At 60.0% G+C, this 49,689-nt stretch carries 35 protein-coding genes and 1 tRNA gene; 14 read left to right on the forward strand and 22 right to left on the reverse strand.

Annotated features, from left to right (window positions below; translation table 11 throughout):
* Positions 1-930, reverse strand: a 930-nt coding sequence (locus tag VGG64_05180) for an LssY C-terminal domain-containing protein (protein ID HEY1598971.1), incomplete at its 3' end; no start/stop codon positions are given.
* Positions 931-1,433: 503 nt separating this feature from the next.
* On the opposite strand from VGG64_05180, the gene VGG64_05185 reads away from it, so the two are divergent.
* A complete protein-coding gene (locus VGG64_05185) occupies positions 1,434-1,637 on the forward strand; it encodes a hypothetical protein (GenBank protein ID HEY1598972.1) in 204 nt (67 codons plus the stop codon).
* Positions 1,638-1,759: 122 nt separating this feature from the next.
* Entirely contained in the window at positions 1,760-2,293 is a 534-nt protein-coding gene (locus VGG64_05190; GenBank protein HEY1598973.1) for an SET domain-containing protein-lysine N-methyltransferase, read from the forward strand.
* 177 nt (positions 2,294-2,470) lie between these two features.
* Here VGG64_05190 and VGG64_05195 read toward each other — a convergent pair whose 3' ends face one another.
* Positions 2,471-2,848 (reverse strand): RNA-binding protein, encoded by a 378-nt coding sequence (locus VGG64_05195; protein HEY1598974.1) that lies wholly within the window; start codon positions 2,846-2,848, stop codon positions 2,471-2,473.
* Between the two features lie 663 nt (positions 2,849-3,511).
* Between VGG64_05195 and VGG64_05200 the strand changes: the two genes are divergently transcribed.
* Together VGG64_05200 and VGG64_05205 are read left to right on the forward strand one after the other, a co-directional pair.
* Positions 3,512-3,709 carry a cold shock domain-containing protein gene (locus tag VGG64_05200; GenBank protein ID HEY1598975.1) on the forward strand — a complete coding sequence of 66 codons (198 nt, stop codon included), beginning with the start codon at positions 3,512-3,514 and terminating at the stop codon, positions 3,707-3,709.
* 309 nt (positions 3,710-4,018) lie between these two features.
* Positions 4,019-4,510: a 3-hydroxyacyl-ACP dehydratase FabZ family protein gene (locus VGG64_05205; protein HEY1598976.1), complete on the forward strand. Its 492-nt coding sequence runs from the start codon at positions 4,019-4,021 to the stop codon at positions 4,508-4,510.
* A 28-nt stretch (positions 4,511-4,538) separates the two neighbouring features.
* Here VGG64_05205 and VGG64_05210 read toward each other — a convergent pair whose 3' ends face one another.
* Positions 4,539-5,441 carry a hypothetical protein gene (locus VGG64_05210; protein ID HEY1598977.1) on the reverse strand — a complete coding sequence of 301 codons (903 nt, stop codon included), beginning with the start codon at positions 5,439-5,441 and terminating at the stop codon, positions 4,539-4,541.
* A 185-nt stretch (positions 5,442-5,626) separates the two neighbouring features.
* Here VGG64_05210 and VGG64_05215 point away from each other — a divergent pair, with 185 nt between their 5' ends.
* Positions 5,627-6,982, forward strand: coding sequence for a PQQ-binding-like beta-propeller repeat protein (locus VGG64_05215; GenBank protein HEY1598978.1), 1,356 nt, complete (start codon positions 5,627-5,629; stop codon positions 6,980-6,982).
* Here VGG64_05215 and VGG64_05220 read toward each other — a convergent pair.
* Positions 6,979-7,761: an SDR family oxidoreductase gene (locus VGG64_05220; GenBank protein ID HEY1598979.1), complete on the reverse strand. Its 783-nt coding sequence runs from the start codon at positions 7,759-7,761 to the stop codon at positions 6,979-6,981. The genes VGG64_05215 and VGG64_05220 overlap by 4 nt on opposite strands.
* Positions 7,762-7,999: 238 nt before the next feature.
* On the opposite strand from VGG64_05220, the gene VGG64_05225 reads away from it, so the two are divergent.
* Both VGG64_05225 and VGG64_05230 read left to right on the forward strand, forming a co-directional pair.
* On the forward strand, positions 8,000-10,897 hold the full coding sequence (locus VGG64_05225) for a DUF1553 domain-containing protein (GenBank protein ID HEY1598980.1): 2,898 nt from the start codon (positions 8,000-8,002) through the stop codon (positions 10,895-10,897).
* An 11-nt stretch (positions 10,898-10,908) separates the two neighbouring features.
* Positions 10,909-12,333, forward strand: coding sequence for a DUF1501 domain-containing protein (locus VGG64_05230; protein HEY1598981.1), 1,425 nt, complete (start codon positions 10,909-10,911; stop codon positions 12,331-12,333).
* Positions 12,334-12,420: 87 nt separating this feature from the next.
* On the opposite strand, the gene VGG64_05235 is transcribed toward VGG64_05230, so the two are convergent.
* Positions 12,421-12,494 (reverse strand) — tRNA-Arg (locus VGG64_05235).
* 845 nt (positions 12,495-13,339) lie between these two features.
* Between VGG64_05235 and VGG64_05240 the strand changes: the two genes are divergently transcribed.
* Together VGG64_05240 and VGG64_05245 are read left to right on the forward strand one after the other, a co-directional pair.
* A complete protein-coding gene (locus tag VGG64_05240; protein HEY1598982.1) occupies positions 13,340-13,603 on the forward strand; it encodes a hypothetical protein in 264 nt (87 codons plus the stop codon).
* 66 nt (positions 13,604-13,669) lie between these two features.
* Positions 13,670-14,137, forward strand: coding sequence for a CAP domain-containing protein (locus VGG64_05245; protein HEY1598983.1), 468 nt, complete (start codon positions 13,670-13,672; stop codon positions 14,135-14,137).
* 79 nt (positions 14,138-14,216) lie between these two features.
* On the opposite strand, the gene VGG64_05250 is transcribed toward VGG64_05245, so the two are convergent.
* Positions 14,217-15,905 (reverse strand): VWA domain-containing protein, encoded by a 1,689-nt coding sequence (locus tag VGG64_05250; protein ID HEY1598984.1) that lies wholly within the window; start codon positions 15,903-15,905, stop codon positions 14,217-14,219.
* Positions 15,906-16,112: 207 nt separating this feature from the next.
* Between VGG64_05250 and VGG64_05255 the strand changes: the two genes are divergently transcribed.
* A complete protein-coding gene (locus VGG64_05255) occupies positions 16,113-17,261 on the forward strand; it encodes an ATP-grasp domain-containing protein (protein HEY1598985.1) in 1,149 nt (382 codons plus the stop codon).
* 51 nt (positions 17,262-17,312) lie between these two features.
* Here VGG64_05255 and VGG64_05260 read toward each other — a convergent pair whose 3' ends face one another.
* Both VGG64_05260 and VGG64_05265 read right to left on the reverse strand, forming a co-directional pair.
* On the reverse strand, positions 17,313-17,933 hold the full coding sequence (locus VGG64_05260; GenBank protein ID HEY1598986.1) for a DUF1080 domain-containing protein: 621 nt from the start codon (positions 17,931-17,933) through the stop codon (positions 17,313-17,315).
* A gap of 117 nt (positions 17,934-18,050) precedes the next feature.
* Entirely contained in the window at positions 18,051-18,833 is a 783-nt protein-coding gene (locus tag VGG64_05265) for a lysophospholipid acyltransferase family protein (GenBank protein HEY1598987.1), read from the reverse strand.
* Positions 18,834-19,156: 323 nt separating this feature from the next.
* Between VGG64_05265 and VGG64_05270 the strand changes: the two genes are divergently transcribed.
* Positions 19,157-19,642: a metallophosphoesterase family protein gene (locus VGG64_05270; GenBank protein HEY1598988.1), complete on the forward strand. Its 486-nt coding sequence runs from the start codon at positions 19,157-19,159 to the stop codon at positions 19,640-19,642.
* A 60-nt stretch (positions 19,643-19,702) separates the two neighbouring features.
* On the opposite strand, the gene rimI is transcribed toward VGG64_05270, so the two are convergent.
* The 4 genes from rimI to VGG64_05290 form a co-directional block, all read right to left on the reverse strand.
* The gene (gene rimI, locus VGG64_05275; protein ID HEY1598989.1) at positions 19,703-20,179 is read right to left on the reverse strand and encodes a ribosomal protein S18-alanine N-acetyltransferase; all 477 of its coding nucleotides are present in this window, start codon (positions 20,177-20,179) and stop codon (positions 19,703-19,705) included.
* Positions 20,180-20,513: 334 nt separating this feature from the next.
* On the reverse strand, positions 20,514-27,311 hold the full coding sequence (locus VGG64_05280; GenBank protein HEY1598990.1) for a hypothetical protein: 6,798 nt from the start codon (positions 27,309-27,311) through the stop codon (positions 20,514-20,516).
* Positions 27,311-30,622: a hypothetical protein gene (locus tag VGG64_05285; GenBank protein ID HEY1598991.1), complete on the reverse strand. Its 3,312-nt coding sequence runs from the start codon at positions 30,620-30,622 to the stop codon at positions 27,311-27,313. Before VGG64_05285 ends, VGG64_05280 begins: the two co-directional genes overlap by 1 nt.
* Before the next feature lie 202 nt (positions 30,623-30,824).
* Complete coding sequence (locus VGG64_05290; GenBank protein ID HEY1598992.1) at positions 30,825-31,613, reverse strand: inositol monophosphatase family protein; 789 nt, start codon at positions 31,611-31,613, stop codon at positions 30,825-30,827.
* A gap of 540 nt (positions 31,614-32,153) precedes the next feature.
* On the opposite strand from VGG64_05290, the gene VGG64_05295 reads away from it, so the two are divergent.
* On the forward strand, positions 32,154-32,891 hold the full coding sequence (locus tag VGG64_05295) for a hypothetical protein (GenBank protein ID HEY1598993.1): 738 nt from the start codon (positions 32,154-32,156) through the stop codon (positions 32,889-32,891).
* A gap of 228 nt (positions 32,892-33,119) precedes the next feature.
* A complete protein-coding gene (locus VGG64_05300) occupies positions 33,120-35,114 on the forward strand; it encodes an ATP-binding protein (GenBank protein HEY1598994.1) in 1,995 nt (664 codons plus the stop codon).
* Positions 35,115-35,137: 23 nt separating this feature from the next.
* Here the strand turns inward: VGG64_05300 and VGG64_05305 are convergent, their stop codons facing one another.
* Complete coding sequence (locus VGG64_05305) at positions 35,138-35,404, reverse strand: hypothetical protein (GenBank protein HEY1598995.1); 267 nt, start codon at positions 35,402-35,404, stop codon at positions 35,138-35,140.
* 109 nt (positions 35,405-35,513) lie between these two features.
* The gene (locus VGG64_05310) at positions 35,514-37,061 is read right to left on the reverse strand and encodes a YifB family Mg chelatase-like AAA ATPase (protein ID HEY1598996.1); all 1,548 of its coding nucleotides are present in this window, start codon (positions 37,059-37,061) and stop codon (positions 35,514-35,516) included.
* A gap of 457 nt (positions 37,062-37,518) precedes the next feature.
* Between VGG64_05310 and VGG64_05315 the strand changes: the two genes are divergently transcribed.
* On the forward strand, positions 37,519-39,738 hold the full coding sequence (locus tag VGG64_05315) for a fibronectin type III domain-containing protein (GenBank protein ID HEY1598997.1): 2,220 nt from the start codon (positions 37,519-37,521) through the stop codon (positions 39,736-39,738).
* A gap of 174 nt (positions 39,739-39,912) precedes the next feature.
* Here VGG64_05315 and VGG64_05320 read toward each other — a convergent pair whose 3' ends face one another.
* From VGG64_05320 to VGG64_05355, 8 genes are all read right to left on the reverse strand, one after another.
* Positions 39,913-42,876, reverse strand: coding sequence for a right-handed parallel beta-helix repeat-containing protein (locus VGG64_05320; GenBank protein HEY1598998.1), 2,964 nt, complete (start codon positions 42,874-42,876; stop codon positions 39,913-39,915).
* Positions 42,877-43,292: 416 nt separating this feature from the next.
* Positions 43,293-44,381, reverse strand: a complete 1,089-nt coding sequence (locus tag VGG64_05325) for a membrane dipeptidase (GenBank protein HEY1598999.1) — start codon at positions 44,379-44,381, stop codon at positions 43,293-43,295.
* Between the two features lie 46 nt (positions 44,382-44,427).
* Positions 44,428-44,910 (reverse strand): glutathione peroxidase, encoded by a 483-nt coding sequence (locus VGG64_05330; protein HEY1599000.1) that lies wholly within the window; start codon positions 44,908-44,910, stop codon positions 44,428-44,430.
* A gap of 40 nt (positions 44,911-44,950) precedes the next feature.
* Positions 44,951-45,553, reverse strand: coding sequence for a thioredoxin family protein (locus tag VGG64_05335; GenBank protein ID HEY1599001.1), 603 nt, complete (start codon positions 45,551-45,553; stop codon positions 44,951-44,953).
* Positions 45,554-45,653: 100 nt separating this feature from the next.
* Positions 45,654-46,742, reverse strand: a complete 1,089-nt coding sequence (gene modC, locus VGG64_05340; GenBank protein HEY1599002.1) for a molybdenum ABC transporter ATP-binding protein — start codon at positions 46,740-46,742, stop codon at positions 45,654-45,656.
* Positions 46,739-47,401 (reverse strand): molybdate ABC transporter permease subunit, encoded by a 663-nt coding sequence (gene modB, locus VGG64_05345; GenBank protein ID HEY1599003.1) that lies wholly within the window; start codon positions 47,399-47,401, stop codon positions 46,739-46,741. Before modB ends, modC begins: the two co-directional genes overlap by 4 nt.
* Positions 47,402-47,405: 4 nt before the next feature.
* Positions 47,406-48,266: a molybdate ABC transporter substrate-binding protein gene (modA, locus tag VGG64_05350; GenBank protein HEY1599004.1), complete on the reverse strand. Its 861-nt coding sequence runs from the start codon at positions 48,264-48,266 to the stop codon at positions 47,406-47,408.
* 188 nt (positions 48,267-48,454) lie between these two features.
* A partial coding sequence (locus VGG64_05355) for an MFS transporter (protein ID HEY1599005.1) occupies positions 48,455-49,689 on the reverse strand: 1,235 nt, incomplete at its 5' end.

Here is a 49,689-nt window from a genome sequence, read left to right on the forward strand (position 1 = left end):
CGGGCTGACAGGCGAATAGCGGTACTGCGAGCCGAGCAAAAACGAGCGCATGGTCTTCCAGCAGGTGTCCATCGTAATCGTTTCGCTTTCGTCCCAGCGAGCGGCGAAGGCGCCCAGTATGGTCTCGAACGGGCCCAAGACCACGAGATTTACCGGATCACCGCTCCGCGTCGCGTGCCGGTTATTCGTTGCGGCGGGCATTTCGCGGAGACGCTTAACGAGCGTCGCCACGTCGCAATCGACCGTTGTGCCAGGCGCGTGCACGGTCGCCAGATCGCGCCGCAGATAGTCGACCGCGATCCCCGGCACGGTGAGCGAGAATGTGAATGTTACGGCTTTATCTTCCGTGCCATCAGACTCGACGCGACCGGTCAACATATCGAGCGAGTCGCCGCCGGCGTGCAGACAGACTTGCACGATCTTCGTACCAAGGTCGAGCGGTGTGAACACGAAGCCTTCGGATGTCGCGCCCGGCATGATCGGGCGGAGGTGGAAAGCGTGCTCTTGAAAATAGGCATCCATGCGGCGATTGGCGCGATAAGCCGTGATGAGTTTGACTAAAATCAAAGGCAGGAGCGGGAGGATAGTAACCAGGATCCAAGCGACCAATCCGAACGTCGAAAGACGTTTGAGAATGGAAAAGTGGTTGGCGGCGGCAACCTCGAGCGCGGTGTAATAGTTCGGATCGATTCGCACCAACTGCAGGCGCAACGGCGCTTGTGAAGTGTTTTCAATCCGCAGGTACAAGGCTTGCAAGCCGCGCCGACTAAGCGGAACGCCGAACCTCCGTTCGCTTTCCAGCGCGTCGAGCACGGCAACGGTGGCACGGGCGCGCGGTTCCTGTTGAATCTCTGCCCGGCTGAGGAAAGCCCTGTACGTGGGATCCGGAGCGTATCGCGTCGTGACAATTCGCTTGAGTAGGTCGAACATCGGCTCGATTGGATCCTTGGAGGGAGGAACACCAAACGCGTCGGCTGCGTTCGCAGTCTGGATATCGCGAGTCGCGAACGCCGAGCGCAGGTTCGTCCATCGCGATTATGCTCTCTGTACTTCGCTGTTCCCCAACGGTGCCTGGGAATGTGCCTGATTTTGGGGCTCCGGCGGGTCCTGGGGAGTCCGCCGAGCCGCAGGATAGGCACCGCGGCGGTTTCTGGTACAATGCTTGATCATAGTTGTACCAGCGGAGCGTCTAAGTCGAGCGTCCGATCGCAATGCTTAGGATGGTATGCCGTTGGGACTTGTGGCGACCTGACCAGACGAGATTCGATTTCCCACATTCAGCATCTTCCACGACCGGCTCTGGCATGGGACGCAGGCAAGTGGTTTAAACAGCCAGAACAGTCGTTTTGACAGCCAGCCAGGACAACTAGCATCAAGTGCCTTCGGCTGATCGAGTGTGATGGGGCGACCAAATTCCACAGGAAGGGCTGGCGATGAACTCGGCGACAATGAAGGTCCTGGGGATTTTTCGACGCTATCGCGTTGGTCCGGGCGAGATGTTGTTTATCCATAATCTCGATCATGCCCCCCAGGTGGCGATGGCCAAGCTAATTTCGGACGGACTGGTATTAAAGGAGCGGGCGAAGAACGCCTACTGCCTGACCAACACTGGCTTTGCCGCCGTGCAATCGTTGTAAGAAGTCCGCCGCCGTCATTGAATGCGCGCGTGGCCGGCTGCGTTGTGGCCTGATCGCGTGGGGTATCCGCCCGACAGTCTGTCGTATTCGGCTCCGCCACATCTCTACCCCGCTGGACTCGGATGCCAAAGACAAAGCAAAGGCGCGCCGCTGCCGAGGTTGCAGTCAGGCGTGGGTCGCGCGTTCGCGTTGCGCGGACCAAAGTCGGCTGGGGCGTTTTTGCCGAGCGCTGGTTTGCCGCCAGCGAGATCATCGGCGAGATCGAGGGGCACATCATCGACGACCTCGACTACGGCTCGCGGTATTGCATGGATCTGGGCGATAGCCGCTGCCTGGAACCGGCGCCCCCTTTTCGATTCATGAATCATTGTTGCGAGCCGAATTGCACGTTTAGCTGGCACGATATCGAAGGGCGGAATGGTCAACCGGCGCAGCGCCGTGTTTTCGTGATTGCGAACTATCGCATCGCACGCGGCGAAGAGCTAACGATCGACTACCGCTGGCCGCCGCACATGGCCATTCCGTGTCGTTGCGGTGCCGAATCGTGTCGTCAATGGGTTGTGGCCGAGAGTGACCTGGATACCGTGCTCGCCGCGATCGCCACACAGAGGTCAGTTGCCAAACAGGCGAGTGCCCCGTCGCAAATCGGCCCGTGATTCTGGCGGGCCGCGATTCAAGTGAAAGATCAGTCGCATATCCCCGGCAGCCGGCGTTGCTGGGCCGGCTGCCGAGGACATCGCGTTGTTCAACTCGCACGATGTTAAGCGTGCGCTGTTCCAATGCGTGCTATGCGAGAGCTTGCTGGTGCGCTGACGTGCAGTCTAAATAGCAGCTTAGTAACGACCGCCGCGGCCGCCGCCGCCACCACCACCACCGCCTCCGCTGCGACCGCCGCCGTATCCGCCCGGCCGACGTCCGCCACCACCACCGCCACCGCCGCCGCCACGTGGGCCGCCGCGATCTTCGCGTGGCTTGGCCTCGTTGACCGTCAAGGGGCGACCTTCGTGCTCTTGCTCGTGCAAACCGCGGATCGCGGCTTGAGCTTCGGCTTCGGTGCCCATTTCCACAAAGGCGAATCCTTTGCTTCGGCCGGTCTCGCGGTCTTCAATGACCTGCACGCTTTGAATCGTGCCGAACGGGGCGAACAGCGCTTCCAGATCGGAATTCTTTACGCTGTAGCTCAGGTTCCCGACATACAGTTTCTTTCCCACCACTCGTCTCCTGTGGCTGCTGGAGTTTGTACTGTGGTTGTCGCACGACCGACGACACCATGAGAAGCATGGTGGGAACGCCGATAGCGCGGCAATCCCGATCAGAAATGACCACCAATGACAGTACAAATACCAGTGACATGCGGCCCACAATCATGCTTTCCGGGCCGACAAAGAAAGGGGTCGCAAATCGACCCAGGCAGGCGGGAAGTCGAGAGGTAAATCCCATGCCGCAAATTCGGCAGACGGGGGTGTCCCTGTTCGGCGGACCAACCAGCGATAGCTAGTATACCGGTTGCAGTGCAGGGCGATAGTCTTTCTGCCAGCAACCCGGCCGAATGGTAGCCCACAGCCGGCGCTGGAAGCGCCTGATTTCCGTTTGACCAGCGAAGCACATTTGATACCATAGGGCCACTGAGATTATGTACACGTGAGTCGATACTCCGTGCTTTGAGATTGCTTTTCGTGCAGCGGTACGCCTCGCACCTTTACCCAGGCTTGCGAAGATATCTCTCTCGACCGCGATTGATCTGACAGCTCAGTGCCGCCGGGCGCCTTCAGGTTGGATGGTGCGGATTTGCGATCATCTCACCACGGAAGGGGGCGCATCGAGCCTCGCTCCGGCTGTGATCTTTGATGTCGTTTTGTATGGGAGAGGTTTGAATGCCTCAGGGTACGATCAAGAAGTTGATTTCGGAAAAGGGCTTTGGATTCATCGCCGGCGAGCGGGGAGAGCTGTTCTTCCACCACTCGGCTGTGGAAGGTACGTCGATCGAGGCTTTGCACGAAGGCCAGACCGTCGAGTACACCGAAGGACGTGGTCCTAAGGGCCCCCGCGCTGAGAACGTCAAGGTCGTCTAACCTTGGCGTTTGATTGTGCGATCATGAGACTTGAGAGCCCCGCGGAGTAATCCACTCCGCGGGGGCTCTCGCTCGCGACGCCTGTGCCCCGCGGCAGGTTCTGGACTGTGGTCCTTCTGCCAGTGGTTCTTCTGCACGGTAATATTCCGCACAGTGATTTTTCCACACAGTAGTTTTTCCGCACTGTGGCTGTTACATCGTGACATCTAGGCGGCGCTTTTTCCGCATCACTACTCTGCGGCATCGTGCCCGAGAATCATAACGATTCGCCCGAGGTCCAAGCTTGTCAATCGTCAAGAGGTGAGTAAGGTGTCGACGCTCGAGCGGATTATTTCCCCCGATGCATTCGATCTGGAAAACGTGATCGCCGATCGAGAGGCCATCAACCAGGTCAATCCGCAGCGCTTCGAATGGGAGCAGCTATCGGCCGTCGTGCACGACGATCCAGATTCCCAGATCATCGTCGGATACAGGGATTTGACTGAGGATCAGTGGTGGTGCCGGGGGCATTTTCCCGGCAGGCCTTTGGTGCCTGGCGTGTTGATCTGCGAAGCAGCGGCCCAACTTTGCAGTTATCACGCGCAAATACACGATCTGACCAACGGCAAGACACTCGGCTTCGGCGGCCTCGACCGCGTGCGATTCCGCGAAATGGTGAGCGTGCCCAGCCGGCTGGTCATCATGGCCAAGGTAGTCAAGATTCGTCACGGCACGATGATCGTCTACCGGTTCCAATGCTACGTCCGCGACTCCTTGGTCTGCGATGGCGAGCTACGGGGCATTGGTCTGCCCGCACTTTAAAGCTCGCGCGGCGACGACGAGCTTTTCGTTACTTCTTTATGTGCTGCGTGTCGCTCGGTTGCTGCGCTTCTTTGGTCTTCTCTTTGGGCCCGAAGAGGGCTTCGGCGCACAACGGGTTGTTGAACATGGCCTCGTGATCGTGCCCCACGTCGGGTACCTCGACCCGCCGCCAGTTGAACGTCCAACCGTGCTTGCGCGCAAGTTCCTCGGCCGCCTGAAAGCAATTCTGTCCACGCTGCCAGCGGGTCGCTCCTTGCCGATCGGACTCGGGCGTTTTGCTTAGGTACTCGTCGCGCTCGGTGTCGTTCTTGCCCAGGTAGAGTGTGATCGGTTGCGCCAGAAAGTGGCGCAGCGCCTCGTCCGAAGAAAGATCATGCGGCAGCCCACCAAATCCGAGAGGGTACTGCTGATCGCGGTCGGGAAAAATATATGTCCCCGGATTCGCCACGACGATGCGCTCTGCACCGGCCGTGACAAATGCCGCCAAGCGGATCAAAAACTGCCCGCCCCCGGAATGGCCGATCAGGTAGTAGGGCATGTCCGGACGGTTTTCGCGGCGGCGAATCTCTGCGGCTAATTTGGGAATCAAGCTCCAGGTCCATTTTTCGCGCGGTTGGACTTTTCCTGCCACCTTCAAGCCGCCGAGTTGATAGCTCTCGAACGGAAAACGGTCCTCGGCAAACCGCGGCGCCACGATCAACGCGCTAAACCGGTCCCCCATGCCTCGGGCGTCGTTCCGATATTCCTCAGCATTACGCAGGACGCCATGAAAAACCAGGATCATCGGCCCGTCGCGGTAAGACTCGGGCTTGTGCGTGAACACCTCCAGCGGCGTCCCATCGACATCGACGGTCAAGGCGTGCGCACCGTGCGGGATGTCTGGTGCAGCGCTGACCAGCAACGCGATTGCTAGCGTGGCAGAGACGATCATGCGTGAGTCCGATCTTCTCGAGGGTGCATCGTTAGTCGGCAAGCAAAGGCTCTGCACGACGAATTAAACGCGCGGGACGCGCTCGGCACGAACGTCGGATGCGCTCGCTTGCGCCGCGCCAGACGACTATAATCCGCTGCGCGTGAAATGAATACGCCCCAGGACCCCCGCCCAGGAACTGACCCATGCGATTCGTTGTATCGCTTGCTTTGCTGATGCTTTGGTCGACCACCATCCAGGCCGAAGATATGGCCGCAGCCCGATTGGCAAATTGGCACCAATGGCGCGGTCCGTTGGCCAATGGGACATCTCCTACGGCAAACCCGCCGCGCACCTGGGACGAGAATTCGAACGTCCGCTGGAAAGTTACTTTGCCGGGGGAGGGAAGTTCGACGCCGATTATTTGGAACGACAAAGTCTTTGTGCTTTCGGCAGTCATGACCGACCGCACCATCGAGTTGCCGCCAGAGCCAGAGAAACCGGCTGCCCAAGAGGGTACGCCCATGCCGCGGCGGGCCAAACGTCCCAACAACTACTTTCAGTTCGTAGTCATGTGCCTGGATCGGTCCACTGGCAATGTGCGTTGGCAGGATGTCGCCGCCGAGGAAGTGCCGCATGAAGGGCACCATCCTGACCACGGCTATGCGTCGTTCTCGCCGACAACCGATGGCCAGTACCTATATGTGTCGTTCGGGTCACGTGGCATTTTCTGTTACGACCTGAACGGCCGCCAGCAGTGGAAACGCGACTTGGGAGACATGCAGACATATGCCACCTTTGGCGAGGGAACGTCACCGGTCATACATGACGACTCGCTGATCGTGAATTGGGATCACCAGGGCGAGTCGTTTCTGATGGTGCTCGATGCGCATACCGGCGAGACGCGTTGGAAGGTCGATCGCGAGTCAGTAACCAGTTGGGCCACGCCGCTGGTCGTGGAATACGAAGGACGCACGCAGGTTATTGTCAACGCCAGCAGCCGTACGCGCAGTTACGACCTTAAAACGGGTGAGATCATCTGGGAATGCGGCGGACAGGTGGCGGCCGCCATCCCCTGCCCGGTCACCTACGAGGGGCTGGTGTACTGCATGACGGGATTCCGCGGCAGCGCCCTGTATGCCATTCCTCTCAGCGCCCAGGGAGACATTACCGACACAGACAAGGTAGCCTGGCATCGCCATGAGGCCACACCCTATGTGCCGTCGCCGCTCTTGTACGGCGACCTGCTTTATTTCACCGGCTCGAACTCGGCGATTTTGTCCTGCCTGGACGCGAAAACCGGTGAACCGGTTTTTGAAAAGAGTCGCTTGCAGGGACTGAAGAACCTTTACGCCTCGCCCGTAGGCGCCGCCGAACGCGTCTACATAACGGGGCGCGACGGGGTCACACTGGTGTTAAAGCACGGACGTACGCTGGAAGTGCTGGCGACGAACAAGCTCGACGATCGTATTGACGCCTCGCCGGCCATCGTTGGCACGCAGCTGTTTCTGCGAGGCCATGGTCACATGTATTGCCTTGAGGAAAAACCAGCGAAGCCCTAGTCGTGTGCGCCGTCCACGTGCTGATCGAAATCAATGATTGAGCCCGTCATCAGGCCCGAGCGGTCGGAAAGCATGAAGGCCACCATGCGAGCGGCTTCGCCAGACTTGATCAGCCGGCCGAACGGTTGAGTTTGTTCGGCCTTTTCGAGCCAGTCGCTGGGGGCATTGTGAAATTGCTTCTGGATGGCGTCCTCGCCGGGCGTGTCCATCCAACCCAGGTTGAGGCCGTTAACGCGAATGCGTTGCTTGACGACGGCATGAGCGACATTTTTCGTTAGTGTCGCCAGCGCGCCTTTGGACATCGAGTACGGCGTGAGGAACGACTGGCCGCCGTGGCTCGACATGCTGATGATGTTGACGATCGATCCGCGGATTCCTTTGTCGAGCATCAGCCGCACCGATTCCTGCATTAAAAAGAACGGCGCCCGCACGTTGAGCGCGACCATCTCGTCGAACAGTTCCGGCGATGAATCGAGAATCGTGCCGCGTCCCGTGTTGGCCGCGCTATTGACCAGATAGTCGACGCGACCGAAGGCGTCGCGAGCCGTTTGCACGATCTTGCGGCAATCGCTCACTCGCGTCAGGTCCGCCGACACGAACTCGGTGCGACAGCCCAGGCCGGTGAGCTCACCTGCCAGGCGGCGGCCATTCTCCGTATGGCGGCCGCAGATCACGAGGCCGTCGATCATTTTCTCAGCGAGCAATTGTCGCGAGATGGCTTCCCCCAGCCCTTGCGTGCTGCCCGTGACGATGGCGACTTTGCCGGCATTTTCGGCCATGGCGTGTTGCTCCTCGAAGATTGCGCGTGGTCACTGCTTTCAGCATACGAAGTGTAACGAGGAGGCGATCTCGACGGTATCCTAAGGCAATGGCGTCTTTGATAGCCCCGCACTGCCCTGTGCCGGCGAATTGAACATGCCGGCTGGGGCGAGTTAGAATGTGTGCGAGCCGTCCGTCCTGATCAAGTCTCCACTTTTCAGGCGATGAATTAGTTTGCAGAAGCGATGGACGTACGATATGCGCCGTGCCCACACGAGGGGAGTATTGTGCGCGCTGCTCGTGGCTTGGTCGGGCGTGAAATCCATCCCGGCGCGCGCTGCCGACGCACTGGCCGGCGATGTCGAGTTCTTTGAAAAAAAGATCCGGCCGATCTTTGTCGAGCATTGCAACGAGTGCCACAGCGGGGCAAAGCCCAAGGCAAACCTAAGGCTCGATGTCTCCGAGGGATGGATTCGCGGCGGCGATTCGGGGGCCGCGGTAGTGCCGGGCAAGCCCGACGCAAGTCCCTTAATAAGTGCCGTCCGTCACGATGGATTGGAAATGCCGCCGGCAGGAAAGCTTTCTGCCGAGAAAATTCAGCTGCTCGAGCAATGGGTGGCGCGCGGCGCACCGGCTCCGCGTGATTCTGAAACTCCGGCGCTTCCCGTGTCCCAGACAGTTATGGATTTGGAGACGGGCCGTAAGTTTTGGGCGTATCAAGCGACCCGAGAACCGGCAATTCCTGACATCGACGAGTCCAATGGGGGTGATCATCCTATCGATCGACTCGTGCGGGCTCGCCTGAAAGCCGAGAAGCTGGGTCCCTCGCCGCCCGCCGGCCGGGCAGTGCTTGTGCGGCGGCTGTATTTTGATTTGTGGGGGCTTCCCCCAGAGCCATCCGAACTCGAAGCCTGCGAGCACGATGCTTCCGCTGATTGGTACGAGGCACTCGTAGGCCGGCTTTTGGCCTCGCCGCGGTTTGCTGAGCGTTGGGGCCGGCACTGGCTGGACATCGTACGTTATGCCGAATCGTTGACGTTGCGGGGATTCATTCTGCCCGACGCCTGGCGCTATCGAGACTACGTGATTGATAATTTTCATCGAGATCGACCCTACGATCAATTTCTGCGCGAGCAAATCGCCGGCGACCTGTTGCCGACTGTATCGGTCGAAGACCGCCAACGACAATTAATCGCGACCACGTTTCTGGCGCTGGGCAATACCAATCTCGAAGAGCAAGACAAGCGCCAACTCGACATGGATGTGGTTGACGAGCAACTCGATGTCATCGGCAAGGCGTTTCTCGCGCAAACGATCGGATGCGCGCGCTGTCATGACCACAAGTTCGACCCGATTCCAACGCGAGACTACTACGCCCTGGCCGGCATATTGCGCAACGTCCAGGCATTGGAACACGAAAATGTTTCAAAGTGGATGACGGTTCCGTTGCCTTTGCCGCCAGAAGAAGAAATGAAATTCGCGCGCCAGGAAACCGCCTTGGCGACGATCGGCCGCGAAATCGAAGAGACACGGGCCCAGATCGCGGCACGGGCCGGCAACACGGCCGGGGTCGACCTGTTGCGCGGGCAATTCGCGGCTTCTGCCAAAATCCCCGGCATCGTCGTCGACGATAGCCAGGCCAGAAAGGTCGGCCAGTGGCAAACGTCGCAGCACACGAAGCCTTATGTGGGCGCTGGCTACATTCACGATCTTGACGAGGGAAAAGGAGACAAGACCGTCACTTTCGTCCCAGAATTACCGAGCAACGGCCGCTACGAAGTGCGGTTGGCGTACACGCCCGGCCCGAATCGCGCTGCCGATGTTCCGGTTACGGTGTTCAGTGCCGATGGCGAAAAGCTCGTACACGTGAACATGCAGCGGCGCCCACAGCTCGATGGCCGCTTTGTATCCCTCGGCGAGTATCGTTGCGAAGTCGCGGGGCAAAGCTTCGTACTCGTTACCAATGAAAACACCCGCGGGCATGTCGTGGCGGACGCCGTGCAGTTTCTGCCGGTGGATGAAGCCGCCCGGCCGGCCGAACGCGACAAGGACGCGCCATCAGGTCCGTCGAATGCGGATTCGGACATAGCTGCCCAGAAGAAGAAATTGCAGACGCTCGAAAGCGATCTCAAACGCATGCGCGCGGCGGCCGCAAAACACCCGACCGTTATGACCGTGGTCGAGCGAAACAAGATTGAGGACACTGTCGTACATATCCGCGGATCGGTCCACGCATTGGGAGACGTCGTCCCGCGAGGTGTTTTACAAGTTGTCGCGCCGCGTTTTGAGATGCCAATGCCAGCCGACCAGAGCGGCCGAGTGCAATTCGCCGAGTGGCTGGCCGCAGCCGAAAACCCCCTAACGGCCCGCGTCTATGTTAATCGGGTCTGCCATTGGCTCTTTGGCCAGGGACTGGTTCGCACGGTCGATAATTTCGGCTCGACCGGTGAATTGCCATCGCACCCCGAGTTGCTCGATCACCTGGCTTTGCGATTCGTCGCCCGCGGCTGGTCAGTGAAACAGTTGGTACGGTATATCGTGACGTCGCAGACGTATCGGCAGTCGTCGGCCGAGCGCGCGGACGGGTTGGCCACGGATCCGGAAAATCGACTTCTTTGGCGCAACAATCGTCAACGACTCGAGGCCGAATGCCTGCGCGATGCGATGCTTTCAATCAGCGGGCAATTGAGCCTGGACGTTGGCGGTTCGACAATTCGCGCCGGCACCTCGGCCGACTACGACTATGTTGATACCGGCACGCGTCGCAGCGTCTACCTGCCGGTGTTGCGTAACGCGCTGTCGGAGTTTCTCGACGTATTCGATTTTCCCGACCCCAGTCTGGTGGTCGGACGCCGGAACGTCAGCACCGTTGCTCCACAAGCGCTGCTGTTGATGAACCATCCGCTTGTGCAAGCGCAGGCCGCGGCCGCGGCGCGGCGGTTGCTTGCCGAAGAGCTGACCGACGACCAGGCTCGCCTGCTGCGTGCGTGTTTGCAAGTCTTGGGTCGCAATCCGTCGACCGCAGAGCGAGAAGTCATTGGCCAATCGCTCGCCGCCGGGGGTCCGCAAGCGGAGCCGGCGCAGCCGCGTGAGGAGGCCTGGACCGAAGTGTATCATTTGTTATTTTCGTCGCTCGATTTCCGCTATCGAGACTAATGGATCGTCTCATGACGTCACTCGGCAGCTTGTCACGCCGGCAGTTTCTGCAAGGTTCCGCTTGCGGCTTTGGCTCGTTGGCATGGTCGGCGCTTGCCACGGCCGCTGCGCGCGCGGAAGAAACCGCATCGCAGCGCGGGCCGCACTTTGCACCGCGAGCGAAGCGGGTGATCTTTTTATTCATGCAAGGCGGGGTGAGCCAGGTCGATTCGTACGATTACAAACCGCGGCTGGCTGCTGACGATGGCAAAAAGATGCCCTTTGACGACGCGCGACAGCGCGCCAATACGGGCCGCGGCGATTCGTCCCAGCGGGTGATGCGATCACCGTGGAAATTTTCGCAATTTGGCGAAAGTGGTCGGTGGGTTTCCGCGTTGTTTCCAGAGGTGGCGCGACACGTCGACGATCTGTGCCTGCTTCACGGCGTGCATACCGAAGGAGTCGCCCACGGCCCGGCGACGCTCTTTTTGCATTGCGGCGCGACGAACTTCATCCGCCCTTCGATCGGCGCCTGGGCGCTCTATGGCCTGGGAACCGAGAACGAGAATCTGCCTGGCTTCGTCACAATTTCGCCATCGTCGGGTAACGGAGGGTCGCGTAATTACGGCAACGCGTTCCTGCCCGCTGCGTATCAGGGGACGGCCTTGGGGAAGGCTGGCACTCCGGTCGCCGCCAGCGCAATACGCAACTTGCAACCGGTTGCTGGGTCGGGCGGTGCGCAGCGCCGCCAGCTGGATCTTTTGCAAAAACTCAACGAAGCGCAGCGGCAAAGATTCGCCAGCGACACGGAGCTAGAAGCCGCGATGCGATCGTATGAGTTGGCTTGGCGCATGCAAGGCGTCGCACCGCATGTACTCGATCTGTCGAACGAAACGCAAGCAACGCAGGATCAATACGGCATCAGCCAGGCTACGACTGACAATTTTGGCCGACAGTGCTTATTGGCGCGGCGACTTTGCGAGGCGGGAGTCCGCTATGTGCAAGTGACCTATGGAGACAACACGGCCAATCCGGCTTGGGATCAGCATTCCAACTTGCCCAAGCACGCCGAGCACGCGCGAGCCGTTGATCAACCGATTGCCGCGCTGCTGGCGGATTTGAAGCAGCGCGGGCTGCTCGACGACACGATCGTATGGTGGGGAGGCGAATTCGGCCGCACGCCTTATGCGCAGAATAATGGCACCGGTCGGGATCATAACCCGGAAGGGTTTACCGTGTGGTTGGCCGGCGGAGGGTTCAAGGCGGGAACTGCTTTTGGCCAGACTGACGAATTCGGTCATCGCGCCATCGCCGGCCGCGTCCACATGCACGACTTGCACGCGACAATCCTGCACCAATTAGGATTGGACCACGAGCGTTTAACTTACCGTTATGCCGGGCGCGATTTCCGTTTGACCGACGTCGCCGGCCAGGTGGTGCGCGAGGTCGTGGGCTGACGAAGTCAGCCAGAGAAAAACAGTCTGGCGGGAGCCGCTCCTCCCTTGCTTGGGAACGGTCGCGACCGAGACTTGCGAACTGGAAAATATCCCCGACTGGAGTCGAACCAGTAACCTCTGCCTTCGGAGGGCAGCGCTCTATCCAGTTGAGCTACGGGGACGCTTCTCTCTACCGCTTATCGGATAAGGAGTTGCGATTGTTCCATGTGCCGTGGCAGCGGATCCGGGCACGCGATGTGTCGCGTCGCTGGACAGCCCGCCGCCGCGCGAGCAACGATTCTACAGCACAGGAAAACGTACGGCAATCAGGGCCAGCGAACGCCTGCTACTTGGCCGCATTCCGGTAAGGATTCTAAGGCTCGTAAAGCGCCAGCGGACGGGTCAGATAGGCAGGTCTTGCGTAAGCGATTGGCGAGAGCTTCGCGCGTTACGCAATAAGGCTGTAGGTTTGCTTGCTACAGCGACTCAGGCAAGTTCTCGAGCGACCGCAATCTTCATTCGTTTAGACTGGCTCATAACTCATCTTTCGTGCGCGGTACGAAAGTAAAACGCTTCCCGGCATGGTCGGCGCACGCCTCAACGTTTCCGCACTCTCTGGCGCGGACGATATCACAACGATACGCTGGGCACTCGCTCCCATGCTGTTGGGAATCGTATTCGGGCGGGTGATCGATCTTGGTGAACACACGATAGGCCCACCGATCATCCTCCCGATCTGTCAGAGCTTTTCAAACGGTATCAAGGCCGGGATTTGGTAATGCAGCCCATTGCAAAGAGATGCACTTGTGGGCTGCGCCCGACCGTCTTGATGTCAAGGGGCCAATTTGCCGGCGCGCGAAATTTCTTACCGTTGTCGTCGCGACAGTCTGCAGACTTAGCAGCCCGCGGCGTGAAGGTTAGTTGCTTACATTACGAAAAAGTTCGTTGATTTAGCCGAGGAAGTGGCGCGTCGAAAACAACGAGTTCTTTGGACTTACGAAAAACTGCATGCGCACAAGTGCAGGATATGACACGATCTGCGCGCCACAGTAGTGACGGCGATGCGACCGAAAAAAAGAACTCCAAGTGGTTCGATTGGGTGGTTGGCGCCGCGCTCTCACTGGTTAAGCTCTACCGGCATGAACTGAGTCGATGGATCGACCCGGCGAATACCCCATGGGGTAAATACATCACAGCCGGAAGTTATGTCGCGCGGGTGCGCGGCTGCTGCATGGATAGCGCAGCGGGCGGTGAGCGTTGGACGATATTTGACTGGCTGCCGGGACGGTAGCCCGCTCACCGTCGAAATAGGTTGCTTCGTCGTTGTCTTGCGCGGCATGCAAGTTGCACCGCTGCCATGACTATCGGGTCGACGGAGTCTCCGCAACCAACCCAGGGAGGACCCTACATGTACGGCGAATTGTTCATGATTGCACTGATGTGGAACCTTGCACCCACCGAGCAAATGTTAACCAGGCAGGGCATTGTACTATTGCACCCCGTCGAAGAGCGCGTCATTGAAAAGACGAATGCCGAGCGTCGCCGTCATGGCCTGTCGCCGCTCGCGGTCGATGGGAAATTGGTGCGCTCCGCGCGTCGCCATACGGCCTGGATGAGCCGCTCGCACACGTTGCGCCACACGACGGCCTCGGTCGGCGAGAATATCGCGATGGGACAGCAATCGAGTCACGAAGCCATGCAATCGTGGATGAATTCGTCCGGGCATCGCGCGAACATTCTCAGTTCGGGCTATACCAAGATCGGCGTGGCGGCCTACACGGCCTCGGACGGGACCGTGTTTTGGTGTCAGCAATTCTTGCGCTGAATCACGGCCGTCTATTCACGCCGGCGCCCGTATTGGCGCCGGCGTACACGACCGGATGCCGCATTTTCGTGACGATCGGCTATTGCACGATCTTTAGCGGTCGATTGTCGCACACCTGCTTCCAGACCGCTTGCAGTTGCTGCGAGTACTGGGCGGCGGTTTGGCCACCCGGAATGTCGAAGTACACGCCGCTGGTGATGCTCGCGATCTGGCTCATCAGGGACGTATCAGCCAAGGCACCCATGCTGATCGTGACAACCGGATAGCCGGCGGTGGCGGCGGCGTTAGCCTCTTGAATGGCAAGAGATTTGGCGCTACTCGTCGAGCCAGGCAGGTTGGCAACACCGTCGGTCATCAACACGACCATTTTGAACGCGTTCGGTCGGGCATTGTTCTGCAATTGGGTTCGAGCCGTCTGCAGGCCGTTGTAGATGTTCGTGCCACCGGTGTAGTGGCCCGCTTGGCGTGCCGAGACAATGTTCGAGATCGAAGTGTAGTTGGCCGTCAAAGCGCTTTCCAATATGGCCGTCTGATCGGAGTACGTGTAGATCGACAATCCAATGCGGTCGTCTTGATTGGCGGCCGTGATATAGGACATGAAGTTCGCGACGGAATCTTTCAACGCGCCGACAGGTTGCTCGTGGGTGCTGGCCAATATCGGGGTTTGGTTATGTTGATATTGATTCGCCTGTAAGTAATTGATCCACGTCATGTAGCCGTACATGTTGGCATAGCCGGCGCTTTGCACGTAGCTGTCCGACTGCACGTAGCTGAAGTAGTTTGCCCAACTGTCGCCCGAATATGGGTACGTCACGTTGGTCAAGCCGAAGGCTTTCATGAGAGTCGTCGAGTCGGTGCCGAAACGTTCGCCAGAGCCGGCCGGGTTGCCGCTATCGTTGGTGCCCGACTTGATCCAGGCCGTTTCCACGATTTTGCTGGCGTTCGCACCGGTGCCATTGAACGTGCCGCTCGTGCCGGAGGTCTTGATGGTCTGTGTAGACCCATCGGTAAATTGCAGTTTGACCTGTGTAATGCTCTTCGTGCTGGTCACCTGCACGCCATTATCTTGGACCTGCGTAACAATCTGAGCCATGTTGCCGTTGGTGGGCGTCATGCCCGTGATCGTGGCATACTGTGGAGTGAATTGCAGCGTGCCATAAACCGGACTGTGCATGTCCTGATACATCTGCTGGAGGCAACTCTGTACATAGGGCAAACCGAGCGTGCTGGCGTTGCGGAATTGGCTGTCGTACGCCATCGATGCCGAGAAATCGAGCACCAGCATGATGTCGCGCGGCTGGTACATGGCTACGCTCTTGGCCTGCAGATTGACCGAATTCTTGTTTAGCACGCGGCCAAAGAAGAGCGATTCGTTGTTGTCTAGCAAAGTCACTTGCACGGCCGAAGGAGTCGAGGAACTGGACGTAAACGCGAAGCTGTTCGTGTTCCAAAGCCCAAAATTCACGGTCATATTTGACGGATCGATCGCGCGGCCTGCCACGTTGTTCATGGCCAGGTAACTCTGCGCGGCCGTCGTCGCGGCGCCGTTGCCGTTGACCAATGCACCAGCGGCCGCCAGAGCAGAGGCGTCGCAGGCACGCTGTAATTCTGCCTGGGTGTTCGCGATGTATCCGACGTCGACACTGAACGCCACCATGCCTAACATGACGACCATGAAGATCGCGGCCAGCACGGCGATAGCCCCTTTACGTCGCGACCGATTCGAGGCTTGCGAGCGACCCGAGGCAATTCGTTCAAGAAGACGCATGACCCACCTGCCTTCTGTACAAATCAGAGATGTGAGTGTGTATGGCGCCGACCGAGCGACGCGAAAATACATATTCTGGCGACGTGCAAATGAAAGATAGCTCATACTGCAGGCCGAGCGCGGAAATTTACAATCCACCGTCGACCATTACGCACAATCGCACGGCCTCGACCCCGTCGCGCTGAATCGACGATGCAAATCGGCAACATGAAGTCACAATCAATCATCATCGTGGGGGCCAGCACCCGTGCCGCGGCGTTCTCGGCCCTGGCCGGCGGACTGTCGCCAATCTGTGCCGATCAGTTCGCCGACGCGGACCTAGCGCTCCGCTGTGGCGTTAGTCCCGTTACTGCCTATCCCGAGGGATTTGAACCATTTGTCCGGCACGTTCCTGGTCAGGCCTGGATGTATACGGGTGCCTTGGAGAATTATCTCGCGCTGGTGGCGCGCTTGGCGGCGCATAAAACCCTGTGGGGTAACAATCCGCAGGTGCTGGCTCGAGCGCGTGATCCCCTGACGGTGCATCGTCTGTTAGGCGCGGCTGGATTGGCCTCGCCCCAGATCCAACAAACCGCGGATTTGTTGCGGCGCGATGGCACGTGGTTGCGTAAATTGCGACGAAGTAGCGGGGGCCTGGGCGTTAGCATCTGGGATGCGGGCGCAGAAAAAGCGGCGGACGACCATTACTTTCAACGCTTTGTAAGTGGCGATTCGTGCGCGGCCATCTACGTGTCGTCGCCCGACGGCCAGACGCGATTCCTGGGAGCGACCGAGCAACTGCTCAGGCCAGCGCCGGGAAGCGTGCGGCCGTTTCGCTATGTGGGATCGGTGGGACCCCTGCGTCTCGATGACCGAGCAGCGCAGACGCTCGTGAAAATCGGGCAGACTCTGACCAGCGGGTTGGGGTTGGTGGGGGTGTGGGGTGTTGACTATATCGACGATGGTCGCGACATCTGGCCCATCGAGGTGAATCCGCGCTATACCGCTTCGGTCGAGATACTCGAACGTAGCTTGGCCTTCTCTGCCGTGGCGCGGCACGTGGCGGCCTGTCGCGACGGAATTCTATTCACAGAGCAGCCCCTGTCGCCCGATGCATTGTGGCATGGCAAGCGGATCATTTATGCCGTACACGATGTCGACATTGATCGTGCCTTCGTCGAGCGATCGCTGACCGAAAATGCCGGCGGCACCATGCCCACGATCGCCGACATTCCCACTGCCGGCACGTCGATCAAGCAAGGAAGGCCCGTAATGACGGTATTCGCCCAAGCAGTGACCCGGGACGACGTCGTAGTGGAACTCGAACGTGTGGCCCAAGACTGGCAGCGGCGCTTAAGCGAAGGCGTCACCGTCTGAACACACGACGGCGCGAATTTGGCTTGGACCGAATTGCGAGTCGGCAGGACCCTACGGCAACTCGCGGATCTCGACGTCTTTGAACCAGACGCGCATCTTCGGGCCAACGTGTAGTTGCAACGCCAGGATACCGTCTGTGGCCCCCTCTGGGCTCTTTTCCTGATAGTCGACGGTCGTGAACCCGTTGAGCACTTGAGTAATGTGGGGACCATCGGCGGTGATCACGTATTCGTTCCAATCCTCCTTGTGCATGTGTTTGGCCACTTCGGTGGGATTGACGTTTGCGAGAATGCCGCGTCCCCGCTCTTCGTACAAAATGCCCATGAACATATTGTCTGCGATATCGGCCTGGTAGCCACTGACGACGTAATCGGGGAGCTGTTTACTGCGGAATTGCACACCGGAGTTGCCGTTGCGCATCTTGAATTTCACCTTGAGCACGAAGTTCTTGTAGGCCTTCGTGGTGGCCAAAAACGTGTTGTGCTTCAAATCGACGTTATCGGTGGTGCCGACGATCATGCCATCTTCGACGCTCCACAGCTTTTCATCCCCTTGCCAGCCCGCCAGCGTGCGCCCGTCGAAGAGCGGCTTGAATGTCTCTTCGGCACGCGATCGAGTCGGGGCAGAGCAAGTAAACAACAGGGCCAGAGTTAACGCCATACGAACGTGCATGAGGGCAGCTCCCACAGTGTTGTCGAATACGGGATATCAACGACAGTGTCGCAGATTGCGATGTTTTCCAGCGAGTCAGCGGTGCTATCCTACCTGATCCCGAGTCAGCCGGCCACGTTATACGGATTCCAGTTCCGCGGCCGTCCGCCAACGGCGACCCGCCAATTCGGGTTCGTAATCCTCGACGCCGGCCAAACGCGCAATTTCGCGCAAGAAACGGCGCGTCAGCTCGCCTAGCACTTCTTTGTCATGGTCCCGGCCGTAAAACTCCGAAATGTCGATCGGCGCTCCGATCCGCAGGCAGGCACGCGCGGGAGTGAAAAAGGCCCCGAAACTTGTGCCGTCGTTGGGCGCCCCGCTCAGGTAGCAAGGCACGACCGGCACGCGCGCCCGCAAAGCGATCAACGCAGCCCCCGGGCGGCCGGGTAGCAGCAGGCGCGAGCTGTCGTTGATGCGTCCCTCGGGAAACATGCCCACCAGGTCGCCTTGCGATGCATAACGAATGGCGAGCTTCGTGGCTGCCGTGTCGACTCCGCGGCGATTCACGGGAATTGCTTGCATGATCTTGAAGAACCAGGACATGGTCGGATCATTGCAATATTCCTTAGCAACCATCCAGTGCACAATGCGATTGGTGGCCAGGGCGATGAACGACGGATCGATGGGCCCGATGTGGTTGCAGACAATAATTGCGCCGGTTCCCGGCGGAAGCTGCAACTCGCCAACGATTTTAGCCCTCCACAGAATGCGGGCCATGAGGTAATTGAAGGGGTAATACAGCGGGAATTGGGCCAGCGTGTAATGCGTCCGCCGATAGACCGAGACGCCCCAATACAGTATGGCCATCGCTACCGCTGCGATGATGCCGGCCGCCAGCCACGTTGTCCCAGTTTCGGTCATGGTCTGCTTGGTCTAGTCGTTTCGTTGCGGTGGTAAAAGGCTTTGGCAGCAGCTTTTCCACTGCCGTCCAGGCTGCGGCGACACCGAGGAGCAGTCCGTGCTTGCCACGGGGGCAGGTGAACCGCAACCGGTAGGTGAGAAAACGGCTTTCCGATCACCCATTCCCTACGTATCGACTCGACAACTATAACTTGCCCTGGGGCTTCGCGGGAGGTTGCCAGAATCCGGAGCAGAGGTCACCGGCATGGTGCCAGGGGCCCGCGCGGGATACTTTCTGGCCCGGGGCAAGGCACAATTTTCGACTGGCACGGAGATCTTGCCAAATGCTTTTGGGCGTCGTCAGCGACACACACGGTCACGCGCACAACACGCAGCAAGCGATCCGCATTTTGGAGAGCTTTGCACCCGTGGCGGTCATTCATTGTGGCGATATTGGGTCCGCCGAGATCGTGCCGATGTTCGCCCCCTGGCCGACACATTTCGTGCTGGGAAATGTCGACGAGGGGTGTCCGGAGATCGAACGGGCGATTATGCAGGCGGGGCAGACCTACCACGGCGCGTTCGGCAATGTGACGCTCGCCGGCAAACGGATCGCATTCTTGCACGGACACGATAGCGCCCGTCTTCGGCTGGAAATGTCGAGCGGCAAATGGGATCTGCTGTGCTACGGCCACACCCACCAACGAGACCAGCGGCGCGACGAGCAGGGGACGCTGGTCCTCAACCCTGGCGCGCTATACCGCGCCCGGCCGCACTCCTTGGCCATCGTCGACCTGTCCACGCTCGACGTCACGAGCGTGACCCTGTGAGAGGGCCCATCCGTCCCGCTGGCTGTCCAGCAATCAGGCGATGAATCCGCCACAGCGTCCTTAGCCGGCGCGGCGCTGCATCTGGTTGAACGGCAACACGACCGGCGCCTCGCTCATGCGATACCGATACTGCATGACGTAGGCGTCTTCAGGAGTGTCTTCGTAAAACCCTCGCAAGACCGAGACGGCGCGAAATCCCAGCGCGCGAAAGAACAGTTGGGCGTCGAGATTCGTCTCGCGTACTTCGAGCAATAAGCGGCTACGCCGTTGCTGCGAAAGCTTGCCCATCAGCTTCGACATCATCTGGTTACCGGCACCGCGTCGGCGAAATGCCGAAGCAACGGCAAAGTTCAAGACGTGCAATCGCGTCTTGTGCAGTTCGTAGATCATGAAGCCCGCCACTCGGTCATCGCAGTCGGCGACCATGCCGATGCAGTTGCGTTGCCGCAGACAGCGGAGAAAGTCATCCTCGGACCAGGGAAATTCGAAGCTTTGGGCTTCGATGGCAAGCACCTCTTGCATGTCTCGGCGAATCATCCAACGGACATGCACGCGAAGCTCTTGCTTCTGTCCCGAACTCATCAAAGGCCTCCTTCCTTGTCGGCCAACTACCCACGGAGCAAACTAATCCCGAGGCACCATCGTATGTTCGGCTGGCACGGTCGGTCCTATTTGTTGCCGCTCGTTGGGCTAATTCACGAATTGAGGGTGGTACGGTAGCAAATGCCCTCTGGCCTGCCAAGGCGAGGTATTCCTCCATTGCTGCAGGTCGGGTACGAGGCACGGCCCTTTATCCCGCGCCGAATCGTCTTCCCCGGCCACGTCAAGCTTGACTTTCGCGAGCGACCAGCCGCGCGGGGCCGCGAACGGCTCAGGTAACGTCGACCGCCGGCATTTCTGCCATGCGTGCTGCGGAGACTGCTTTGCGAGCCACGAGCGGCCAGCAAGCATAGGCGATGCCGAAAGCGAATAGTAGAATCCCGGGCCAGGCGGGAGTTGCCCATGCCACCAGGGCTAGCCCCACGGCACTCATCGCCAGGCCGGACGTACGAAGGGGCAGCGGGGGCGGGGCGACGCCTCGGAGCCGCCAGGCGATGACTGCCCCGGCGGCCGTAAGTAGCAATGCTGCCAGCCACTGTCCTGACGTCGAGATCGACCACGGCGCCAGATACTGAACCGTGATCGACGGCACGTCGCTGGAGAATAACCAGCGACCAGTACAAGATGCCCCGTTTACAAGCGCCCCCGGCAGGTCGCTGCGGATTCCAACATCCCGATACGACCACGGCTGGGGTACGACACCATTCGGCTCGACTAATTGCACGGTTCCCCCCGCGCCAAAGCCGTAGATATGCCAAGTTGTGCGCGTAACTTCTGGCTCTATCAAGCGCGGGGCGGTCAGGCTGATACGATCCGACTGTGACGCGGCGGGCGATGCATCGCGGAAGACAACCTCCACCGTTTGACGATCACGCCCGGGCGAAAGCGGGATCTGCCAGCCGCGCGCGGCCTTGCCCGGTGTCACCGGCAGACCGGACGCCCGTAATTCGAGGATTTCAATCCCGTCGGGTACGCTCAGCTGACAGTCGGTTCGAGTGGCCCCGTTGATGACAAAAGTCGCTATTCCGCGGCAGGCGGAACTTGGGTTCCACAGGGCATGAATATCGGCGCTCACTTCGTTGGTGCGCTCGTCGGGCCGTGCGACGGAACTTTGTGCGTGGGCCGTCGGCTCGGTCGCGCGAAACACGTTATAGGTGTTCGGCAATGGCGGCGGAATCATGTCGGGCGGAAGTGAATCGGGCCGCAGCCCGTGGGTTTTCCACACCACGTGTTCGCTCCCCATCGTCGTCGGCAGCAGCAGGTAGCTCGTCACATCTTTATCGCTCATCCCGCTGATTTCGGGAATTGAAATCGGATCATCAGCCGCCAGGTGCAGTGGAGACCGCAAGGTGAATCCTTGCTGTCCCTCGAGGGGCGTTTTAGGTCGCACGATCAGCCGTCGGATGCTGTGCGATCCTGGTAACGTCTCGAGTGCGGCCGTTGGAGTAACTTCAAATGGTCCTACCCATTCCGCGGGAAGATCGAATCCAACCGCATCCAGACAGCCATCCGCGACCGACGCACGAAAGTCGACCCGCCCTTCCCAAGCGTCGTTGGCGCGGCCCAGCGACGTCAGTTGCGTGGCACGCACTTGGGGCGTGTTGCGAGTGACGCGCAAAGTCGCAAGAAAATCGTCGTTGTGGGCGATCAGCGCAAGGGCAACTCGCCCCGGCAGCGACACATCGTCGCTGGCGCGGGACCGTTCGGTTTCCACGATGCCCCGTCCCGATTCCCATGCGACATGCGTATCTGGCTGGCGGAGCACCAGTACGGTCGTGTCATGCTGCCCAGGATATTCAACGTTGACGCGCGGCAGATTCCAGCTGCCCAATGCTACAGCAATCTGACCATTCAGCGTCAGTTGCACACGCCCGCTCACGGGGCTCGATAAAAACACCGTAATCATCCCCTGCTCGTCGCGCGCCCAACGACTGACGCGATCCAACCCATCGTGGATGAGGGTAATCTTTTCGATTTCCAGATCGCGCGGCGCGGTGAGGCGGTATTGCAGCAGGTATGGTGCAGCCGGCAACTGTCCTTCGGTGGGGGTAATTTGTGCTTGGAACCGCACGAGGGCGCGGTGCTCGCCAACGCTGAGTTGCAATCGTTGCTTGACGAACGCTTGCGCTTCTCGAGGGCGAGTGGCAATTCTCCAAGGTTCACCCTCCGGTAGCCGAATCGCCCATTGAGGGGCTGCGGGGGCCGCACCCCAATGAGACAGAAACTCAGCCACGGCAATTTTCGGGGCCGGCGCTTGAGTGTCGTACTGCAAAGTGGGATCAATCGAGATGGCTAACAGGCGGTCGCGCACCGGGATCCCTTGTGGCAATATATTGGGCAGCGGTAACTGGCCAATTCCCGAGCTACCGGTAAGAAGAAATGAGACAGGAATGGTCACGTGCTCCGTCACTGCCCGGGCAAGTTCGACGCGCACCGTTTGGGGATCGCCGGCGACGGGTTGCACACTAGCCACCGTGCCTGAGCGGTCGACTACTGGCAGCGGTCTCAATCGCGGGTCGATCGAGAGCAGCAACTCGGTCAGAGGCGACTTAAGTGCCTTGATATCGAGTCGAGCATGTACGACGACGGAAGCCGGCTGAATCTGCAACCACAACCAGATATCGGCCTCGCCGCTGGCGACGTTGAGACGGGCCGGGCGCGATCGTGTCCAACGAATCTGTAACTGCGCCGCGGGACCAAGATCGACGGCGACTTTGCGGCCGTCGGGCGAAAACGTCGCGACGCCGCGGGCCGTGGGGACCTCGACTGTCGGAGGATTCGGCGGAAGTTGTACCTCAACGGTGGCTTGTGGAATGGGCGGAATCGCCATTTCCAGGGCGTTCGCGGCTTCCGCGTCTCGCGGCGGTCTCAAGGAAACGTTGAGCTGATAAACGCCTGGCTCGTCGAAGCGGCAGGTGAAACCGTCCTCGTCCGTATCCCAAGGAATGTCGACCTCGCGTCCCTCACGACGGGCGGTCAACCCGGGTCGAATGCCCGTCATGGGTATGCTCACTCGCGCATCCGGCTTCGAGACGACGACGTCGTACTGAGCCAGCACATCGCTCGGTCCGAGGGTATCGGAGGCCGCCTCGCGATTGATCGTCAACCGATAGCGGGCGGATCGAATCAACCATCCCTGATCCCCCTGGGACTCGTTTTCAAGGCGGCGATGGAGTTCGTCATAGAGCTGCTCCGGCACCTGGTACTTGTCTTCTGTAGGCTTGTCCTTGTTGTCGACCGGAATAAACACACGATGGACCAGCGGCGCGGTTGCACCCGACTCGTTGGCTGGGTTTTGGGCTCGACTCAGCGATGTGATACCGACGAGGGCAGTGAGCAACGCCAGCGGAGTGATACTCGCGACCGACTTCCAGCGTATTGAGCTCACACCGGAAGTCGAATCAGCCTGCCGCGACGCGATCCTCACCCGGGGAACGATCAATTGCCAGGCCAGGGCGCTGACGATTCCCCACAGGCAGCCCGTCGCGATCGAGGCCATATTCGGCGGCACCACGAGTGCCACAGCAGCCGCCAAGGGGAGCAACATGGCGAGTCGCCGCTGAGAAATCGCCAGACACAAGCTGGTGGCCAGCATGAGTACGCACGACGCGAGCACCCACGTCGTTGCAGCAGCGTCGCGCACAATCGCTGCCTCGACCTGGTTGGAGCCATCGCAGGGAATCAAGTAGGGGGTTGCCGCGAGACCATCGCTGGTCGACACCACTTGGGCTGGCATGCTCCAGGGGGCGGCGCCGGGCGCGGTCCAGACCGTCGAGGGGACGATGCCTGTGCCATCGGGCGCAGCATTTACGGCGGCGCGCAGCGGTCCAGTTTCTAGCATCGCCAGCGTGGCAGGTGTGATCCAGTGGATGTTATTTCGTTGGATTGCGGCAGTCAGGCAGCTGCTGAGCAACACGGCGTCGGGCGTGGCAAGCAGAATTAGATTTGCGTCTGTCAGCACATCGTGCGTCTCCGCGCTCGAAGACGCCTCAGACTTCGCGTTTACGCGGGCGCCGGCTGCAATGTCTATCGCAGCGAGTGCCGGGCTGTCGACCAATAGCTCGAGTCCCAAGGCGTGCGCTGCATCGGCCGCCTGAGTAACGAGCGTCCCCCAGGTTGCTTCCGGTGACTCGACGCGCAGCACATTTGCTATATCGTCAAAGCGCGAGGCGAACTCAGCGGCGGACCTCCAAGATGGCGGAGCGGAGAATCCCAATTGCGTGGCCCACATGTCGATGGAAAACAAGGGGAAGCGGGCATCGCCGGTCACCGGCCCGAGCGGACCAAGCAACCGCTTTCTCCAAGTCAATCCGTTGGCGGCAGGTTCTGTTGAGCCGCCGGTACTGCTCAACAACGAATATCCAGGCGGCAGCCACAGCAACCAATCGCTGGCCACTACCGGTATATTTAGCTCCGCGAATTCTGAACGCAGGCGTCCACCGTCAAACTTCAGCCCCATCGACCGGTATTCGACGACGAGTGTGCTCGTCGAACGATCCGGCTCGAGGGGGATTGATACGAGTCTACCAGGCGGCGGCATCTGCTGGTGTCCGTCGAGCCATAGCCGTGACATTTCGGCGGTTTCGGGAATCGATAGCGTTAAGTCGCTTTGGCCAGCGTTCCGCAGCAAATACGTTGCCACGTGCAATACGTGTCCGGCGGCGTCGTAACGAGATTCGACGCGACGATGCCATGCCACGGCGGCCGAGGCGGGTGTCAATACGGTGTCGTCTTGCGCCACGATGATGCGGCCGGCAGGGTCAGCCGGATCGTAGCTGAAGGCGGCTCGCGCGGCGGTACTGGTATCGCTTTCCGGCACGTTGATGAGCCTGACTCCCTCGTCACGGATCGAGATCCCTAGATCGGCCGCAGCTCGCACGACAACTTGTCCACTCTGACTGGTTGCGTCTGGCAATGAGATGAGGCTCAACGAGGTCTCGACCATGCGTGGCGTATCCCGCACGGCTTCGATTTCAAACGCCGCGCCGCGAGGAATGGCAAGCGTCAATTCCCAGAATTCATGCGTCGCTGGCAGCTTGCGGGAAGCTTGCTCGGACGTGCTAAGCCTGCGGGCGACGAGACTGCCGCCGCTATCGCCCACAATCCGGAATCGTACCGGCTCTGGCCGAGGTTCACTAAATGCAAGGAGCACGTTCGACACCCGATCGCCCGCAGGCCGGCAGCGTACGGTATAGGATTCTGTCAGCGTTGCGCTACCTACGAGAGCGTCGCAGTGGATTTCGTCTTCGTGCTGCGGTCTTCGTTCTGCAAGGGTGGCGGTGAAACGCGTTCGCTCCGGGACGATGCGATAGACAAACCCCGGACCGTGGTTGCTGAACAGCGCGAGCTGCGATGCGCTGAGTTGGTCTGCTTCAACGCGTGTCAGATCCACGGTATCTGCCAGGTCGAGCGCGTGAGTTGACGACGGTCGAATCCATAGCAGTTGGTCGTCGACGATTGCGTCGCGAAACCGCAAAGGCACAAGGTCGCTTGCCTGCCATTTTTGATCGTGGTCCGCCGTCGCGCGGCAGTGTGCCCGAATGACAAGTTTCAGGGGGACGTCGGGAGCTAGCGGCCTGGCAAGCCGCACGGTCAACCGCGGCAGCGCTTCGGCGATTGAGACATGCCAGTCCTCCAAGGCGTCGGCAGGAATTGTTTCGATAGTATCGATGCTCCAACTCCCCACGATGTCAGCCGTCAGCGAGGAACGGCGCCCGCTAGCGGTCTGCCACGCGGCAATAAGTCCGGCTTGCGCGGCGCGATCACCAAGTTCGACGGATAGTCCGGTCGAAACCTGGGCCGGCGCGGATTGCCGCGACAAATCCAGCTGAACTACGGCTGCCTCGCCGAACAGTTGCACTTCAAAAGACTCGCCGCGATTTGGATCCGGCAGGACCGCATACTTCGTCTGACGGCAGTCACTGGTTACCAATCGACGGGTAACGAGGGGCTCGCGCACGAGAAGCGTGCTCGTACCTTCCTGCCAACCGAGGTCGGCGGTGCGAATGCGCGGTAACGGGCGTGTCGCATCCAGCACCAGCGGGCCGATGGCGGCCAGCCGCAAAGGCCGATCCGATCCAACCAGTGGTTCCGCGGGCTCGAGGGTGACATTCGTGGCCCCTTCGGTGGAATCCGGCTCGATCCTGAACGGTACGTCGACTTCGCCCAATCTGGCTGATACTAGTTGCAATCCAGCATCGAGCGACAACGTCAGGCGTCGCAATGGCGCGGTACGCGCGTCCAGCCTCCAGACCGTGGCCAGGTCCAGACCATGCGTCGAGAAGTCATAGACCGATACCTCACGCATCGTCGCGCCCGGTTGACTAACGGCGTGTGCGGCTTCACCCGTAAGACGCAGCGTGACCGTATGTTGGCCACCCAGCAGGATGCGGTAGACCTGGCGGTCTCCTTCCGTTCGATCCTGCGAAACCAGCCCCGCGCTGGCCACCGGAACGATGCCTTGCGGGACGGTTAAGTACAACGTCGTAGTTGCGCAAGCGGGAAATTCGAAGAGGAAAACGGGCTGACCGTCAGCATCGTGCTTGCCGCGCAACGACCACGGCGCCGTAAGCTCGCCCGTGCTATCGACCAACAACGCCGAGTCACCACTGGCGGAGAGCCCTATTTCCGCTCGTCGCACGGGCTTGCTCCACCGGGCCTCGCCGATCGCAAGGTTGAACGGGGCCACAGGCATCATCGTCGACGACTTGGCACGATTCTCGATGCTCCAGCTGAGCTGGCCTTGCAAATGGTCGCTGTCCTTGAACTCGGCGTCGTAGCGCGCGCCATTGAGCGTTGCGGCGACTGGCGACTCATCGGACGATGCCGCGACGGCCGTGATCAGTCGCTCGAATTCCTCGCCGTCGACAGGAACATAGCGTGTCGAGCCGCGCGGCCACTCCTGCACGCGTTCGGCAGGGGCATAAACTCGGCGGAATCGCAGCGGTGTCGCGCCGGTCGGATTGGTCGGTTGCGCAGGGGCGGTGCCGCGCGGCTCGTCAGCCGCAAAAACCGATTCCCAGGGCATCGTGAGCGCGATGCAAACTATCACCCAACGCGCGGCGATCATTACGATTCCCCCGGAGTGGCGGCCGCCTCGGGAATCAGCGGCGTTGGCTCGGCTCCGGGCACGCCCGGCTGGGCGCGCAGATGGGTTCTCGTCGAGCCGGGTTCAGAAATCGAGCTCGGGCTGGATCGCACTAGCAGAGGCGCCGACCGGCGGGATTTCAAATAGTGGTCCAAAAACGCCGCGATCATCACGAGCGCGGCGCCCATGGCGGCGGCTTGGGCGATCAGCAACGCCGGTTCAGGGAAAGTTAGTGCCCCGGCTGCCAGCACAACACCCACAACGAACAGCATCGCCGGGTGCCGTAATGCCGGCAGGTACAACAACAGTAAGCCAACGGCCAGTACGCTGCCGGCTCCGGCCATCACCAGCTTGGCGCGGCTAGCCGTATAAACCTCGAGGTTCTCGATTGAGCCGAGCGAGGTTAGTACGTAACGATTCGTTTGCGGCGAAACTTCCAGGCCCGCTGAGGCGTTGGACCAAGACTCGAGTTGCGTTTGCTCTACAAGGGGCTGCCGCCCCCAAGAGCCGGCTTGAAGTCGCCATTGAAAGGCGCCCGTCAAGTCGGACGGCCAACTTACCAGGTGTTCGTCGCGGGGAAACACAAGCTGCCAATAGGTCTGACGCACCGACTCTCCGGCGGCCAACTTGGGAGCGGCAAGTACAAGTTGTCCAGACTGCTTTTTCCGTGCCGCGAACCGATAACTGAGATCGAGCACATGCTGCCGCCGAGCGGGGCTAACGTCGAACGTCAGCGTGCCTTGCGTGGGATTCTGTGGCGCGATCGCCATCCCATCTAGCGTCCCGCGTGCCTCAGAGGCGATCGCTCCCGCGGGCAGATGCACATCGATACGACTGTCGCCGCCAGCGAAAAGATAGACGACGCGGTCCCAACGCTCGTGACCCTCCAGCCGACTTTGAATCCAGGCCCGATCTACGACAAGCGGATCGGACGTGCGATGCATTTCGCGCCGGACTTGCAAGACTACCTCGGGGACCGCTACTGAGTTCGACAACCGGAATGTGCCGCGGCCAGCGTCTTCGGCACTTGATTGGACGCTCCACGAGTCGTCACGCGATTCCACTTGCAGTCCAGCGTCAGACGTAACCGTTAACTCGTTGTTGACAATCAGAGCCATGGCAGGCATTACCAGCGGCACCTTGATCGTCTGCGATGCACCAGCCACAAGCGGATCGACCTGTATGGGGTAACGCACGACAAGCGTGCAGGCTCCGATACGTTTTTCCGGGAATGGGACACGCAGGCGGACAGTACGCTCGATGTTGGATTCGGTTCCTGCGGCGGTGGGCGTGATCGGCTGGCCGTCTAGTTGCCACTGGACTCCGGCCGCGCCGTCCAGCCACGAGGGGACGTCGACCAAGAGATCGCTGATCGGTTCGTGCGAAATAGTGAGGATCAGGGTCTCCTCAACCTGTCCTTCTTTGTCTCCCAGTTGCAGCCGTCCGCGGATATCGGCCGACAACGCACGGGACTCGACGCGCAAGTCGCCCACGAAGCGGGATTGCGCACCTTGGCCGCGAAATGCCAAATCGCCTCGATGATTTGGTGCCGCGACGGCCGAAGCCACGTCGCCGCGAGCCCGGACGAGACCCATTAGGTCGGCCTCGCGCACCGTGATGGCCACGTTTGTTGACGGAGTCACGGTCAGTTGGGCCGGCCCGACGTCGTTCGCCACAGGACGTGGCAATACAAAGTCGATCTGAGTGGCGTCGGCCGCTAGTTCGCGGTGGGCGCGCAAGACCAGCAAAATCTCCCCAGTGGTCGGTTGTAAAAGCGGTATCCGCAGGGGCTTGTCCGTTTCGACGGTCATGCGGTCGACGTCAAAGAGATTGCGCGGAGTTACATCGTCGAGCTCCCAACCGGGAATGGCGATTTCCAGGGCGAATGCCTTGGCGCCGCGCACCTGATACTTAAAGCGCCCCTCCAAACGGGCGGACTGCGGATTGACCGCGACGTTGAATTCCGGGTCGACCGAAACGTGGGTTTCTAGCGGCAGCACGTGTCCGGCGACAGAAAAAGGCTCGCTAAAATACTCGAAGCAGGCGACGGTTCCGTCGTGGTCCAGATCCAGGTCCTGAGGTAAGTCCGCGATCCGCCGTACCTGATGTTGCTCGTTCCAGGAGATTTGCCAGTCGGCTGCGACGCGGACGGCCAGGTAACCTGACTGGCGTGCCGCTCCGACCAACTCGACACTATCGATCTCGAACGCCCGCTCGACGCCGCTGCCCGCATGGGGCCGATCGACAGAAAACACGATCGACACAGGGCCTGCCGTTTTCTCGCGCAATCGGACATCGAACGATTGCGAAGTGCTCGCCTCGGGCTGTTTGCCGGCAGAAGGTTCGATTGCGTAGTCGGCATGCTCACCGGCCGTCAACGTCCTGCCTGCCGGTAGCTTGAGGCTAAATGCATCGAACCGGGCGCCAAAGCTGCGTACGGTCAGTTGGACCTTTGTATGAACTCCCACGCCGTCGATTTGTGTGTCGAGCAATCCCGTTGCTTCGATGGGTGCCGCGGCCTCGGGACCCTCGGTTCCCTCTCGCTGCCAACTTATGGCGAAGTCGCGGTCCATGCCCAGAACCGTGAACTCGGTGGTCGAGTCTGTGTGCTTTGTATCATCGAGCACCCCCCCTTCTTTGATCGTTGCTTCGACCTTGGGGTCTGCCACGGAAAGCGTCAGTTTCGAGACTGCAGCACGGGGCAGGTCGAGCTTCATCTCGGTCTGGTCGGTGACTCTTTCCAGCGGGGCGGCAATATCGAGCGTGAGACGATGGGGCTGGTCTTGCTCGCCCTTGAGCCACAGCACGTACTCCTGGGCCGTCGGGTCATATTCGACGCGCCATTCGCTCGCCCCCTCGTACCGGGGTTTGTCGCGGAGCATGGCATGGTGAAGCCGCAAGGGGACACGGACCCAGCCAAGGTGATTAACAAGAACGGCGATTTCCACGGTCAAATCGGCTTGCCGATCATTGGCCGTGCCGCGGGCTATGACCTTATCAAGCTGGAATTGAGGCGGCTGCTGCCCCAGGCTGAGCTGGGCTCGCTGGGTGACCAGTCGCTCGAAATCCTCTAGCGTGTACCCGAGTACTGCTTGTAACAGCCCGCCGTCCTTGTTCCGCAAAAACAGCACCGGCGGCTGAACTTCCTTGACGGCCCCGTCGGTCGAGCGAGACGTTTCTTCCGCGGTCTGGTTGCGACCCTCCTGCGGATCGCCTGCGCGCACGAGCGCAATGGGACTGGCTGCCCAAAGACAGGAGCACAGCGCAATTGTCCAAATCCGGGGGATTTGCAAGACCACTCAATCCTACAGCAGAGCAACCGGCAGACAGCCAGGTAACTGCTCGTTACCGCCGATCGCGACCAGAAGTGATGAATTGCTGCTGCACGTACCTGATTTAGTGTACCCAGCGGGCGTGGCTCCTTGAAGCAAGATTCCTGCCTTGCCATCAGTTCGGTGGCGTAACCCAGTTCCTGCGGCCCGGCTTTTGGGGCGGTCAGGGGGCTGTCAACGCCAGAATCTGGCAAAGCTGGGCATGCAATGCCGGGGTCGCGGCCGCGACGAAGCTGGCCTTCATGAGATCGAACTCCCCACCTGCGGGGCCGGTGAGCGCTCCACTTGCTTCGCGTACGATTAGCGCTCCGGCGGCCACGTCCCACGGCTTAGTGGAGTACGACCACAGGGCATCAAAGCGTCCGGCCGCCACGTAGCACAGGTTTAGCGCCGTCGAACCCGTCCGACGCGTGGCGCGGCAGCGGGTCAGCACTTCTAGGAACCGCAGCACCTCGGGACTTGATTTCGTGACTTGGGGAGGAAAGCTCACGCCCACCACGGCCTTTGCTAGCTCGCACGTGGGACTGACGTGCAGCGGGGACCCATTTAGCGACGCCCCCTCGCCGGCGGCGGCCAGATAGCACTCGTCCCGGCTGGGATCATAAACGACTCCTAGCAGGAGCCGGCCACGTTGCTCTAACCCAATCGATACGGCAAAGGTGGGAATGCCGTGTACAAAGTTTGTCGTGCCGTCGAGTGGATCTACAATCCATCGCAATCCGTCAGCGCCGGGCGGGATCGACTCGTTTTCCTCGGCCAGAAACCCATGCTGGGGAAAGACGCCTAACAGCGTGTCCCGGATGGCGCGTTGGGATGCGACATCGGCCTCGGTGACAAGGTCGGATGGTCCTTTCTCACGGGCCTGCACCCGACCACAATAGTCGCGCAGCACCTGCCCTCCCACGCGCGCCGCACGCTGGCATAGATCTCCAAATTCGGCAATCAGAGGCATAAAGAAGTGGCCTACTTTCAGGTTCGTCGGTTACGAGCCTGATTATAGAACGACGCTAGATTCCCACTAGCGCCCGCGCGAACCAAATTGGTCGCAGATGATGTTTGCGCTGCGGATTTATAGGCTTTTACCGACGGTGGCGCAGGCGTTTTTCTTGGCAGCGGATTGCCCCTATTTGACCCTCAGGAGACCACGCTTTCGGGGTAGCTGATTAGCCTCCGAATTATTTTGAAAGAAATATGTGGACAGCCGCTTCCAAATTGGTAATATCAAGGCGGCTGAGGTGAAGACGCTGATTCGGAAGCGCGTCAGTTATCTGGGCCTGTAGGTTTTTTATCGCGGACAGCTTTCATACACGGATTTGCTTTCGATCGGCCTCTTCTCTGTTCCGGCCCCGCCGTTCCGCCTCGCAGCGAGCGGCGGGGTTTTTTTGTTTTTATGGCGCGCCCAGCGACTCCCGCCCGCTTGAATCCCGCCCCATTAAACACCGCACAGTAAAACATAACGCTGTGCCGTTAAACTCTTCGCCACTCTGCAGCCGTGAATCGTTCTGACAATTGGCATATCAGCGAGTCGCGGGCCCATCTCAAGCTCGGTCCGTTTGAAGCGACGCTGGACATCACGCTGCCGAATCGTGGATTACATGAGCTTCGATTTCGTGATTCGCCCTTGCCGCTAGCCAACTTGCTGGCGGTGTGGTTTACAGCCCAGCACGCAGAGCAGTACCACGTCGTCAGCGATTATTTCATTCGGGGCCGCGACCTCGTCGTCACGTACGCGCAACAGCCTGCGTGTCCTGTCCGCTTGCAAGTTTACTGGCGCGCGGTCGACCGTGATGACGCGCCTGATTGTCTGGCGGCGATCGACGTGCAAGTATCCGTGCAGACAAGTTTGCTCGACGCGTGGCCCGCGCTGACGATCGGTAGCCAAGTACCGACGCGCGACGTTGCCTGGATGTCCCATTCGAAAGGTGATTCGTCGCAAACTTGCGCGACAACGCCCACTGTGCCTGCCGGATACTGGCGCTGTCGGCTGGTGGAGCACCCATTGAGCTATGGCGAAATGGTGCATCCCGTGGGCGCCGGACGAGACGTGTTGATCGAGAGCGAGACGGATTTAACGAGACTTTCGCATCATCTTTTCGCCGAATCCCTGGAGAAGGGGGTCATCCTGCGCGCTCAAGCTCGGGGTGTGCTGACGTCAACCGTCGACGATGACGAGGCGATTGCAGCTGCTTACGGCAAATTCTTGGCGGCACCTCTGCCACTTACGACCTGATCTGGGGCGCCGGCCTCGGAATACCGCCGGCGAACCGTAAAAGCCGATCGCCGGTCGATTCCTTAAAATCGACTTCACCGGAATAGCGCACGTCGCCGGCGAAGGGACGCGCCCACTCGGGTGCGATCTTTCCCTACAAATAGCCACTGGTAGCTAATAATCCCCTAGATTCGTATGGGCCTGCGCGGTTGTTTCAGCGCATTTCTTAAGTGAAGGGTGGACTGTACGATGACGTCGCTTAGCGCCCTGACAACGGCATCGCGCGTGACCGTATTCAGGCACGCCGAATCGATCTATGCCGACGAACTGCTGGTCATTCGCGCCCGCACCGATCGCGTGTTTGCCGTGTTGCTGGTCTTGCAATGGCTGGCCGGCATTGTGACTGCGGTCTGGGTTTCGCCCTTCTCGTGGGCTGGGGCCGGCAACAGCATTCATCCGCACCTCTTGGCGGCGGTATTCCTGGGAGGATCCTTTACGCTGTTCCCGCTGATGTTGGTTGCCCTGCAACCAGGCGCTGCCGTCACACGTCATGTGGTGGCCGCATCGCAAATCATGTGGTCAGGTTTGTTCATTCATCTCACGGCCGGACGGATCGAGACACACTTTCACATATTTGGATCGCTGGCATTTCTGGCCTGGTATATGGATCCTCGCGTATTGGCGACGGCGACGGCCTTGGTCATCGCTGATCATCTGGCGCGCGGGTTCTACTGGCCCGAATCGGTGTTCGGCACTTCGACACCTGGCGTCTGGCGCACCTTCGAACATACGACCTGGATCCTGTTCGAGGACACCTTTCTGGTCATTTGGATTTCCTTTGGGCTGCGAACGCTGTGGGGTAATGCTTTGCAGCAATCGCGGCTGCAGCAAACCAACATGTTGATCGAAAGCAGGGTGCGCGATCGAACGGGCCAGTTGCAGGCCTATGCAGAAGAGATGGAAACGGCCCAACACCAGTTGGAAAAACAGGCCCGCGAGTTGGCGTCACAGGCCGAGAACTTGAAGCGGGCCAACCAGGAAGCCGAGCAAGCCAATCGCGCGAAGAGCGAGTTTCTGGCGAACATGAGCCACGAGATTCGCACTCCGATGACGGCCATCCTGGGATTCACCGACATTCTGCAAGGGAGCCTTGATCGTCCCGAGCAGCTTGACGCAGCCCAAACCATCAAGCGCAATGGCGCCTACCTTTTGGAGTTGGTCAACGACATCCTCGACCTATCGAAGATCGAGGCCGGCAAGGTGCAGGTCGAGCGCATTCGCTGCCACACTCTTGCTTTGGTGGCCGAAGTGGCCAGTTTGATGCGCGTGCGGGCAGCCGCCAAGGGGCTGCCGCTGGACGTCGAGTACTCAGGGCCCATTCCCGAGACGATCGAGACCGATCCTACCCGCTTACGTCAGATCTTGATCAACCTCATTGGCAACGCGATCAAGTTCACGGAAGTGGGCCGCGTGCGATTGGTGGTGCAGGTGCGGCAGCGGCAGACTGGTCCGCGATTGCGCATCGACGTGATTGATACCGGCCTTGGCATGACGCCGGAACAAGTGGCCCGGCTCTTCCGGCCGTTCACCCAGGCCGATGCCAGCACCACGCGGCGCTTTGGTGGCACAGGGCTGGGGCTGACCATCAGCAAGCGCTTTGCCGAGATGCTCGATGGAGACCTGAGCGTGCGGAGTTCCTTAGGCGCCGGCAGCACGTTTACTGTGGAAGTCGCTACGGGGTCACTCGCCGAAGTAAAGATGCTAACCGGTCCGTTCGAGGCCTCGACCATTCCGGTACATCGCACGCCGCAAGTCGATATCCGAATCAGTGGCCACGTGCTGCTGGCCGAGGACGGGCCTGACAATCAGCGTTTGATCTCCTTCGTGCTCGAACGTGCGGGCGCTACTGTTACGCTCGCCGACAATGGCCAGGTTGCCGTGGAACTGGCTTTGGCCTCGCTGCGCGACGGACGTCCTTTCGATTGCCTGTTGATGGACATGCAGATGCCGATCATGGACGGCTACGAAGCCACCCGACGCATGCGCGCGGCCGGGTATCGTGCACCGATCATCGCGTTGACCGCGCACGCCATGGCCGGAGACGAGAAGAAATGCCTGGCCGCCGGATGTGACGCGTATACGACCAAGCCGATCCAGCGCCAGGGCCTGCTGGAATTGGTGGCCAGGTACTGCCCGCCGCAAACGCCCTTAGCGGCGGCTCAGAATTCGGCGGCCGCCGACTGACCGGCTAGCGCGCGCGAGCGGATCTAGAATCGGCAAGCCAGGCTGTGCCCTGAGGTGACGTGGATGTATTCTTGCTTCCACCAATGCGGGTCGTTGACTTCCACCAGTCGGACGTTGGGCGGCAGCTGTGCGGGCGCGTTATGAAAGGCCGAGTGGAGCAATACGAAGATAGAACTTGGCAACGGCCAGCCTTTACTGGTTTCAAGAATTCGATTGCCGGCCGCTAGTTCGGCATCCAGAAAGACGCGCAGCTCGGTACAGAGTTCGTCGAGATGTGCCGGATCGATCATATTGCCCGTCCCTGGTTTCCGACTGCATCGTGGCGCCCGGCCGAATCATTCCGTTGAATGCGAGCGACGCGATTCCTCCGCCTCCGCGAGCAAGATTCACCCGGCTTTTCTACGTCCACAGGCTGCGATCCAGCATCCGGTAGTTGATGGCCTCGCTTACGTGTGTCGCCGAAATTGCTTCGGCGGCATCCAAATCGGCGATCGTGCGCGCGACACGCAGAATTTTGTCATGCGCCCGCGCCGATAACCCGAGTTCCGTCATCGAGGCCTTGAGAAGGTTCAGCCCGGCAGCGTCCAGGACGCAATGCGTACGAATCTGTCGATGCGACATATGGGCATTCGAGCGCGTCGTGCTGCCGGTGAAACGGGCCCGTTGAAGCGTCCGGGCTGCAATGACCTGCAACCGCATGTCGGCGCTGGACGTGCCGGGGGCGGTGGCAGAAAGTTCGCGAAACGGCACCGCCGGCACTTCCAGGTGCAGGTCGATCCGATCCAGCAGAGGACCGCTAATCTTGGCCATGTAACGCTCGATCTGCGGGATCGTGCAATGGCATTCGCGGCGTGGATCGTTGCGATAGCCGCACGGGCAGGGGTTCAGTGCCGCGATAAGAATAAAGTTGGCCGGAAATCGCGAGCTGTTCAGCGCGCGGCTGATCGTTATCGTGCCATCCTCCAGCGGTTGGCGCAACACTTCCAGCGTACGGCGATTGAACTCGGGCAATTCGTCGAGGAACAACACGCCATTGTGCGCGAGGCTGATTTCGCCTGGCGTGGGCGTGGATCCACCGCCGACTAGTCCCGCATCGCTCACCGTATGATGCGGACTGCGAAACGGTCGCACGGCCAACAGCGGCTGCCCCGCAGGCAACAGGCCCATAGCGCTGTAGATGCGACTGGTTTCGATCGATTCGCTCGCGGTCAGGTCGGGCAGGATCGTGGGCAACCGCTTGGCCAGCATGGTCTTTCCAGATCCTGGCGGCCCAAGCATAAGCAGATTGTGCGAGCCGGCGGCGGCGATCGTGATGGCGCGCTTGGCCATTTCCTGTCCACGAACGTCGGCGAAGTCCACGTCGTAGTGCGCCAGCGCGTTGAACCATTCGTCAACGCGCGGCGGAGTCGGTTCGATGTCAATTTGCCCCGTCAGAAAAGCCACGGCCTGTGCCAGGCTGGATACCGGAATGACGTCGATGCCTTCGACGACCGCGGCTTCGGCCGCACTGGCGGTGGGCACGAGCAATCCCGTGACGCCGGGTTCGCGCGCGGCCGCCATGGCGATCGACAGAGCGCCTCGGGTGGGACGCGTGGCGCCATCGAGTGCCAATTCTCCGACAACCGCGAATTGGCGAAATCGTTCATGGGCGACGATGTCGATCTGCCCGCTGCCGGCCAGGATGCCGAGACTGATGGGCAAGTCAAACGAAGCCGCCTGCTTCGGCAACTCGGCGGGGGCCAGGTTGATGACCACCCGGTTCTGCGGCCGCAGGAAGCCGGAGTTGACCAAGGCGCGTTCGACGCGGTGGGTGCTCTCTTTGACGGCGGCCTCGGGCAGGCCGACCAGTACCGTCTTGGGGAGTGCGCCGTCGGAGACGTCGACTTCGACCTCGACCGGCAGGGCCTCGATCCCGACTAGCGAAAGTGTCCGCAATTTCGCGAGCATCCGCCGCGCCGCCCCTTCCGAAATGAGTACCCGAAGAAGATTAGCCTGTTACTGAATCGCCCCCTGCAGGCGGCGGACCGTCATTGTGCGGGGTGCTACGGTTCCCGACAAGCGGCTTGCCGGCCTCCGGCGCCAATCCAATGGCGACACACGTGCGTAATTCAATACAAGAAGCGAGCCGGAGCGGCGCCTCGGCGGATTGCTGCGCCTGTCGTTCTGGTAAGCCTCCCGGCGAGCCGATTTTCCGGTTGTGCGGCCGGAAAAGACTGGATTTGCGGAAAATGTTGTTGCGAAGTTACAATGAGCCTTACGGACTTAGCGGTGCGGCGTAGAGGCATTTCTTGGCGGACCAGTAGGCTTGACTGACATGGCACGAAAGCATCCTTCGTGGAAGCGGCGTAACTCGTTAAATAAGTCAACGCGTGTATTAACAGTCGAGGACCTAGAGTCTCGGCAAATGCTGTCGGTGACACCGGTCACCGATTACATGTTGAACACGCCGGCAGCTGGCACTGATCCGAGTACCGCGACGCCGAGCGGTTACACGCCTGCCCAGATACGCGCGGCATATGGATTAGGCAATCTGACGTTTGGATCCGTCACTGCCGATGGCACTGGACAAACGATCGCTATCGTCGACGCTTATGACGACCCCAACATCGCCTCTGATTTGACCGTGTTTGATAATACATTCGGCATTGCAGCTCCGCCCAGCTTGAAGATTGTCAATCAGAACGGTGGTTCGACGCTACCAGGTACTGACCCAAACGGTGTCTGGGAGATCGAGACGAGTCTTGATGTGGAATGGGCGCATGCGATTGCTCCGGGCGCGAACATTCTTCTTGTCGAGGCAAATGATGCCAACGACGACAATGGCGTGGGCGCACCAAGTTCGAACCTATTCGCTGCCGTCGATTATGCACGGCACCAGCCCGGAGTATCTGTAATCTCGATGAGCTTCGGTACCCAGGACAGTCTAATTAATCAAACGATTGATCAGACACTGAGCGCACAGGTACTAACGACTCCTGCCGGGCATCAAGGCATAACGTTTGTCGCCGCGACAGGAGACCATGGTTTCGCCATTTTCCCATCCGTATCTCCCAATGTTCTGGCTGTCGGCGGGACGGCTTTGGATATCGATCCGACAACAGGCGCGGTTATCAGTGAGAAGGCCTGGGGCCCACCGGCTAGTAGCAACGGCAGCGGTGGTGGCGGCATCAGTCAGGAATTCCCCAACCGCAAGGTGCCGGATGTTTCGTACAATGCCGCACCGGAGACCGGTTTTGCTTTGTATTCGACCTTTGGGCCGGACGGCACAGGTTGGCTTGAAGACGGAATCGGTGGCACGAGTGCTGGCTCGCCTCAGTGGGCCGCAATGTTGGCAATCGCCAATCAGGGCCGAGCTCTAAATGGCTTGGGGACGTTGGACGGGACGACGCAGACGATGCCGGCACTTTATTCGGCACCCGCCTCAGCCTTCACGGACATCACGCAGGGGAGCAACAACTTCCAAAAGGCAGGCCCTGGCTACGACCTGGCGACGGGAATTGGAACTCCTGTGGCCGATCAACTCGTTCCGTATTTGGCCAGCTATGGTACGGCTGCTTCGGTTTCGACCGGCCCCGTAGTGTCTACCGGTGGGACAGGTTCGCCAGTCACATCTGGGAATACGGGCACGGCTACTCCTACGAATCCGGCCAGTCCGTCGTTGATTTTCCCCGTCACGGCCCCCGCCAGCTTCTCGGCGACGACCGCTTCAACGACCCAGGTTAAGCTCTTCTGGAGTACGTCGATCTATGCCATCGGTTACAACGTTTACGAGTTCGTTAATGGACTGCCGACGATTGTCGCCAACGTTCAGGCAGGTACCACGTCAATAACAATTGGCGGCTTATCTCCTGGCACGCAGTACGCATTCAACCTGGTTGCATATAACACGATCAGTTCCGCGGGCACTGCTTGGGTCGGCGCTACGACCTTCCCCGCGCAGGGAGCTATAACGCCGCCGCAAAACTTCCATTCGACGCAGGTTTTGGCGAATCAAGTCACGCTGAATTGGACTTCGGCGACCGGCGAGAGTGGCTATAATCTGTATCAATTCGTGAATGGTACAGCGCAGCTTATCGGATCGTACGCGCCGGGTGTTACTAGCGCGATTGTAAGAAACTTAACCGCCGGCACCACATATCCGTTCAACCTCGTAGCCTGGAACCAATCAGGACAAGTAGCTGCCACACCTTGGATCGCGGTAACCACGTCCACAGCAAGCCCGCCGCCCGTGCCGCAGAATTTCAACGGATTTTCCCAGAATAGCACGTCGGTCAGTTTGACGTGGCTGGTTTCCAGCGGTGCGACTGGGTACCAGCTGTATCAGTTTATTGGCAACCAAGCGACTCTGATCAGCTCCTATACGGCCTCGACCCTCGGCGCGACTATCGGCGGTTTATCTCCCGGTACCACCTATGCGTTCAATCTGTTGGCCTTCAATTCCTCCGGCTTTGCTGCGACAGCCTGGATTGGAGTGACGACACTGTCCGCAAGTTCGGCCATGGCCTCGGCCGCGCCATCAAACGCTATTGCCACGAGCAGCGTTGCCCAGGCTGCACATGCGGTCACAGATAGCGCGTTTGCTCAATACGCGACGGTGGATTATTTCCCCGGGCGCCGGCAATAATGTTCCGGCGCGATACGGGGCGGTCCGTACGTCCCACTAGTCAGATGCGCTACCTCTGCCACTCCTTCTCGTGGTAGCACTGCCTTGCTGTACTATTGAAGTCACGGCAAGCGTCAGATTGTACTTTCATGTCCGCTGCAGACATTCGCGCGGGCGTGCGTCAGCACGAGCCCATTATGGGAAGACCAGCATCGGTGCGATGACACCGGCGACAGTGCCCTGCGGAAGAAGGGTCGTGACACCGGCACCGGAAAAGATTATAAGCGGCGTGTTCAGGCCCCCATCCTCTACGCCAACCACACCGGTTGGCGGAGGGTTGTTGGAGGTATTCTCAAAGAGGTACTGTTGATTCGAGATGTTGTGCGTCAACTCTACCAAAATCACCGATTGGTTTGGCGGCGTTTCCTGGTCTACCAGTGCATGGACTGGCGAACTGGCTTGGGGCGTTTGGGCACGGTTGAAGTCCATGACATTGTCACGGATTTCAGCGGCGATCGTCGCTTGGAAAGTCAAAGGCGGAATAGGATCGTGGGCAAGCAGGTCCACTCCATCGTGGCCATTGCCGCGGATTTGATTGCCAAAGATCTGCAAAGCCATGCTACCCCCGCCGCTGGTTGTGGCAGTAATGCCAGACACAGGCGTGTCGCCAGCGTTTGTGGGAACGGTTTGAGAGTATTCGCCGTTGTAGTTGATGACATTGTTTGAGAAGCCACCAATGATGCGGCTGGTTAGGCCGTCGCTTTGCAGCGAGACACCACCATCCTTGCCACCGGTTCCGGCCTGCGCAACGGTTGGGCTTACGTTCCCATTGATGGTATTATTTGTGGCAGTGATTCGCACCAATGATAGGCCGCTGGCCTCGGTTTCGAGACCGGCCAGGTAGTTATTAGAGATGTTATTGGTGGTCAACGTTGCATCGAGGCGCGTCGTTCCGGTTACAAATAGTGATAATCCGTAGCCGATATTGTTCTGGATCTGATTGTTATTGAGATTCAGCAATTGGACATCAGTGTTTGTCACAGCGTAGTCGAGTCGGATACCGTCGCCCCAATGGGCATTTACGTACGGGCTGGCTTGAACTTGCTGTTGAGTGTTGTAGCCGGCGACCGTATTGTTCGCGAAACTAAGATTTGTAAGACTATTGCCCTCGAACTGTCCTGAAATTGCGGCGGCGGTATCGAAGAAGATAATGCCGCCAACCGTAGACTGGCTACCGGCATTATTGATAAACGAATTATTGCTGATTGCGCCATTCACAGCGCCGTCTAACGAGTACATCCGAATTCCTGCACCGCCGCCGCCGGATTGGCCGTTGAAATTGATCTGGTTATTCGTGATGGCGAAGTTCAGCACCGAGCCATTGCGCGAGGCAAGCTGAATGCCATCGCCCAGGTTGTATTGAATCGGACGGTTGTCGTGGATGTTGGCCGTCAGCTCTGCCCCAACGTTCTGTACCTGCAGGAGCATGCCCTCGGTATTGCCCTGCACGGAGTTGTCGCTGACCTCTACGTTCATGCTGCCGGAGTTGGTCAGGACTTGCAGGCCGGCCCAGTTGCCGCGACCATTCTCACCGATCGTATTGGAGTCGATCGCCGCGGCGCCATTAGATGACTCGAAGAAGATACCGTTGCGAATGTTCGCATCGACGGTGTTGCCGCGGATGTCGTAATTGCCGGTGCCGCCGAAGATGTGGATGCCGTCTTCGCGGTTGTCGGTGATCGTATTGTTGCGTATATGCGCCAAGCCCGTGAAATTGGTCAAGAGCACGCCATCGACGCCGGAGTTGATGATCCGGTTGCTCTCCATCGAGAAGTTGTTGACCGAATTGCCGACGATGCCGAACTGGGCGCCCGTGATCGTCATGCCGCCAACGCGATCGTCGTTGGCGAGCGTTACGGCCCCGCCCGCGGCGTTGGTGATTACCGGACCTTCCTGATCGAGCGCCTTGAGCAAGAATCCGCCCACTTCGGTCGTCTGCATCACGTAGCTATTGCCCGAACCCAACAGAGTTTGATCGTCTTTGAGAACGATCCCCTCGTTGTAGTTGCGTGCCGTCCCGTCGCCGGAATGGACGTAGATGATGTCATGCACGGCTGACGCGTTCTGGGCAGTGATCAACGAATTGAACGGGTGCTCTGCGGTACCGTTTCCGCCCGCCGGGGCGTTGTTGTCGACATGAATTACGTGGTAATACGCGTTCGTCGTCGGGTTCGTCGCGATCTCAGGCTGCTGATTGAAGCGGACAATATGATCGTTGCGTCGGGTTGGCTCCAGCAGGCGGTTACCCGTGCGCGAGTTGCCTGGCGAGCCGCGCAGGCCAAAGGCCACGCGGATGAATCCCGTGGTGCCGAACAAATCGTCATGGTTGACTTCCATGTTGATGGCAACGCCGGGGACGGGCTGCACGCCGAAACCGGTCGAGATACCGCCGAAGGTCGACACGACGGGCGATTTGTAAACGTACCCGCCGATATCGATGTAGCCGTTGAGCGGGCCAAGGAACGCGGGCCGGAGGCTGAATTTGGCATCGCCGCCGTGCAACGCCGTATCGATGCCGTTTTGGTACAGCAGATAGTTTTGGGTGAATTCATTCAGCACATGACTGGTCGCGCCCACGGGAAAGTAGCCGTTCACCCGGACGTCGCACACCGGATTGAATATTTCGCCGGTCACGCCCAGCTGATTGTAGCGATAGCCGTAGTTTTGGTAGGCATCGCCGTCGTAGTCGTACCAGCCACTGAGGCCGACGATCGCGTTCAGCGGATCGAAATACGCGCGACGCCCAATTCCGAGGTTACTGAAGAATTGTCCGTAGTCGGCCGTCACGTGGGCACGAGCGTCGACGAACCACGTGCCGTCGAGCATATCGGTCGTGATCGGTAACAGGCCGCCGGCCGAGAGATATTGCCCCTGAAAGCCAAGCCCGCGATCGGCACCGACGTAGCCAACCCAGAACGGCTGCAGACCAGGCGTGCTGAGCGGACTCATGAAGCTCGGGCCCGGCGCGCCCGAATCGGTGACAATGGCCTGCGCGCGTGCCATCCCGGCGGCGCCCAGCACCAGGGCCAGCAGGCCGAGTGCCGTAACGCATACGAAACGGCCCGATATGACGGACCGACCCGCAGCCGCGCCCGGCATACGGAGTCTCTTTGTGACAAATGGAATTGCCTTCACGCTCTCTCCCCCCTCGGAAGACGGACGGTGTGTCGCCGTCACAATCGTTAGATGCGGTATGGTCCATCGTCACGGTAGAAGTTTCCGGATGAGACTTTTCGCTACAATCCGCAAAGTCACAGCGTGGATTCAAGCGTTTCCGTTAGTCAGCAAAAGCTGCGCAAACCTTGCGGGCAGGCGGCCGCGCACGTGGCCAGATCGGGGCGGTGCGGCATGCTGCTAGCCGCGCGGTGGTAGCACCGAGAGAAGGGGGACGGCCGCCACGGAGAGAAGGCTGATGTCGACGTGCTTTGCTGATCGTGACGGCTGGCGGCGGATGGAACAGCAGCCGCGCGCGCATTCACGCTCGAACTACCCCGTAAAGGTGCCCGCCGGCGCGCTTACTGCGGCAGCCAGCGGCGGAAGAAGCGCAGCCAGTTGGCGTGGAAGATATTGTCGATGTCGGTCGCGCTGTAGCCGCGGGCCGTCAAGAGCGGCTCGAGTTTTTGCAAATCGGCAATGGTCTTCAGATCGCTGGGGGTCTGCTCGGTGCCGTAGCCGCCATCGAGGTCGCTGCCGATGGCCGCATGCTGGGCGTTGCCGGCCAATTGGCAAATGTGATCGATATGATCGACCAGGGCTGACATCGTTAGCCCGTCGGGCTGTGTCACGCCGATCCGCCAGCCGGGGCGAAGCATCCAGGCGTCGCAGACTACCCCGATGACCGCGCCGCGCTCGATGAGCAACCGCAGCTGCTCGTCAGAGAATTGACGATCGGCCGGCACCAGCGCGCGGCAATTATTGTGGCTGGCCATCACAGGGCCGTGATAGCAATCGAGCGCCTGAAAAAAACTCTGATCCGAGAGATGCGTCATGTCGAGGATCATGCCGATCCGCTCGAATTCTTTGAGCAGTTCGACGCCGCGGTCGGTCAGCGGTCCGTTGTCGCCGGTGCCCACGGAATAGTGGCTCTTGCCGTAGTGCGATGGCATAACGCTGCGCAAGCCGGCAGCGAACCAGGCTTCGACCTGGCTGGGGTCGACGATCGGGTCGGCTCCTTCCATCGCCAGGATGTTGCCAATCGGCAATCGCGCCGTGGGATTGCTTTGCCACTGCTGCCAATGCTCGTCGAGCTCGCGCGCCGTGCCAATCATGCGCATCTCGCCCTGCTGCTCGAGGAGCCGATAGTAGGCGAGTTGCCCTTGCGCGATCGCATAGGCGATCGATTGCGTGCCAAAGTCGAGATCGGTGCGGCGATGGCCAACGGCGGGTTGCACATGCCGTTTGGCGCGGGCCAAGAGCGTTCCCATGCAAACGGCCACGCGGCCCGCACGCATCTCGGGCAAGCTGGTCGTGGCATGTCCGCGCCCGCCAGCCGGATCCATACCGGCCTCGCGCTGGTTGATCTGATCGACCGTTTCGGTCTGATCGCGGTTATAGCTCAACGCGTTCCAGGACAGGTCGAGATGCGAATCAAAGATCAGTCGCATATAAATAGGAGTTCTTGAGGTCGATTACTTGTTCGCGCCCGTGCGTTCAACCCACCAGCGCCGCGACGTCTCGTTCGATACGCTCGGGCGTGGCGAACATTGAATATCGCTTCACGACGTGACCGTCGCGATCGACAAGAAACTTGCCGAAGTTCCATTTGATGCTTTTAGTACCGAGCAGACCGGGACGAGCAGATTTTAGAAACCGGTACAGCGGGTGAGTTTGGGCGCCATTCACGTTGATCTTGGCAAACATCGGAAACGTGACGTCGTAGTTGCGTGAGCAGAAGCTCTGAATCTGGGCTTCGGTTCCTGGCTCCTGGTGCAAAAACTGATCACACGGAAAGCCGAGCACGGAGAAACCTCGGTTCTCGTGACGTCGATAAAGCTCTTCCAGACCGGCGTACTGTCGCGTGAAGCTGCACTGGCTGGCGACATTGACGATCAATAACGCCTGACCACGAAAGGGCTCAAGCGTTTGCATGCGGCCATCAATGGCCTGCACCGGAATATCGTAGATGCTGTTCATGCGCAAGACCACTACGGACGCGCGCCGGGTGTGTAGCGCATTACTTGCCACGCTGCCGCGCATAACGGATTCCACAGCCGCGGGCAAACGTCTCGGTCGTTGCCGGCGCCTTGCCGGCCAGCGTGGCCTGGATCGCGTCGTCGAGGAAATTCTGCTTGACCAGCGCGGGATCACTGGCGTCGTCCATCGCGCCCATGTACACGATCTTGCGCTCGGCAGACAGCACGAAAAAATCGGGCGTGGCGCTGGCGCCGTAGTCGCGGCCGATTTGTTGCGTCTCATCGTAAAGATAGGGGTACGGGAAGCCGCGCTCCTTCGCCCGCTCGGTCATCTTGGCCAGACTATCGTCCGCGACGCGATTTACGTTGATGGCGACGACCGCCACCTGCTGAGGGTTACGTTTGGCGAGCGCCATGATCCGATCTTCGTAATCGCGCGCGACTGGGCAGCTGTTGCAGGTGAAGACGACCACCACGACCTTGCGGTCCGCTAGATTTGCTAGCGCGTGCGGCTGGCCGTCGGCGCCGGGCAGATCGCTCCAGGCGGGCGCCGCATCGCCGACGTTCAACACCGCATTGAATTCACCCGCAAATGCGCACGTCGCAGTCAGTCCTACGACGATCATGACCAGCAAACGAACCATAAGAGTCTCCTCACACTATAAGAATCAGGCGACGCACACCCGCACTACGCCATACCTGCCTAACGATAGGCCGATCAGCGCGGATCGTCAATCGCGGGGACTAGTCATGCCCGACCAGGTGAATGGCCGGCGCCTTGATAAGAGCCGTCACGTGGTCACCGACCTGCAAGTGCATTTCCTCGCACGCGGGCCTGGTGACCAGCGCCGTAAGGACAAAGCCGCAGTCGAGCCCAATGCGGGTCAGCGGCCCCTCGGCGACGATACTGGTCACTCGTGCCGACAGTTGATTGCGTGCGCTGGTGCCGGCGGCCGCCGCGCGCTGCAGGAGGACATCCTCGCCGCGGATGCACACGAACACATTTGTTCCTAGCTCTTGGGACGCGACCGCGGTTAGCTGCGCATTTGCGACCTGCACTGTAGCGAGCCCGTCGGTGAGACAAACCACCTTGCCAGGCACGACGGTTTCGATTCCCACGATTTGGGCAATGGCCAAGCTGCGCGGCTGGCTGAATACCTCATGCACTGGCCCGACCTGACGCACCTCGCCCTCGGTCAGCACGACAACGGTGTCGGCCAGCGCCAGTGTTTCGATCCGATCGTGCGTAACGACGATCGTCGGCTTGCCGATGGCGAGCAACATGCGTCGCAGCTCGCCGCGCAAACGTTCACGCACGGGCGCGTCGAGCGCCGACAGCGGTTCGTCGAGCAACAGCAGTCGCGGCTGGCACACGACCGCCCGCGCAAGTGCGACGCGCTGTTGTTGACCGCCAGAAAGCTGAGCCGGGTAGCGATTGACCAGGTCGCTGATTTGCAACCGATCAAGAATCTCTGCCACTTGCGCCGATGCAGCAGACAACGCGGACCGTCGCAATCCATAGCCGACGTTGCCTCGCACTGTTAAATGAGGAAACAACGCATATTGCTGGAACAAGAAGCCCACGCCGCGCCGTTGTGGCGACAACGATAATCGTCGCTCGGTGTCTAGCCACACTTCGCCCGCAAACTCGATATGGCCACGCTCTGGATGCTCGAGACCGGCCAGCGATCGCAGAATTGTCGTCTTGCCACAGCCCGACGGGCCAAAGAGCACCGTCACGCCACTTCCCTCGGCCGGCAATTGCAGCTGGCCATGCACACGCGGTCCGCCGGCGAAGCGCTTTTCGAAGTCGGCTACCAGGAGAGTGCTCATAACGGTAGCGACCGGCGCGAAAGGGCGTATGTCACGCACAGCGCGCTGAAGGCGAAGGTCAACAGCACGGCCGCACTTTGGCCGGCCGCTTGATAATCAAGGGCTTGTATGTCGTCATAAATCGCCACCGATATGGTGCGCGTCACGCCGGGTATGTTTCCGCCCACCATCAACACGACGCCAAACTCGCCCACGGTGTGTGCAAAGGCCAGCACCAATCCTGTGAGAATGCCGGGCCAGCAGAGGGGAACTGTCACGCGGCGAAACGTCGCCAGCCGCGAAACTCCTAAGCACCACGAAGCCTCGACCAACCGCCGATCAACGCTGAGGAAGGCAGCGGTAAACGGTCGCACGGCAAATGGCAGATTGTAGAGCACGGAGCCGACCAGAATACCCGCAAAAGAAAACGGGATCGAGCCGCCGCCCAGGCCTTTGAACGCCCGGCCCAATAGGCTGTTAGGTCCCATTCCGGTCAGCAGGTAAAAGCCCAACACGGTGGGCGGTAGCAACAGCGGCAAAGCCACAGCGGCATCGACGGCAAACCGCCACCAGCGCTGACTCGTGGCCAGCCAATATGCCAACGGCAAACCAAGGGCGAGCAATATGGCCGTAGTGCAGGCCGCTAGCCGAAGTGTCAGCCAAATCGCCGTGATGTCCAAGACGCTATTCCTCCGGCATCACAAATCCGTAGGTTCGCAGAATTGACTTTCCTTCCTCGCCCGTGAGAAAAGTACGCAGCGCGTGGGCCGCCATCGGGTCTTGGGCATTATTCATGATGATTCCTCCCTGTTCCAATCGTGGGTAGGCGTCCTGCGGGACAGGCCAATAGCGCCCCTTGTCTTTCATGGCCGGTGCCATGGCCAGCGAGAGGGCGATGATGCCGATGTCGGCCGCACCGGATTCCACAAATTGTGCCGTTTGCGAGATGTTCTCGCCCAGCACCAGGCGGTCTTTGACGTCGTCGTACACGCCCAGTTTCTGCATCGCCGCCTCTGCCACGCGACCATAGGGGGCATGCTTGGGATTGGCGATGGCGATTTTCTTAACCGACGGATCGGCGAGCGCGCGAATGCCAAGCTTGTCGAGATCGAGCGCTGACGAGGTCGAAACCCAAACCACGATCTGGCCAATGGCATACAGGAACTCTGATTCCGCGGAGGCCAAATTCGCTTCGACCAACCGCCGCGGATAGCTCATGTCGGCCGACAGAAACATGTCGAACGGGGCCGTGTTCGTCAGTTGCGCGTACAAATTGCCGCTTGAGCCGAAGACAATTTCGACGGCAAATTCTGGGTGCGCAGTCTGAAGCTGAGCGGCCAGATCTTTGAGCGCGAATTGCAAGTCCGAGGCCGCGGCGACACGCACAGAGTGGATGTTGTGCGCGCTGGCGTCCCCCGCAATCGCGCCGTCGACGGCCCCCTTCGCAAGTGCTTCACCGGAAGTAGAAGCGGCAGGCTCGGCTCCCTTTTTTGTAGCATCCGCGCGCGGCGCTTGTGTGCCACATCCACACGCGATAAGGCTCAAGGCAAGCGCATAGAAGACTAAGCCGCGGCGGCCAACACGCGCAGTCCTGTGCGGCCCGAACTGTATTGACATGTAGGAGAATATCTCTGCGGGTAGAAGATTGTCCCAGTTATAACGTTGCCGCCGCCAGGGCACCACTCAACCGAGTGCAGAGCGCCACTGCGTATCTCAGCAATGCAGGCCTGCGATCAACCCGTGGCCAGCGCCTCGCGTAATCGAGTCTTCGCATTCACAGGCAGGGGGACATGCCAGGCGGCCACTCCCAGCGCGAGCACAATGGGAGCGAGCGTGTGAAATACCAGTGAGTACGAGCCTGTCCGTAGCTCGCACTCGGCAAATAGTATTGGTCCCACGGCGGATGAAACTACCGTCAACATTTGCGCCGCGCCCTGGATGCGGCCCAAGTGGACGCGGCCAAACGCATCGGCCCAGATGGCAAAAAAGACCACAGTGATCATGCCCCCCGCTGCACCCATCAGGAAGGCATTGCCCCATAATTGGGTAAGCGTCGTGACGTGCGGCAACCACAGAAGCGACGCCGCGTACAATCCCATCGCCAGCGACATCAGCCGTGGCAACGACCATTTCCAACCGATCCAACCCGACAGCAATTGGCTCGCCAGACCGACCAATGTCGAAAGTCCCAATGTCTGATAGTACGTTTTTTGATCGAAGCCCAGCTCGGCCAAGATAGCCTCGTTGAAAAGCCCCACGCCTGAGACCACGAGACCGTAAACGGCCGTTGCCAGTGCGAAAACCCAAAATGCAGGCGTGCGCAGCGCCTCGTGCAGATACAGCCCCGACAGGGAAGCCGATTCGTCGCCAGGTCCCGCGTCGGGCAGTAGACCGCAGCTTTCGGGTGTGCTTCGTACTAGCAGCCACGCCATCGGTAGGAATACGGCCAGCGCGATCGCGATATTTCGCCAAGCGACGCGCCAGCCCAACTGTCCGACGGACCAGCCCACCAGCACAAAGGCCGTGGCAAAGAACAAGCCTACCAGCACGGCGTACAAACCCATGGCGAGGCTGATGCGGTGAGGAAACCATTTTCCAACCAGCGCGATGCTGACAACCGATAACGCACTTTGGCCGAGCCCGCGCGTGAGTGTCAGCAGAAGGAACAGGACACCGGCGCTCGTTACAGCACTCATGCTCCAAACCGTCAGTGCAAGCGCGGCGACGATCACCGCCAGCGCACGGCGCGAGCCAAAGCGATCGAGCAATTGACCCACGGGGAGGCAGCATAGTGCTCCCAGCAGCGTGGCCCACAGGTTGAGCTGAGCGTACACGTCGCGGTTGAGGTTCAAATCGGCCAGCAATGGCTCGGTAACAAGCCCCAAACCTTGCGTGCGCCCGGGCAGCGTGGCCAGCATCGCCATCGCCGCCAGCACCACATTCACCCAACCATAATAGAATGGCAGTC

Source organism: Pirellulales bacterium, assembly GCA_036490175.1.
Classification (GTDB): Bacteria; Planctomycetota; Planctomycetia; order Pirellulales; family JACPPG01; genus JACPPG01.

Excerpts from the sequence above, each read along its gene's own strand:
- VGG64_05240 (HEY1598982.1), top strand. The coding sequence starts at position 13,340 with ATGACACGATCTGCGCGCCACAGTAGTGACGGCGATGCGACCGAAAAA.
- VGG64_05320 (HEY1598998.1), bottom strand. The coding sequence starts at position 42,876 with ATGCCGGGCGCGGCTGCGGGTCGGTCCGTCATATCGGGCCGTTTCGTA.
- VGG64_05300 (HEY1598994.1), top strand. The coding sequence starts at position 33,120 with ATGACGTCGCTTAGCGCCCTGACAACGGCATCGCGCGTGACCGTATTC.
- VGG64_05330 (HEY1599000.1), bottom strand. The coding sequence starts at position 44,910 with ATGAACAGCATCTACGATATTCCGGTGCAGGCCATTGATGGCCGCATG.
- VGG64_05190 (HEY1598973.1), top strand. The coding sequence starts at position 1,760 with ATGCCAAAGACAAAGCAAAGGCGCGCCGCTGCCGAGGTTGCAGTCAGG.
- VGG64_05210 (HEY1598977.1), bottom strand. The coding sequence starts at position 5,441 with ATGATCGTCTCTGCCACGCTAGCAATCGCGTTGCTGGTCAGCGCTGCA.
- VGG64_05270 (HEY1598988.1), top strand. The coding sequence starts at position 19,157 with ATGCTTTTGGGCGTCGTCAGCGACACACACGGTCACGCGCACAACACG.
- rimI (HEY1598989.1), bottom strand. The coding sequence starts at position 20,179 with ATGATTCGCCGAGACATGCAAGAGGTGCTTGCCATCGAAGCCCAAAGC.
- VGG64_05335 (HEY1599001.1), bottom strand. The coding sequence starts at position 45,553 with ATGGTTCGTTTGCTGGTCATGATCGTCGTAGGACTGACTGCGACGTGC.
- VGG64_05290 (HEY1598992.1), bottom strand. The coding sequence starts at position 31,613 with ATGCCTCTGATTGCCGAATTTGGAGATCTATGCCAGCGTGCGGCGCGC.
- VGG64_05200 (HEY1598975.1), top strand. The coding sequence starts at position 3,512 with ATGCCTCAGGGTACGATCAAGAAGTTGATTTCGGAAAAGGGCTTTGGA.
- VGG64_05260 (HEY1598986.1), bottom strand. The coding sequence starts at position 17,933 with ATGCACGTTCGTATGGCGTTAACTCTGGCCCTGTTGTTTACTTGCTCT.
- VGG64_05230 (HEY1598981.1), top strand. The coding sequence starts at position 10,909 with ATGACGTCACTCGGCAGCTTGTCACGCCGGCAGTTTCTGCAAGGTTCC.
- modC (HEY1599002.1), bottom strand. The coding sequence starts at position 46,742 with ATGAGCACTCTCCTGGTAGCCGACTTCGAAAAGCGCTTCGCCGGCGGA.
- VGG64_05220 (HEY1598979.1), bottom strand. The coding sequence starts at position 7,761 with ATGGCCGAAAATGCCGGCAAAGTCGCCATCGTCACGGGCAGCACGCAA.
- VGG64_05280 (HEY1598990.1), bottom strand. The coding sequence starts at position 27,311 with ATGATCGCCGCGCGTTGGGTGATAGTTTGCATCGCGCTCACGATGCCC.
- VGG64_05250 (HEY1598984.1), bottom strand. The coding sequence starts at position 15,905 with ATGCGTCTTCTTGAACGAATTGCCTCGGGTCGCTCGCAAGCCTCGAAT.
- VGG64_05315 (HEY1598997.1), top strand. The coding sequence starts at position 37,519 with ATGCTGTCGGTGACACCGGTCACCGATTACATGTTGAACACGCCGGCA.
- VGG64_05265 (HEY1598987.1), bottom strand. The coding sequence starts at position 18,833 with ATGACCGAAACTGGGACAACGTGGCTGGCGGCCGGCATCATCGCAGCG.
- VGG64_05215 (HEY1598978.1), top strand. The coding sequence starts at position 5,627 with ATGCGATTCGTTGTATCGCTTGCTTTGCTGATGCTTTGGTCGACCACC.
- VGG64_05225 (HEY1598980.1), top strand. The coding sequence starts at position 8,000 with ATGCGCCGTGCCCACACGAGGGGAGTATTGTGCGCGCTGCTCGTGGCT.
- VGG64_05310 (HEY1598996.1), bottom strand. The coding sequence starts at position 37,061 with ATGCTCGCGAAATTGCGGACACTTTCGCTAGTCGGGATCGAGGCCCTG.
- VGG64_05325 (HEY1598999.1), bottom strand. The coding sequence starts at position 44,381 with ATGCGACTGATCTTTGATTCGCATCTCGACCTGTCCTGGAACGCGTTG.
- VGG64_05305 (HEY1598995.1), bottom strand. The coding sequence starts at position 35,404 with ATGATCGATCCGGCACATCTCGACGAACTCTGTACCGAGCTGCGCGTC.
- VGG64_05255 (HEY1598985.1), top strand. The coding sequence starts at position 16,113 with ATGAAGTCACAATCAATCATCATCGTGGGGGCCAGCACCCGTGCCGCG.
- VGG64_05245 (HEY1598983.1), top strand. The coding sequence starts at position 13,670 with ATGACTATCGGGTCGACGGAGTCTCCGCAACCAACCCAGGGAGGACCC.
- VGG64_05185 (HEY1598972.1), top strand. The coding sequence starts at position 1,434 with ATGAACTCGGCGACAATGAAGGTCCTGGGGATTTTTCGACGCTATCGC.